This is a genomic window from Acidobacterium sp. S8 (assembly GCF_009765985.1).
Lineage (GTDB): Bacteria > Acidobacteriota > Terriglobia > Terriglobales > Acidobacteriaceae > Alloacidobacterium.
In genome coordinates this window covers 1-56,740 of the sequence record NZ_LMUM01000004.1, presented here as the reverse complement: position 1 = coordinate 56,740, position 56,740 = coordinate 1, and the positions used below count along the sequence as shown (strand labels likewise).

52 protein-coding genes (1 of these 52 cut by a window edge) are annotated in these 56,740 nt (G+C 55.5%); 24 read left to right on the top strand and 28 right to left on the bottom strand.

Annotated elements, in window-relative coordinates; all coding sequences use genetic code 11:
* Both GSQ86_RS00935 and GSQ86_RS00930 read left to right on the top strand, forming a co-directional pair.
* On the top strand, window positions 1-1,277 hold the 3' portion of the coding sequence (locus tag GSQ86_RS00935; protein WP_158748081.1) for a PAS domain-containing sensor histidine kinase. It extends 652 nt beyond the left edge of the window; the window shows 1,277 of its 1,929 coding nt (coding positions 653-1,929); its start codon lies beyond the left edge, outside the window; it ends in the stop codon at window positions 1,275-1,277.
* Window positions 1,274-1,873 (top strand): hypothetical protein, encoded by a 600-nt coding sequence (locus tag GSQ86_RS00930; RefSeq protein ID WP_158748080.1) that lies wholly within the window; start codon window positions 1,274-1,276, stop codon window positions 1,871-1,873. The genes GSQ86_RS00935 and GSQ86_RS00930 overlap by 4 nt, the downstream gene beginning before the upstream one ends.
* 5 nt (window positions 1,874-1,878) lie before the next feature.
* Here GSQ86_RS00930 and GSQ86_RS00925 read toward each other — a convergent pair whose 3' ends face one another.
* The 3 genes from GSQ86_RS00925 to GSQ86_RS00915 form a co-directional block, all read right to left on the bottom strand.
* The gene (locus tag GSQ86_RS00925; protein WP_158748079.1) at window positions 1,879-2,559 is read right to left on the bottom strand and encodes a TonB family protein; all 681 of its coding nucleotides are present in this window, start codon (window positions 2,557-2,559) and stop codon (window positions 1,879-1,881) included.
* A gap of 93 nt (window positions 2,560-2,652) precedes the next feature.
* Complete coding sequence (locus tag GSQ86_RS00920; RefSeq protein ID WP_371719890.1) at window positions 2,653-3,531, bottom strand: NAD(+)/NADH kinase; 879 nt, start codon at window positions 3,529-3,531, stop codon at window positions 2,653-2,655.
* 38 nt (window positions 3,532-3,569) lie between these two features.
* A complete protein-coding gene (locus tag GSQ86_RS00915) occupies window positions 3,570-4,325 on the bottom strand; it encodes a TlyA family RNA methyltransferase (RefSeq protein ID WP_158748077.1) in 756 nt (251 codons plus the stop codon).
* Between the two features lie 185 nt (window positions 4,326-4,510).
* Between GSQ86_RS00915 and GSQ86_RS00910 the strand changes: the two genes are divergently transcribed.
* Window positions 4,511-4,744: a CDGSH iron-sulfur domain-containing protein gene (locus tag GSQ86_RS00910; protein WP_158748076.1), complete on the top strand. Its 234-nt coding sequence runs from the start codon at window positions 4,511-4,513 to the stop codon at window positions 4,742-4,744.
* A 71-nt stretch (window positions 4,745-4,815) separates the two neighbouring features.
* On the opposite strand, the gene GSQ86_RS00905 is transcribed toward GSQ86_RS00910, so the two are convergent.
* Complete coding sequence (locus GSQ86_RS00905) at window positions 4,816-4,998, bottom strand: hypothetical protein (protein ID WP_158748075.1); 183 nt, start codon at window positions 4,996-4,998, stop codon at window positions 4,816-4,818.
* A 137-nt stretch (window positions 4,999-5,135) separates the two neighbouring features.
* Between GSQ86_RS00905 and treY the strand changes: the two genes are divergently transcribed.
* A complete protein-coding gene (gene treY, locus GSQ86_RS00900; RefSeq protein ID WP_158748074.1) occupies window positions 5,136-8,099 on the top strand; it encodes a malto-oligosyltrehalose synthase in 2,964 nt (987 codons plus the stop codon).
* A 5-nt stretch (window positions 8,100-8,104) separates the two neighbouring features.
* On the opposite strand, the gene malQ is transcribed toward treY, so the two are convergent.
* The 3 genes from malQ to GSQ86_RS00885 form a co-directional block, all read right to left on the bottom strand.
* Window positions 8,105-9,631: a 4-alpha-glucanotransferase gene (gene malQ, locus GSQ86_RS00895; protein ID WP_158748073.1), complete on the bottom strand. Its 1,527-nt coding sequence runs from the start codon at window positions 9,629-9,631 to the stop codon at window positions 8,105-8,107.
* Between the two features lie 94 nt (window positions 9,632-9,725).
* Window positions 9,726-11,729 carry a peptidyl-prolyl cis-trans isomerase gene (locus GSQ86_RS00890; RefSeq protein ID WP_158748072.1) on the bottom strand — a complete coding sequence of 668 codons (2,004 nt, stop codon included), beginning with the start codon at window positions 11,727-11,729 and terminating at the stop codon, window positions 9,726-9,728.
* A gap of 185 nt (window positions 11,730-11,914) precedes the next feature.
* Window positions 11,915-12,772, bottom strand: coding sequence for a metallophosphoesterase (locus GSQ86_RS00885; protein WP_254062050.1), 858 nt, complete (start codon window positions 12,770-12,772; stop codon window positions 11,915-11,917).
* 165 nt (window positions 12,773-12,937) lie between these two features.
* Between GSQ86_RS00885 and GSQ86_RS00880 the strand changes: the two genes are divergently transcribed.
* From GSQ86_RS00880 to GSQ86_RS00865, 4 genes are all read left to right on the top strand, one after another.
* A complete protein-coding gene (locus tag GSQ86_RS00880) occupies window positions 12,938-15,379 on the top strand; it encodes an ABC transporter permease (RefSeq protein ID WP_158748071.1) in 2,442 nt (813 codons plus the stop codon).
* A gap of 85 nt (window positions 15,380-15,464) precedes the next feature.
* Window positions 15,465-16,331 (top strand): magnesium/cobalt transporter CorA, encoded by an 867-nt coding sequence (gene corA / locus GSQ86_RS00875; protein WP_158748070.1) that lies wholly within the window; start codon window positions 15,465-15,467, stop codon window positions 16,329-16,331.
* 234 nt (window positions 16,332-16,565) lie between these two features.
* On the top strand, window positions 16,566-17,531 hold the full coding sequence (locus GSQ86_RS00870; RefSeq protein WP_158748069.1) for a glycosyltransferase family 4 protein: 966 nt from the start codon (window positions 16,566-16,568) through the stop codon (window positions 17,529-17,531).
* 9 nt (window positions 17,532-17,540) lie between these two features.
* Entirely contained in the window at window positions 17,541-18,599 is a 1,059-nt protein-coding gene (locus tag GSQ86_RS00865; protein WP_158748068.1) for a hypothetical protein, read from the top strand.
* 142 nt (window positions 18,600-18,741) lie between these two features.
* Here the strand turns inward: GSQ86_RS00865 and GSQ86_RS00860 are convergent, their stop codons facing one another.
* The 8 genes from GSQ86_RS00860 to GSQ86_RS00825 all read right to left on the bottom strand — a co-directional run bounded on the left by GSQ86_RS00860 (window position 18,742) and on the right by GSQ86_RS00825 (window position 25,679).
* The gene (locus GSQ86_RS00860) at window positions 18,742-19,302 is read right to left on the bottom strand and encodes a hypothetical protein (protein WP_158748067.1); all 561 of its coding nucleotides are present in this window, start codon (window positions 19,300-19,302) and stop codon (window positions 18,742-18,744) included.
* Window positions 19,303-19,398: 96 nt separating this feature from the next.
* The gene (locus GSQ86_RS00855) at window positions 19,399-19,659 is read right to left on the bottom strand and encodes a ferredoxin family protein (protein ID WP_158748066.1); all 261 of its coding nucleotides are present in this window, start codon (window positions 19,657-19,659) and stop codon (window positions 19,399-19,401) included.
* Window positions 19,660-19,749: 90 nt separating this feature from the next.
* The gene (locus GSQ86_RS00850) at window positions 19,750-20,643 is read right to left on the bottom strand and encodes an inositol monophosphatase family protein (protein WP_254062049.1); all 894 of its coding nucleotides are present in this window, start codon (window positions 20,641-20,643) and stop codon (window positions 19,750-19,752) included.
* Entirely contained in the window at window positions 20,640-20,951 is a 312-nt protein-coding gene (locus GSQ86_RS00845) for an RNA chaperone Hfq (RefSeq protein ID WP_158748065.1), read from the bottom strand. The genes GSQ86_RS00850 and GSQ86_RS00845 overlap by 4 nt, the downstream gene beginning before the upstream one ends.
* Before the next feature lie 4 nt (window positions 20,952-20,955).
* Complete coding sequence (locus tag GSQ86_RS00840; protein ID WP_158748064.1) at window positions 20,956-21,864, bottom strand: VWA domain-containing protein; 909 nt, start codon at window positions 21,862-21,864, stop codon at window positions 20,956-20,958.
* Window positions 21,861-22,559, bottom strand: a complete 699-nt coding sequence (locus GSQ86_RS00835) for a molybdenum cofactor biosynthesis protein MoaE (RefSeq protein WP_158748063.1) — start codon at window positions 22,557-22,559, stop codon at window positions 21,861-21,863. The genes GSQ86_RS00840 and GSQ86_RS00835 overlap by 4 nt, the downstream gene beginning before the upstream one ends.
* Window positions 22,560-22,615: 56 nt before the next feature.
* Complete coding sequence (locus GSQ86_RS00830) at window positions 22,616-25,267, bottom strand: ABC transporter permease (RefSeq protein ID WP_158748062.1); 2,652 nt, start codon at window positions 25,265-25,267, stop codon at window positions 22,616-22,618.
* 70 nt (window positions 25,268-25,337) lie between these two features.
* Entirely contained in the window at window positions 25,338-25,679 is a 342-nt protein-coding gene (locus GSQ86_RS00825) for a PadR family transcriptional regulator (RefSeq protein WP_158748061.1), read from the bottom strand.
* Between the two features lie 871 nt (window positions 25,680-26,550).
* On the opposite strand from GSQ86_RS00825, the gene GSQ86_RS00820 reads away from it, so the two are divergent.
* Window positions 26,551-26,808, top strand: coding sequence for a hypothetical protein (locus GSQ86_RS00820; RefSeq protein ID WP_158748060.1), 258 nt, complete (start codon window positions 26,551-26,553; stop codon window positions 26,806-26,808).
* 29 nt (window positions 26,809-26,837) lie between these two features.
* On the opposite strand, the gene GSQ86_RS00815 is transcribed toward GSQ86_RS00820, so the two are convergent.
* The 4 genes from GSQ86_RS00815 to GSQ86_RS00800 form a co-directional block, all read right to left on the bottom strand.
* A complete protein-coding gene (locus tag GSQ86_RS00815) occupies window positions 26,838-27,668 on the bottom strand; it encodes an RES family NAD+ phosphorylase (protein ID WP_216840960.1) in 831 nt (276 codons plus the stop codon).
* 20 nt (window positions 27,669-27,688) lie between these two features.
* Window positions 27,689-28,138 (bottom strand): antitoxin Xre-like helix-turn-helix domain-containing protein, encoded by a 450-nt coding sequence (locus GSQ86_RS00810; protein ID WP_254062047.1) that lies wholly within the window; start codon window positions 28,136-28,138, stop codon window positions 27,689-27,691.
* Window positions 28,139-28,258: 120 nt separating this feature from the next.
* Window positions 28,259-28,468: a DUF3311 domain-containing protein gene (locus GSQ86_RS00805; RefSeq protein WP_158748059.1), complete on the bottom strand. Its 210-nt coding sequence runs from the start codon at window positions 28,466-28,468 to the stop codon at window positions 28,259-28,261.
* Between the two features lie 29 nt (window positions 28,469-28,497).
* Window positions 28,498-29,046 (bottom strand): DUF488 family protein, encoded by a 549-nt coding sequence (locus GSQ86_RS00800; RefSeq protein WP_158748058.1) that lies wholly within the window; start codon window positions 29,044-29,046, stop codon window positions 28,498-28,500.
* Between the two features lie 110 nt (window positions 29,047-29,156).
* On the opposite strand from GSQ86_RS00800, the gene GSQ86_RS00795 reads away from it, so the two are divergent.
* Complete coding sequence (locus GSQ86_RS00795) at window positions 29,157-30,059, top strand: glycerophosphodiester phosphodiesterase family protein (protein WP_158748057.1); 903 nt, start codon at window positions 29,157-29,159, stop codon at window positions 30,057-30,059.
* A 135-nt stretch (window positions 30,060-30,194) separates the two neighbouring features.
* On the top strand, window positions 30,195-31,586 hold the full coding sequence (locus tag GSQ86_RS00790; RefSeq protein ID WP_254062046.1) for a PP2C family protein-serine/threonine phosphatase: 1,392 nt from the start codon (window positions 30,195-30,197) through the stop codon (window positions 31,584-31,586).
* 390 nt (window positions 31,587-31,976) lie between these two features.
* On the opposite strand, the gene lon is transcribed toward GSQ86_RS00790, so the two are convergent.
* Together lon and pheA are read right to left on the bottom strand one after the other, a co-directional pair.
* Complete coding sequence (gene lon, locus GSQ86_RS00785) at window positions 31,977-34,418, bottom strand: endopeptidase La (protein WP_158748056.1); 2,442 nt, start codon at window positions 34,416-34,418, stop codon at window positions 31,977-31,979.
* Between the two features lie 344 nt (window positions 34,419-34,762).
* Window positions 34,763-35,587: a prephenate dehydratase gene (pheA, locus tag GSQ86_RS00780; RefSeq protein ID WP_158748055.1), complete on the bottom strand. Its 825-nt coding sequence runs from the start codon at window positions 35,585-35,587 to the stop codon at window positions 34,763-34,765.
* A gap of 124 nt (window positions 35,588-35,711) precedes the next feature.
* Here pheA and GSQ86_RS00775 point away from each other — a divergent pair, with 124 nt between their 5' ends.
* Together GSQ86_RS00775 and GSQ86_RS00770 are read left to right on the top strand one after the other, a co-directional pair.
* Window positions 35,712-35,864: a lmo0937 family membrane protein gene (locus GSQ86_RS00775; protein ID WP_158748054.1), complete on the top strand. Its 153-nt coding sequence runs from the start codon at window positions 35,712-35,714 to the stop codon at window positions 35,862-35,864.
* A 74-nt stretch (window positions 35,865-35,938) separates the two neighbouring features.
* Window positions 35,939-36,235, top strand: a complete 297-nt coding sequence (locus GSQ86_RS00770; RefSeq protein WP_158748053.1) for a CsbD family protein — start codon at window positions 35,939-35,941, stop codon at window positions 36,233-36,235.
* A gap of 56 nt (window positions 36,236-36,291) precedes the next feature.
* On the opposite strand, the gene GSQ86_RS00765 is transcribed toward GSQ86_RS00770, so the two are convergent.
* The 5 genes from GSQ86_RS00765 to GSQ86_RS00745 all read right to left on the bottom strand — a co-directional run bounded on the left by GSQ86_RS00765 (window position 36,292) and on the right by GSQ86_RS00745 (window position 46,261).
* Window positions 36,292-37,155: a UbiA-like polyprenyltransferase gene (locus GSQ86_RS00765; RefSeq protein WP_158748052.1), complete on the bottom strand. Its 864-nt coding sequence runs from the start codon at window positions 37,153-37,155 to the stop codon at window positions 36,292-36,294.
* 88 nt (window positions 37,156-37,243) lie between these two features.
* Window positions 37,244-38,035 carry a BON domain-containing protein gene (locus tag GSQ86_RS00760; protein WP_158748051.1) on the bottom strand — a complete coding sequence of 264 codons (792 nt, stop codon included), beginning with the start codon at window positions 38,033-38,035 and terminating at the stop codon, window positions 37,244-37,246.
* Window positions 38,036-38,166: 131 nt separating this feature from the next.
* Window positions 38,167-42,339, bottom strand: coding sequence for a translocation/assembly module TamB domain-containing protein (locus GSQ86_RS00755; protein WP_158748050.1), 4,173 nt, complete (start codon window positions 42,337-42,339; stop codon window positions 38,167-38,169).
* Window positions 42,336-43,106: a peptidylprolyl isomerase gene (locus GSQ86_RS00750; protein WP_158748049.1), complete on the bottom strand. Its 771-nt coding sequence runs from the start codon at window positions 43,104-43,106 to the stop codon at window positions 42,336-42,338. The genes GSQ86_RS00755 and GSQ86_RS00750 overlap by 4 nt, the downstream gene beginning before the upstream one ends.
* Window positions 43,106-46,261 (bottom strand): POTRA domain-containing protein, encoded by a 3,156-nt coding sequence (locus tag GSQ86_RS00745; protein ID WP_158748048.1) that lies wholly within the window; start codon window positions 46,259-46,261, stop codon window positions 43,106-43,108. The genes GSQ86_RS00750 and GSQ86_RS00745 overlap by 1 nt, the downstream gene beginning before the upstream one ends.
* Before the next feature lie 153 nt (window positions 46,262-46,414).
* Here GSQ86_RS00745 and GSQ86_RS00740 point away from each other — a divergent pair, with 153 nt between their 5' ends.
* The 11 genes from GSQ86_RS00740 to mtnA all read left to right on the top strand — a co-directional run bounded on the left by GSQ86_RS00740 (window position 46,415) and on the right by mtnA (window position 55,226).
* Window positions 46,415-47,440: a ThiF family adenylyltransferase gene (locus GSQ86_RS00740; protein WP_158748047.1), complete on the top strand. Its 1,026-nt coding sequence runs from the start codon at window positions 46,415-46,417 to the stop codon at window positions 47,438-47,440.
* A 231-nt stretch (window positions 47,441-47,671) separates the two neighbouring features.
* Window positions 47,672-48,265, top strand: a complete 594-nt coding sequence (locus tag GSQ86_RS00735; RefSeq protein ID WP_158748194.1) for an RNA polymerase sigma factor — start codon at window positions 47,672-47,674, stop codon at window positions 48,263-48,265.
* Entirely contained in the window at window positions 48,262-48,555 is a 294-nt protein-coding gene (locus GSQ86_RS00730; protein ID WP_254062045.1) for a hypothetical protein, read from the top strand. The genes GSQ86_RS00735 and GSQ86_RS00730 overlap by 4 nt, the downstream gene beginning before the upstream one ends.
* Window positions 48,556-48,592: 37 nt before the next feature.
* Window positions 48,593-49,156: a shikimate kinase gene (locus GSQ86_RS00725; RefSeq protein ID WP_158748046.1), complete on the top strand. Its 564-nt coding sequence runs from the start codon at window positions 48,593-48,595 to the stop codon at window positions 49,154-49,156.
* Window positions 49,153-50,223, top strand: a complete 1,071-nt coding sequence (locus GSQ86_RS00720; RefSeq protein ID WP_158748045.1) for an AI-2E family transporter — start codon at window positions 49,153-49,155, stop codon at window positions 50,221-50,223. Before GSQ86_RS00725 ends, GSQ86_RS00720 begins: the two co-directional genes overlap by 4 nt.
* Before the next feature lie 102 nt (window positions 50,224-50,325).
* Complete coding sequence (gene cyoE / locus GSQ86_RS00715; RefSeq protein ID WP_158748044.1) at window positions 50,326-51,327, top strand: heme o synthase; 1,002 nt, start codon at window positions 50,326-50,328, stop codon at window positions 51,325-51,327.
* Between the two features lie 5 nt (window positions 51,328-51,332).
* Entirely contained in the window at window positions 51,333-52,337 is a 1,005-nt protein-coding gene (locus GSQ86_RS00710) for an ATP-binding cassette domain-containing protein (protein ID WP_158748043.1), read from the top strand.
* A complete protein-coding gene (locus tag GSQ86_RS00705; RefSeq protein WP_158748042.1) occupies window positions 52,337-53,167 on the top strand; it encodes an ABC transporter permease in 831 nt (276 codons plus the stop codon). Before GSQ86_RS00710 ends, GSQ86_RS00705 begins: the two co-directional genes overlap by 1 nt.
* Before the next feature lie 22 nt (window positions 53,168-53,189).
* Complete coding sequence (locus GSQ86_RS00700) at window positions 53,190-53,726, top strand: DUF420 domain-containing protein (protein ID WP_158748041.1); 537 nt, start codon at window positions 53,190-53,192, stop codon at window positions 53,724-53,726.
* A gap of 45 nt (window positions 53,727-53,771) precedes the next feature.
* Window positions 53,772-54,101, top strand: coding sequence for a hypothetical protein (locus GSQ86_RS00695; protein ID WP_254062044.1), 330 nt, complete (start codon window positions 53,772-53,774; stop codon window positions 54,099-54,101).
* Between the two features lie 66 nt (window positions 54,102-54,167).
* Entirely contained in the window at window positions 54,168-55,226 is a 1,059-nt protein-coding gene (gene mtnA / locus GSQ86_RS00690) for an S-methyl-5-thioribose-1-phosphate isomerase (protein WP_158748040.1), read from the top strand.
* A gap of 30 nt (window positions 55,227-55,256) precedes the next feature.
* Here mtnA and GSQ86_RS00685 read toward each other — a convergent pair whose 3' ends face one another.
* Together GSQ86_RS00685 and GSQ86_RS00680 are read right to left on the bottom strand one after the other, a co-directional pair.
* Window positions 55,257-55,784 (bottom strand): hypothetical protein, encoded by a 528-nt coding sequence (locus GSQ86_RS00685; protein WP_254062043.1) that lies wholly within the window; start codon window positions 55,782-55,784, stop codon window positions 55,257-55,259.
* Between the two features lie 9 nt (window positions 55,785-55,793).
* Complete coding sequence (locus GSQ86_RS00680; RefSeq protein WP_158748039.1) at window positions 55,794-56,567, bottom strand: hypothetical protein; 774 nt, start codon at window positions 56,565-56,567, stop codon at window positions 55,794-55,796.
* Between the last annotated feature and the right edge of the window lie 173 nt (window positions 56,568-56,740).

Here is a 56,740-nt window from a genome sequence, read left to right as displayed (position 1 = left end):
AAATCATCAGCCAGCGGCTCGATGCGTTATCACAGCCTGGCCCGGAGCCTGCCGGAGAGGTTGAAGCCGGGGATGCCAAAGACACGGTCGTGCAGGTTTCGAACAAGATTGAACGCCTGGGACGGCGCATGCGAAACGTGGAAGAGGTTTTCGCCACTCTTAAAGAAAACCTTGACCAAATCCTGTCTAACCTACAGGATGGAATGATGTTATTCACGCACGATGCGCGCGCGGTACTGGTTAGCAATTCGGTTGAGCGGTTCTTGAATGTGGAACGGGACACCATTCTCGGAGCTGGCGTACACGAGATTTTTGACAATACTACCGTTCTCGGAAGCCTGGTGCGCGAGGCATTTGACAGGAGTATCGCGCTGGTACAGGAGGAAATCGTCACGGAGACGGGAAGGCGGGTCGAGGTCTCGCTGGACTTCATTCATGACGATCGCGGACCACAGCAGCGGCAGGGACTGGGCGCGCTGCTGACCCTGCACGACATCGAGTCGGTCCAGGAGATCGAGTCAGAACTCGAGATTTCGCGCCGTATGGCGGCGATTGGGCAGCTTACCTCGGGCGTTGGACATGAGGTAAAGAATCCGATTAACGCAATTGTCGTGCATCTGGAGTTGCTACGCAATAAAATGAGCGCGCAGGATTCCCCCGCCATACGTCATCTGGATGTGATCCGGAATGAGATTCAGCGACTGGACCGAGTGGTCCAGACGCTCGTGGATTTTTCGCGGCCGGTGGAACTCCGACTTGTGGATCAAGACCTGCGGACGATCGTAAACGGAGTCCTGATGCTTGCTTCCGCAGAGTTGGAGATACAGGGCGTGCGGGTCGTGAACTCTCTACCGCCGCATCCGGTGATCGCGAAGGTCGATGCTGATTTGATGAAGCAGGCATTGCTGAATGTTGTTCTGAACGGGGCCCAGGCTATGGCAGCCGGTGGAGAGTTGAGCGTCCGGCTCAGCGAGGATTCGCGGTGGGCTGCACTGAGCATCGCTGACCAGGGAGAGGGGATTCCAGACGAGATTCGCTCCAAAATCTTCAATCTTTATTTCACGACCAAAAAAGAGGGCAGTGGCATTGGGCTTGCCATGACCTATCGAATCATTCAGCTTCATAATGGTCAGGTTGACGTAAAATCACAAGTGGGCCAGGGAACGACATTCATATTAAAAATTCCAGTCGTTAACCCTTCTGAATCAAAATTGCGCGGATATCTGGAAACAGGGGCCGCAACTGGCACTGCGACTGCTAAGGAGCCTTGGGGATGAAAACCGCACGCTTAATTGCGGTGACAGCCATATTTATTATTTTTCTGTCCGGGTGCCGGCATAAGCAGAACTCTGTCCCGCCGCCGCAGGCGCAGGCCCCGGCTACCGCCCCCGCGGCGGATATGGCCCATGTGCCTTCACTGCCAGCGTTGCCACCACCGCCCCCACCAGACGTGGGTGTAGCGGAGTCACAGCCAGCGCCGGCTGTGGAATCTCATCCACGCAAGACGAGCCACCATAAACCAGCCCCGACCAAACCTGCGACCACGGATACGGCGAGTACCGCGACACCGGATAAGGTTCAAACGCAAGCCGCAACCGGGCCTGCTCCGGATGCTTCCCCCATTGGACAGCTCTCTTCAACAAGCGGAAATGTGAGCACGGGCCGAGGCGATATCGAGCAGTTGATCAACAGCACGGAAAAAGGTCTGAACGGGATCAATCGCACACTGAGCACCAATGAGCAGCTCACTTCAACCCAGATACGAGTATTCCTGGCCAAAGCAAGGGAGGCGCTAGCGGAAAATGATCTTGATGGCGCTCAGACCCTGGCTGTGAAGGCGAAGGTGCTGCTGGAAGAGCTCACAAAAAAATAAGAGGATTATTCGGAGAGCGGGTAATTCCGGTTAAAAGGAAATACCAGCTCGATGCTCGAAGGAACTGGCCCGCCGTTGAGCATGGCTGGATGAAACTGCCATCCGCGGACTGTGTCGAGCACGATCCCGTCGAGGGCGTTTCCTAATCCGCTGACCAGCGTTGCCTGCTGCACTTTTCCATCAGCTCCCAGGTTTACATCAATAATCACTTTCTGGTCTGCCTGCGGAAGCAGGGCTCGATCTTTCACGGGCGGAGACGGCGAGAGGGTTGGATAAGCAGGATACATGCTCTGCGCACTGTTTCCAGGACCGGTGATACCAGGATTCGGGCGGCCTCCGGATGAGCTTGCGTTAAGGGACGTCTGGGCCTGCTGCGGCTCAGGCGCGAGCGCAGGCTTTTCCGGGGCTTTGACACGCGGGTGAACAGGCGCATGCGAAGCAGATGTCATTTTTGCGGCGGCAGGCCTGGCTTCAATCGCGTCTGATAATGCGCTCTGGCTGAGCTCCAGCATGGAAACCTGCGGCGCAGAGCCCGCCATAGCCGGCCTGACAATGACGGCGTGATGCGAGCGCATAGAGCCAATCAGGATTGGCACGAGAACAATCGCATGCGCTGCCAGGGAGTATGCCGGCGTGCGCCAATCGCGCGGGGACGGTTGCGGATCAGGACGAAATAGGCTGCCCATAGTTGCTCCTGACGAAGCGATGGAGACCTTCGAGCATCTGTTCTTACTTTAACGCTGTTTGTCGCAGGCATCCAGCACTCATGGCTGTATGCCCTACCGCTCGCCCCATTTCAACTTGGACCGGAGTACGTCAAAAAATCCGGCAGCGCCGAGACGAACCAACCGCACACCGTATTGCGAGCGGCGGCAATGCAGCTCATCTCCGACCTTCAGGGGTATCGCCTCCTGCCCATCTACGGTGAGATACATCTGATCGGGTATCCCTTCAATGCTCAAAGCCAGGTTGGCATTGCCGCGTACGACCAGCGGTCTAAGAGTAAGCAGATGGGGACACACAGGAGAAACGATGAGGGCATCGACATCCGGCACCACGATAGGGCCATTGGCCGCCAACGAATATGCGGTAGAACCGGTCGGCGTCGAAACGATCACGCCATCGGCGCGAAAGGATGCCACCAACTGGTTATCGAGCCGGATGGTGAAATTGACCATGCGGGCGATGGAGCCTTTCGACAAAACCACATCGTTCAGCGCTTCATGCTCGGCGTAGATCTTGCCGTCGCGGCAAAGCTCGCTATGAAGCATGGCGCGGCTTTCGATGGTGCAGCAGTTATCGCACCATCCTTCCAGCGTGGTGTAGATATCGGCAAGACGCACCTCGGTCAGGAAACCTAGCGAGCCGAGGTTTACGCTCATAATAGGAATGCTTGTCTTCGCAAAGACGCGCGCAGCGGCAAGAAGCGTCCCGTCGCCGCCAAGAACGACGACCAGCTCCGGATTTTGATCCGGCATCTTGTCGCGCGGTACGACGCGTTCCTCATGAGCGTAATTAGCACTCACGGGGTCGAGAATGGCTTCAAAGCCGCGTGCACGGAGCCAGAGAATCAACTCCGGCAAAAGCGTGACGAGCTCTTCTTTCTGTGGCTTCGAAATGATGGCTATGCGTCGCATCAGGTTCCAGTGTAATCGCATACCCGTTGCAGTGAACTGTGGATGCGTGACGGCTAGAGTTATTCATCCCTTTTGGGAAAACGGGCGTACAGAAGGAACTCGCGGTTCCCTTCGGCTCCAAGTATTGGCGAATCTAAAATTTCGATTCCCTCGCCTCCAAGTGACTCGACACAGGTGCGAACTTTATCGATCGCCAGCTGGTGCGCCGCCGGATCGCGCACAATGCCACCTTTGCCGACATGCTCTCTGCCTGCTTCAAACTGCGGTTTCACCAGCACGACGGCTTCATGGCTGAGATTTGCTTGTTTGAACGCGGCAGGAATGACGGCCGGGAGAATTAGTGTCGCGGAGATGAAAGATACGTCCATACCGAGAAAAGAGATTTCGGACGGCAAGCCATCAGCCTCGATGTGTCGGGCATTCGTGCGCTCCATGAGGGTGACGCGCGGGTCGCTGCGCAGCTTCTGCGCGATCTGTCCGTAGCCGGTATCCACTGCCAGGACGCGGGCTGCCCCATGTTGCAGCATGCAATCAGTGAAGCCTCCAGTGGAGGCGCCCACATCGAGACAGAAGCGTCCAGCCAGGCCGATCTGCCAGCGTTGCAGTGCGGCTTCGAGTTTAAGGCCGCCACGACTTACATAACGCAGGTCATCGCCGAGAATGCGGATCGTTACATCATCCGTGACACTGCTTCCCGGCTTTTCTACCTTTTGCTCGTTGACGAGAACCCGGCCTGCGATTATGAGCGCCTGAGCCTTTTCCCGGGTTGGAGCCAATTGTCGCTCCAGCAATAGTTTGTCCAGACGCGTCTTCATCTCAGAGCTTGTGCTGCATTCTTAAGAATAACTGCTCTTGATTTATCTGGATGTGAGCACGCGGCGCCTGCAGATACTCAGCAATTACGTAGCTCGGCAAGAGAGAATCCCCACCTATGCGATCTTGAGCTCCAATGCTTGCTACACTCGGAGTCGAGCTACATCATTTTCCGGAGTAAAAACTAATGTCTGAAAACGAAGTAACAATCACTGTGCGTCCGAACGGTCCCTTTCGCGTGGAAGGTCCTTGCAAACTGCTGGATGCTGATGGCAAAGAATGGGATCTGACCGGCAAGCCGGCTTTCTCGCTGTGCCGGTGCGGCGGTTCTACCAAGAAGCCCTTTTGCGATGGAACCCACTCGAAGATTGGTTTCCAGGCTGCGGAAGCTGCCGTCTCGGCGGCGGACGCACAAAAGTAAGCTCGCACAGCCTCAAAAGCTGTCTATGTGAAGGCATTCCCACCTTGATTCGCGCAAGGTGGGAATAGCGTTTATTTGCCCTGCAGCGAAGCGATTACGGATTCGACGTTCGGCTGAGCATTCTTAAGATAATCGCTGACACGCTTGCGCTCCTCTGGTGTCAGTGTTTGCGCGAGCGCAAGAACGCGGCGCAGTGTAACGGATACATCGTCGACATAATTCATCAATCGTATTGCTTCGCCGGAAAGGGGCATCGGTTCCTCGGAAATCGAATTTCTTTCTCCTATTGTCTGCGCGAGAAGGCGCTTTCGTAAAGTCGCACCGCGTGAAAACCCGCTTTATTCCTTTCGCATCTAATCGCAGGAAACCGCAACCAGCCTCCGAGGAAAAAATGGAAGAGTGTATTCAGCAGGTAGCGCGCAGTGATGCGCGGGCGCCGATCTCGACTTATCGCCTACAAATGCACTCGGAATTTACTTTTGCCGACGCGCAAAAGATTTTGGCCTATCTGCGGCAGCTTGGCATAAGCGACATGTACAGCTCGCCGATCTTCGAAGCACGCGCAGGAAGCCAGCATGGCTATGATGTGATTCGACACGACCGGCTGAATCCAGAGCTGGGAGGCGAAGCCGGCTTCAATCAGCTCTCCGCTGCTCTACGTGAAAACCAGATGGGACTGCTGCTTGACATTGTTCCGAACCACATGGGCGTGGATAACAATTCGGTATGGTGGCAGGATATTCTGGAGAATGGCCGGGCCTCAGAGTATGCCAATTTTTTCGACATTGACTGGGAGCCGCTTGAAGCGGATATGCGTAACAAGTTGCTGCTGCCCATCCTCGGCAACAGTTACGGCGAAGAACTTGAGCAGAAAAAGATTCAGGTAGCCTTTGAGAACGGCCGCGCACGGATCGATTATTACGATCATTCGTTTCCTATTGCGCCGCGCACCATTCCCATCCTCTTTCCACCCGAGACCGATGAAAAGGACGGCGTGCCGTCTTCCTTTCGAGATCTGTTGAAGGAACTGGCGCATATTCCTCCTCACGATACAGTCGATCCGAATCTCGCCGCACAGCGCCGTGAACAATTGTCTGAGCTTCGCCCGCGCCTGCAGAAGGCTCTGCTGTCGTCCGGATTGCAGCCTGTGCTTCAGATTGCCGCCGAGCGCATCAACGGAACCGAAGGCGATCCGCGAAGCTTTGACTTGCTGCATTCGCTGCTCGAAGTACAGCCCTACAGGCTGGCTTATTGGCGCGCTTCGTCGGAAGAGATCAATTACCGGCGGTTTTTCGACGTCAATGATCTGGTAGGGCTGCGCATGGAAGATCCGCAGGCATTCGCGCAGACCCACTGCCTTGTTCGCCGATTACTGGCGAAACAGCAGGTCACGGGCCTTCGCATAGACCACTGCGACGGGATGTTCAATCCTCGACAGTATCTGATTCGGTTGCAATTGCTGTATGTGGCCAGCCAGTGTTTCGGTGAAACGACCCAGGAGCCCGCCGCTCCGAACGGCATCGAAACTGAGATTCTGGACACGCTGCGAGGATATGACTGGGCGCGCAGCGAAGGCCCGCTTTACACGGTGGTGGAGAAGATCCTGGAGCCTCGCGAAGCTCTTCCGCGTGAGTGGCCAGTGCGTGGAACGTCGGGATACGATTTCCTCCACCTTGCCAACCATATTTTTATCCAGGCGCAGAACGAAGAATATTTCACCGCCTTATATGCGAAAATTCTTGGCCGCAGCGTCGATCCCGGTGAGCTCATCTACCGGTCTAAGCTGCAAATCATGCGTACATCGCTTTCGAGCGAAGTGTACGTGCTCACGAACCTGCTTCATCAGTTAGCGAATGCGGACCGTCGCGCGCGGGACTTCACGGAGAACATGCTGGAAACCGTGATTCGTGAAACCATTGCATGCTTTCCCGTTTACAGGACATACATCGATGATCGCGGACACTACACGGATCGCGATATTGCATTTATTGCCCAAGCTATCTGGCGCGCCAAGTATTACAACCCGGAGATCGATGGTTCGGCGTTCGACTTTCTGCAGAACACGCTTCTTCTTGGCGACCGCGATGATGAGAAATACCAGGCGCGTCTTTATTTTGCGCTGAAGTTTCAGCAACTGACCGGGCCGGTGATGGCAAAGGGCGTGGAAGATACTGCCTTCTATGTTTACGCACGCTTTCTTTCTTCCAATGAGGTCGGCAGTTCGCTGAAGGCTTTCGGCATCTCTGCTGATTTTTTTCATGCGAGCAATCAGGACCGGCTGCAGAAGTCGCCGGACTCCATGCTTGGCACTTCGACACACGACACGAAGCGCAGCGAAGATCTACGCAACCGTTTGAATGTGTTGTCGGAAATACCAACGCAGTGGTCTTCCATCGTACGGCGCTGGGTCCGCATCAATGCGCAGTATAAGCAGACGCTGAGCGATGGCCGCATTGCCCCGGATGCAAACGAAGAATATTTCATCTACCAGACGATTGTGGGTGCGTGGCCCTGGCAGATGAATACGCTTGAAGATCGCCAACAATTCCTCGAGCGAATGAAGCAATACTGCGCGAAAGCATTCAGTGAAGCGAAGGTGAATGTCAGCTGGATCAATCCGAATCCTGCTTACCTTGAAGCCGTCAATAAGTTTCTCACTTCGATTTTGATTCCCGAAGGATCGGCACGCGAAACCCGTTTCGTCGGGATGTTGAAGACTTTTTTGCGGCCGATACAGTTCTTCGGAGCTATCAATTCTCTTTCGCAGGTCATACTGAAAATTGCCTCGCCTGGAGTTCCGGATTTTTACCAGGGCACAGATCTATGGGATCTCAGCCTTGTCGATCCCGATAACCGGCGGCCGGTTGATTATGCGTATCGTGAAGAGACTTTAAATGCGCTGCGTGAGACGGCCGACCGCGACGACGCGGCATCCGTGTGCGCTGAAGTTCTTCGCTCGCTGCCTGATGGGCGGATTAAATTGTGGACGATGCATCGGGCACTGACGACGCGCAACCAGCTGCACTCGCTCTTTCGGCATGGAGATTACATCCCGCTGAACATCGAAGTCGAAAGACAGCAAAATGCCCTGGCTTTTTTGCGCCAGGATCAGAAGACCAAAGAAGCGGTTCTGGTTGTGGTTCCCCGCTTCGCTTGCTCACTGTCAAAAGAAAAGCCGCAGAACCTTGAAGGCGATCTATGGGGAAGAGCGATGCTCTCGCTGCCGGCTGACACCCCGAAGACTTTTACAAACGTCTTCACCGGTGAGGAACTGCAGGCTGATGAGGCAGGCAGGCTGCAGCTACGCGATATCTTCGCGAAATACCCTGTCGCGATGCTGACGAGCAAAGTCTGATTCGGCTATTCCTCTTCAGAATCGGGCAAGCGTTCGCGATCAGTGACCTCTGAGAGCGTTGCTAGCCGCTTTGCCAAGTCTTTCATTAATTTTCCTTCAGGACAGCGCCAGGTCCAGTTGTCTTCGGGGCGCGAAGGCACATTCATGCGGGCTTCCGAACCGAGTTCAAGCACATCCTGGACGGGAAAGAGGCAGATATCGGCCACTGAAGTGGCAGCCGCGCGGATGAGAGGCCATACAGCGCCCTCGTTGCCGGTATTTACGTAAGCCTCTACCGCCGCTTTTTCTGCTTCGGAAGCGCCATTCTCCCACCATCCGCGCGTCGTGTCATTGTCATGAGTGCCGGTATAGACCACCGAATTTTTCTCATAACGGTGCGGGAGATAGTTGTGTGCGCCGCGGTTGGAAAATCCGAACTGCAAAATCCTCATGCCCGGCAGACGGAACTGCTCGCGAATCGCATCCACTTCGTCGGTGATGAGTCCGAGATCTTCGGCGATGAAAGGCAGCTCTCCAAGCGCTTCCTGCAGCTTCGAAAACAACGCCGCTCCGGGAGCTTTGATCCACTCACCGTTGACCGCAGTTTCGTCTTCCGCAGGAATCGACCAGTAAGCCTCGAAGCCGCGGAAATGGTCGAGACGAATGAGATCGTAGAGCGAATGCGCGCGGCGGATGCGATCTACCCACCAGTCGAAGCCGCGGGATTCGAGCACATCCCAGCGATAAATGGGATTGCCCCAGCGTTGTCCTGTTTCGCTGAAATAATCCGGTGGCACGCCTGAAACTCGAACCGGCGAAAGATCCTCGTTCAACTCGAAGATATCGCGGTGGGTCCATACGTCGGCGCTGTCATAGTTTACGAAGATGGCTACATCGCCGATGAAGTGAATATCGCGTTCCGCGCAATACTGCCGCAAGGCTACCCACTGCTCATCGAAAGCAAACTGGATCACCTGCTCGATGGCCAGCGCTTCTCCCTGTTCTTTTTCGAGACGGGACAAGGCGCCTTCATCGCGATATGCATATTCGCGCGGCCACGAGTTCCACCCGGCGCCGTTGAATTTTCGGCGCAGCATGCTGTAGCGCGCGTAGTCATTCAGCCACGTTGCGTTCTCTTTGCAGTAGCCTTCAAAGCGCACCCATTGCTTGCTCAGGCCCGGCTCTTGATGATGATGGAGGAAATTGCGAGCTGCTTCTTCGAGCAGCGGCGTCTTTACCTTGTCTACTTCTTCAAAGTGGATGTTCCCTGAATGGCCAGGTAATCCTGCAATTCGACTGCCTGCGATCCACCCCCACTCGGAGAGTTTTTCCAGGCTGATCAGCAGAGGATTTCCCGCAAATGCAGAGAGCGCGGCGTATGGCGAATTGCCATAACCTGTAGGACTAAGTGGAAGCACCTGCCAGAGCCGTTGCTTTCCTGCAGCCAGAAAATCTGCGAATGCATATGCAGCCGGGCCAAGGTCCCCGATACCGCCATAGGAAGGCAGCGAAGTGATGTGCAGCAGCAATCCCGAAGACCGCTCAAATGGCATAATATTTTCCCGCGCCCATCCAGAAAAAAAGGCCCGTGATTCGACAGATTCCAAACCACGAGCCCCGGTTGCTCATTGCATTGTTGCTATCTGGTTACGACCGCGGAGCACCTGGAGCTCCGGGAGCACCGGGCGCTCCCGGTAACCCCGGCTGCTGCGCGCGCTTGCTGATGCTGATGCGGCCTTCCTTCTGGTACTTATCGGTCAGGTTGGTGACGAAGACGGCAAACATCTCTTCGCGCTTCTGATCTAACAGTGAATCGCGTGTCTGGTCGAAATTCTTCTGAACCTCATCCGGCGTCGGCTGCTGCTTCTGAGTGAGCTTGACGACCGCTCCCGTACGCTGACCCTGAATCGCATTGCTGATCTGTCCAACACTAAGATCGAAGAGCTGCGGAGCCGTTGAAGCCAATTGTCCGATGTCAGGAACCTGTGCATCGCGGCCCACCAGATCGCTGCTCTTTACTGTTGCGCCAACCTCTTTGGCAGCTTTGGCAAGATCGTTTTCTGCCTTGGCCTTGTCAGCCAGTTCACTGGTCTTGCGAGACAGAAGCTGCGGCAGTTGCTGGTCGCGGAAATCATCCTGAATATGCGACTTGTATTCATCGAAGGACGGGGCGTGTGCCGCATGCACATCTTCTACCTGGAAGACGGCATAGCCGTCGCCAGTGGATGCAACCTGTGGAGCAGCGCCTTGTTTGGCCGTGAAAGCTGTGGTCAGCATCTGCGAACCGTCGGCAAGCGTGGGGATAATCGCATTCTGCGCGATGTAGTCAGTCGTTGTCACTTGCAGGTGATGCGCAGTAGCAGTCTGCGACAGACCGTTCTTCTGCGCTTCGCTGGCCAGCTGCTGCCCGAAAGCCTGCTGCGCGTCCGATTCCTTCTGGCGTGTCAGCACAGATACGATGGTCTGCTTCACTTCATCCAGAGGCCGCGTGTGAGCAGTCTGCTTCTCTTCCGTCTGAATGATATGATAGCCGAACTTGGTGCGTACCAGGTCTGAGGTTTGTCCCGGCTGCAACGCGAAGGCGGCCTTATCGAACTCGGGCACTGTGACGCCATGCTTGAGGAATCCAAGCTCACCGCCCTGATCTTTGCTGCCCGGATCGTCGGAATTCTTCTTAGCCAGATCGGCGAAGTTGCCGCCATTGTGCAGCTGCTTCAGAATGTCCTCTGCCTTCTGCTTCGCAGCAGCATCGGCTTTCGGATCTGCATTCTGATCAACCTTGATGAGGATGTGGCGCACCTTCACCTGGTCGTCAACCTGATAGTCCTTCTGATGCTGGCTGTAATACTGTTGCACTTCTGCATCCGTGACCTGCGGAGCGCCGCCCGGAAGGTTGGAAGTATTGAAGGCAATGTACTGAATCTTGCGCGTCTCGGGAATCGCCTTTGCGTAACGCGCCGCATTCTGTTTGAAGAATGCCTGCAGTTCTGTATCAGACGGGTTGATCGTCTTGCGCAGGTCATCGGCGCTGATCACGGCGTAGTCAAATTTGATCTTGGTTCCCTGCTGCAGATATGACTCGCGCACCTGTTGGTCTGAAACCGTCATACCAGCCGTGACGAAAGAACGGAGTCGGTTTTCTTGAATTTCCTTCTTCAGTTCGTTTTCAAACTGCTCGCGGGAAAGACCGAAGTTCTGCGACACCAGGCTGGCGTATTGCGCGTCGCCGACATACTTCCCATTCGGAAAGAGCACCTGTCCCCACATGCCGGTGTGCAGGAACGAGCGAATATCCTCGTCCGTCACCTTCACTCCAAGGCGGTTCGCTTCCTGCAATTCAATGTGCTGCTGAATCAGCCCCTGCCCTACGCGCTGCATCATGAAAGGCAGAACGAAATCGGGCAGCTGTTGACGCTGCAGCATGCGCTGCGCGAGCTGCTGTACTTCCTGCGTGGAAACTTCGTCGCTGGAGCCGAAGATGCGGCCAAAGACGCCGCTTCCGTGAATGGTCGCGTATGTATCCGCGCTGGAAACCTGATCACTGAAAATGCCGGGAACCAGCGTGACGACCATGGTGATGCAGGCTACGGAGATAATCACGATGAAGATCGCCTTCACCGCGCGGCTGTCCTTCTGAAGAAAACGAATCATGAATGGGTAATGACCTTCTCGAATCTGAGCGCTTTGCAGACGTTCCCGCTGAGCGAAAAACGGCTTCTCCTGGCTGTGTCAGGAACTATCTCATTATAAATGAGCGCGAAAAATATTACCGTCGCCACGAAAAAGATGCTGGCGCAATCTCGTCTTTCATAGCTCCGGAGGAAATTTGAGCAGGACTATGTCAATGTAAGGACAGTGATTTCAGGCGGGCAGTTGAGTCGGAAGGGTACTCCAACCGTGCCGATGCCCCTGTTGACATAAAGCTGCATGGGGCCGAGCTGAAAATGCCCTTGGATGTACTTCTTGCCCATGGGAGGCAGATAGACTGGCGGCACAAATGGCATGCGTACCTGTCCGCCATGCGTGTGCCCGGAAAGCATCAGATCGACACCGTGCTTTACCGCTTCAGTGGCGCTATCTGGTTCATGCGCCATCAGAATCACCGGATTTCCGTCGGTCCTGACACCTTTTGGAATCGACTTCTCGTAATTCGGACGCTCTTTGCCGTTTAGCCAGTCGGCGAGTCCTGCAAGCCAGATACGCTTACCGTCGCGTTCCAGGGCAACGCTTTTATTGTTCAGCACCGGGATGCGGTGCGTCTCCAGCGCATCCGTAATTGCGGGCTCGTTCACCTCGCAATCGTGGTTTCCCAGGATGGCGTAGCGTTGCTGACACTCAATGCGCGTCAGCACCTCGGAACATTCATACGCCCACGTTACCGGGATATCGCTTTTTTCCCTTGGGGTGCTGATGAAGTCGCCGGTGAGGAGAACGAGGTCCGCTTTCAGCGCGTTCACGTCATGCAGAACAAGCTTGAGGAAAAACTCTTCCGTAAACTTCTGATAATGAATATCGGAGATCTGTACAATGCGGAAACCTTTAAAGGCATCCGGCAGACCGTCGAGCCGGATCGTGCGCTGGACAATATCGATCTCATGCCGCGCAATTTCGCCGGAGTAGAGGCCCATGCCAAGTATCGACAGACCGGAAAGTCCGAGAAATTGGCGGCGGGATAGAATCCTCTGTTTCTCCATTGTGGAGATACTGCCCATTTCATAATGATAATGGAAGGCAGGCAAGAGCTCTGTTTGCTGCGCGTATTCGACCAGACCAGATGAAGAAATAAATGCCTCAATCCACATTTCTTACGGAACCTGGGGTTTGCCACAGACGTAATCCGAACAACAGAGAGGACTAGCATGGCAAATCTGCGGCAGGACCTGTTCTACACTTTCCGGCGTCTTTACCGTTCACCTGGTCTCGTGCTCGCCGTCGTCCTCTCCATCGGGCTCGGCATCGCCGCCAACTCCACCATCTTTTCCATGGTCAGCCACTTCGTGCTTACTCCGCCACCGGTGGGCGATCCCAGCACGCTACTGTCTCTGAAAACCACAGACAAAAATGAGTGCTGCAACAACTTTCCCTGGCCGCTTTACACGGACCTGCGCGACCAGGCAAAATCCTTCTCCGGCCTCGCCGCCTACTACGAACTCCTGCCCGCCTCCATCGGCGGCAAAGGTGAACCCGAGCGCCTTTGGGGGCAAGCCGCCACAGCAAACTACTTCGACGTAGCCCAGCTTCGCATGGCCCTCGGCCGCGGCTTCCTTCCAAGCGAGGAGCACGCCCAGGTCATCGTACTTGGCTACCGCCTCTGGCAGCGACGCTTCTCTTCCGACCCAGCGATCATCGGCAAAGCCATCATGCTCTCCGGGCATCCATATACTGTCGTCGGAGTTGCATCTCCCGGCTTCCACGGCCTCGACCTCATCCTTGATCCACAATATTGGGTTCCGCTTGGCAACATCGAAACTCTCGCCCCCAGCACCCTCGGCAACACTGTGACCGTATGGCAAGGGCGTCAGAACCACTGGCTCGCAGTCAACGGCCGTCTCAAGGCAGGCACCACGCAAACGCAGGCAGCCAACGAACTTAAAACATTCGCACAGAACTTCGCCAAGGCTTACCCCGCAACCGATAAAGACAATGGCTTCTATCTCGACCGGGCCGGCTCCCTGCCCGCGCGCGACAAATCTACGATCCTGCTATTCCTTGCCGCACTCTCCATCGTCGTTCTGCTTGTCCTCGCCATCGCCTGCGCCAATGTCGTGAATCTGCTTCTCGCTCATGCTGCCGCCCGTCAGCGTGAAATGGCGGTTCGCATCGCCCTCGGAGCCACGCGTAGGCTGCTCCTTCGCCAGATGCTTCTTGAAAGCGTCATCCTCGCAGTCGGCGGCGGGCTCGTCGGCACCGCGCTTTCGCTTTGGGCAACGTCCGCGCTCACAGCCTTCCGCATTCCCGCACCCATTCCCCTCGACACAGCCGTCACCGTCGATTGGCGCGTCCTCGTCTACACCTTTGTTCTCAGCGTCGGCACCGGCCTGCTCTTCGGCCTTATCCCCGCATGGATCGCTTCACGTCCCATACTCAGCAGCGCCCTCAAAGGCGAAGACGCGCTCGCGCGCCCCGGTCGCCGCATCACACTGCGCAATGTCCTCGTCGTCGCGCAGATCGCCATGTCCATCATCCTGCTCTCTGCCACAGGACTCTTCCTGCGCAGCCTCGAACACGCTTCCACCATCGATATCGGCTTCCGTTCGCGCAATGTCCTCATGGTCTCCGTCGATCCACGCATCCACGGCTATTCGCCCGACAAGACTACGCAGTTCCTAACCCAGCTTCGCGACAGCGTCGCCACCCTCCCCGGCGTCATCTCTGCCGCTGCTACTGACAGCATCCCGCTCTCCGGCGGCAATCGCAGCGACGGCATGGTGGCCGAAGGGAATCCGAAACAGCAGGCTCCCATCGTCGAAATGTATATGGCCACGCCCGGGTACTTCGAAGCCCTCGGCATCCCCCGCATCGCGGGCCGCGACTTCGCCAATGAATCCCCTACAGGCCCAAAAGTTGCCGTCATCAATAAGGCCCTGGCTGAAAAGCTCTTTCCCGGCGAAAGCCCGATCGGCCAGCACATCCGCGATGGCAGTGATATCTATCAGGTCATCGGCGTTGTCGGAAATATCAAGTCACGCTTCATCGGCGAAGACACACGCCCAGTTCTCTTCCGTTCGCTTGCGCAGACGACCGGCACCGACCCCGCTTTTATGGGCTACACCCTCATCGTCCACTCCGAAGCCGACACGGCGAACCTTTTCTCTGCCATACACCAGCAGATTCATGCCCTCGACCCATCCATGGCCGTCTATAACGCTGAAACAATGGAAGACCACCTCCGCAGCGCCCTGTTCCTGCCCCGCCTCGCCGGAACCCTTTTCGGAGTCTTTGGCTTCATCGGACTCGTCCTCGCTTCCATCGGGCTCTATGGTGTAATGAGCTACGCTGTCAGCCGTCGTACGCGCGAAATCGGAATCCGCATCGCTCTCGGCGCACAGCTTGCAGCCATCCAGCGCCTCATCCTTCGCCAGGGGATGTTGCTCACTCTCATCGCCCTCATCATAGGTCTGCCTGCCGCGCTTGCTGTGGCAAAGCTCTTCAACAGCTTTCTCTATGGAGTTCGCCCACACGACGTCCTCACCTTTACCGTGGTTCCGATTTTTCTTGCATCGATTGCACTGCTTGCAAGTTGGATACCTGCCCGCAGAGCAGCGAAAGTCGATCCTCAAACCACGCTGCGTTACGAGTAGAAACAGTGTTGGCTGCCAGCCGAACGGTGCTTTTGCATTTACGCGCTGGCAGCCAAAACCTTCCGACCGTACAATTCCTCACAGCATGGAATGGCACAATATCGTTGACCCTTCAAGTCCTGAGCTGGATAAGCTGGCTGAGCAATATCACCTGCATCCACTACACATTGAAGACTGCCGGCAGCGCATTGAAAGCGCGAAAATCGAAGAGGGCGAAAGCTATCTATTTACCGTCGTCAAGTGCATCGAACTGACTGCCGATGGCAGCATCGATGCGCATGATATCAATCTTTTTCTCGGCAAAGATTATCTGATCACTGTCATCGAAGCGAATGATGTGGACACGCTACAGCGTATGGATCATCTGCGCGCAAGCAATAATCATGCCAGGGCAGATCAGCTCTACTACAGAATCATGGACACGACGTTCGACAGCTATTTTCCGGTGCTCGATCATTTCAGTGACACCATTGACGAACTGGAAGACGACGCCATGGAGGCTGCGACTCCTAATACACGCTCGCGCATCTTCGACATTAAGCGCATCCTGATCAATCTTCGCCGAATCCTGGTGCACTCGCGCGATGTGATGGCACATCTGCAGCGCGTGGATTCGCCCTACATCAAAAAAGATATGTGGCCTTTTCTGCGCGATCTTTATGACCACATCGCGCGGAATCTCGATCAGGTAGAGATGCTTCGCGATCTGCTTAGCGGGTGCCTCGACGTTTATCTCTCGAGTGTGGCTAACAGAACAAATCAGGTCATGAAGGTGCTTACGGTTCTCAGCACCATCGCGTTGCCGGCGCTCGTGCTCTCGGGCATTTACGGCATGAATGTCAAAGGGCTGCCCGGCTCTGAAGCTCATTATGGACTAGCAATCGTGTTGGCGTTGATGGCAAGCTGCACGGCGGGACTTCTTTGGTTGTTGCGCCGCTTCCATTGGCTCTAGGCAATGACCAATCTGATAATATTGGTGTATATGAGAGTGGTGATTTCTGTCTTCAGGCCATTTCATTCCGCTCTGCTGGCCAACACCCTAATCAGAAAACATCACTCCGTTACGATCTACAGCGGTGCACCGCGACGGTTCTTTCCAGGCTTGTCTGAAGAAGCTCGCACCCGCCTTGTACCTCCTCCACTTACCATCCTGGGACGTTTGTTGCACAGGAATTTTCCTGCCCGGATGGCGCTGCAGGAAGTGGCGCTATGGGACAAAAGCGTTGCGGCAATTTGTGCCCGTTCGGATATTTTTTTCGGGCTAGCGTCCACTTCTCTTTATTCAGGCCTGAAGGCAAAACAGCGCGATTCGCGTTATGTGCTTGACCGTGCCTGCCCGCATGTTGATTTTCAGCAGGATCTCGTCCGCGAAGAGTCTGCGGCACTAGGTTCGATGTTTCGGGAACAACCGGCATGGTTCCGTGAACGTCAGCTGCGTGAATACGAAGAGGCCGATGCCATTCTGGTTCCGTCTGACTACACTGCGCGAACCTTTCCTTCGGAACTGCGAAGCAAGTTGGTGAAAGCGCCGCTCATCGGACGGTGCGCGATCCCCAGCACTATCCGCGAAAAACGGAATGATGTTTTCACTGTCGGTATCGTCGGCGGCGAACCGCGGCGGAAAGGCTATCTCTATCTATTACGTGCCTGGAGGAAGCTGGCACTCCCAAACGCAAAGCTTCTCATTCGAAGCAGCGCGGACTTCTCACAATTTCCTGCATTGGCACAGTTGCTAAAGGAATTGCCAAATGTGGAGATTGTCTATTACGTTCCGAACATCAGTGACTTTTATCAACGCTGTGACGCCTTTGTGCTCTCTAGTGTGGACGACGGATTTGGGATGGCACTCTTTGAAGCGATGGCCAACGGTGTTCCCTGTATCGTCACACGTAATTGCGGCGCCTCCGAGTTACTGACCCAGGGGAAGGACGGAATCATCGTCGACGCGCGCAATGATCAGCAGATCGCAGATTCTCTGTTGCGCCTCTATGAAAACGAAGAGGAACGAAGCTACCTTGCAAAGAACAGCAGCGAGACTGCGCGTGCCGTCGCGGGTGGAGGGGCCGTCCTGTACGAGCGGGCGATTCAAGAACTGTTGGAAAAATGCGGATCGCGAGGCATCGCGCTCCAAGCCATGCCGTACAGCGCCTGAACCGAACGGATGCTTTTACCCCATCGATATTTCGCCGCGTGGCCAACATCTGATCGGCCTGTCATTGAGCTAGCTGGTGGCTCGCAATGGAATCCGAGCCTTCCGGCAGAGTGGCGCTATCCGCTGGCGGTGCTTTCACTCGCTGAACCAAGTATTCAAGATCGCGCCCTTCATTTCTACATTACAAAAGATGCTGTCAGGCTTCCTGAATATGGTCCGCATGTAGTTGCCGTTCTCCTGCAGGAGGAGCGCTGCAAGGTTCCCTCCTATGCACTGCATGTGCGCGGCATCGTGCGGAATCTTCATTTCATTCCATTCCTTGGCTTCCGGCCTCGATGGACCATCAACCGCCTCAATGCTGTGCTGACTTTCGAATACGCGCGTGATTGGATGCTGCATTACCGCTCCCGTCAGGCACTGCACACGCCGCATCCGGAATGGCCCCCGCGTCTTCACTCCATTCTGCGCATTTGCACTATTCCTCTGGGCTATCACAGTCAGGAGGAGTTGCCGCAAATTGCAATGCAAGACCGCACGCTCGATTCTTTTTTTGCCGGTGAACTTGTCAGCGAGGTACCTCCTACTACCTACCGCTACTGGGTATCGACATCGAAAGCAGAGGCGCGCAAGCAACTATGGCGTGCCCTGCAAGAGATCAAACGCGATCCGGAGTGGCAAATCGATCTCGATAATATCGGTACTGCTGATGCCAGCAGCCGAGCCGCTCAGTTCAATAGCTATTCGAAGAAGATGATGAACAGTCGCATCTGTTTGGCTCCGCGCGGCTCGATGGCGGAAACCTATCGCCTGTATGAGGGCCTTCGGGCCGGATGTCTAGTCATCACAAATCGCCTGCCGGACGAACCGTTTTTACGCAACTCTCCTGTCATCCAGGTCGATCATTGGAAAGAACTGCCTGGGCTGCTGCGACGGTACGCGCGCGATTTCGTTGCACTGGAACATTACCGCCAGGCAGGTCTCGAATGGTGGCAGAAACATTGCCACGAAGATGTCATCGGTCCGCAGGTCGGCCATTTTTTGAATGGCTGTCCTGGTGGCTGTCCCTAGAATATTTCCAGATACGCCTTAGGAAACGGCCCGGAGACTGTAAAAACTGGGATCGAAGACGAACGCGCAACCGGAGCGGTTGCGCGTCATACGGAATGCTGAAATCTTGATCCAAAACACGGATATGTAGATAACCAAGCTATCATCTCAATCTCTTGAAAGGATTGTTTCTATTTAAAGCGCTAAAGAGTGGCGCGCCCCATGCTCCGGCTGCGAGGATTGCCCCGAACAGGATCACAGCATCGATGCTCTCTCTTCCCTGCCGCGACCAATAAACATCCTGCAGGTTCAGCCAAAGGGCGAATTCGTCGAGAGTGAGAGCTGCGCCAACACCGTACAAAATCGACAGCAGGCGGCTCAGGAAGATAGATGTTGGTGAGTTTCCTGTGCCCACTTCGGCCAGAGTGCAGTAGCCAACCAGCAGCAGGAGCAGGATTCCCCAGACGAGATGATGAATGTGACGGCCGTCGACCATCACCCATCCGAATGGGCCGACGTGGTGCGTAATCGAGCGGACCAGAAGACGAACTCCGGCAAACGTAATAAAGAAACTTACTGATGCCAGAAAAAGGCGGCGGCGCGGCCTGTCGGGTATAGTTTGATGAACCAGAAAACCGATCTTGGTAAGGTGCAGAAGCAACAGCATCGCAGCTGTCGCAAGGAGAGAAAAGATGATGAGTATCCACGCGCCGGTCAAATGCATATTCGCAATTATGATGCGCTATTCAGGAGATAAATTGCAGGGCAAAAAGACAAACGCGCAACCGGAGCGGTTGCGCGTCATGCGGAATGCTGGAACTTAGCGACCGAAAAAGGTAGCGTTCTTCTCGGTGTAGTTCTGCCACTTTTCGGGCAGATCGTCAGCTGCGAAAATCGCCGAAACGGGACAGACGGGAACACACGCGCCGCAGTCAATGCACTCTACCGGATCGATGAAGAGCTGTTCCTGGTCGGCATGGGGAGTCTCGTCTTTCTTGGGATGGATGCAGTCAACAGGGCACGCATCCACGCAAGCCGTGTCTTTCGTGCCGATACAGGGTTCAGCAATTACATATGCCATGAGAGCTTCTCCGATTGCAGGTGATTGAATTTATTGTAGCAGCGTGAGGCAGCCGACCACACGCCTCCGCGAGCAAAAAGCAAAACTTTTCTATCGTCCGCGTTCGGCGCGCATCGCTGCGAAATCGCCCGGTGTCGGAATGGGCTCGAGGTCGCGTCCGGCGAACATATCCTGAAAGAGGGCAATCACTTCCCCATCGATCATTCCATTCGTCGCCAGCACTTCACGGCTGTCCAGCTTGAACGGGCTGCCGTCAAATGTCGTCACCGTGCCGCCAGCTTCCGTCACCAGCAGCGCCCCGGCGGATGTGTCCCATGGGTTGAGATTGAACTCCCAGTAGGCATCGAAGCGGCCACAGGCTGTATATGCCAGATCGAGGGCCGCCGACCCTGCCCGCCTCACTCCATGCGAGCGGAGGGTAATCTGCTGATAGAAATAGATATTCGGATTCTGGTGGCGCGATCTGCTGGGGAATCCGGTAGCCAAAAGGCTCTCGCCAAGATGATCGGTGCGAGAGGCATGGATTTTCTTCCCGTTGAGAAATGCGCCTTTACCCTTCTCCGTGAGGAAAAGTTCCTCGCGCATGGGATCGTAGATCACTCCGGCGATCAGCGTTCCATCTTCATTTGCAGCTAAGCCGGCTGGGCGATGTTCCAAGCCGAGAGAAACGCAGAAGACCGGAAACCGGTGCGCAAAATTGGTGGTGCCATCCAGCGGATCGACGTACCAGCGATATTCCTGATCGAGGCTGTCTCGTGTTCCCTCTTCACCGTAGATGCCAAACCCGGGAAAGCTGGCGCGTAATCGCTCACCGATCAGCTTCTCCGAGGAGCGGTCCGCTTCGGTGACAAGATCGACGTCTGATTTGTATTCGGTGGCAACTCCGCGGTGATAGAAGTCCCGAATCAACGCTCCCGCTTCGAGCGCAATTGCGGCGGCGGGAGCGGCAAATTCCAGATGAATATCCGCAGGCAGTCGGCTCACTTGGCCTCTCCCTCTGGAGCAGCCTCTTTCCGCGCCTGCCTCGCTCGTGCGCCATGGCGGCTTGCCTGCTCAGTAATGGTTCGTATCTGATGCTTATAGATAAAGAGGTTTGGCTTACCTTCGCGCGTCAGCCGGATCATACGATCGTCAAAGTATTCAATCCATCCGGTAACGGTCTCGCCGTCACGCATTTTTACTGCTACGGGCACCTGCTTATCGCTCAGAAAACGGAGATACAACGCTTCCTGCCCGGTATCGCCGGGAGGAGGAGACTTCTGACGACGGCGCGCGGAACTGAGAATAGCCATACAGTCATTGTAGCGACTGTCCGGACGCCGCGTAATAACCGGTGCGATGGCGCACTGAATAAGGCATATTTGGAGGCTGTTTGACGGTCACGCCGATCGTGCGGAAATCTGAATCTGCTATGCGATGCGCCGGGTAGTATGCCAGCAGATACTGCGTACGGAGATCGTCTGAAACCTTCTGAAAGGCCTCGGCCAGGTGCGCGGCGTCGGCATAGTAATATTTTCCGCCCGTCTCCTGTGAGAGCGTAATCATCGCGTGCTCTCCGCCCGTATCGCGTCCGGCATCGGCGGCAATAGGCACATCGATGATGCTGTAGACCATTGTTTCCGAGCGCACTGCTTGTTCCAGGGCATCGGCGTAATCGGTTCCCTTCACCGTGTTGCTTCCGTCAGAGATCAGCACCAGTACCTTACGCCCCTGCTGGCTGATGAGACTTTGTGATGCCAGATACACCGCTGCATAGAGCGCCGTGGCGGGGCCGGTCATCAGGTTTTCAATTCCGTAGTCGATGCGGCTCAGCTTGTTGGTAAAGGGCACTACTTCCCTTACCTCTGAAGAAAAATCGATCAGGTCAAGCCGGTCCACGGGCCGCAATAGCGAATGTACAAAGTTATGTGCGGCACGCTTCTCAACGGGGAGATCTTTGTTCACGCTGCCGCTGGTGTCAATGGCCAGCACGATGGAGAGCGGCATCTCCGATTGACGTTCGAAGACAGATATTTTCTGGGGATGGCCATCTTCCGCCAACGTGAAGTCATCCTTGGTCAAGCCGCCTACTGGCGAACCGTTCGTATCCGTCACATTGACGAAGACATTTACCAGCCTCACATCGACGCGAATGGGGGGAGACGTTTGCGCATTCAGAATACCTGCAGTGATGAAGGCAACTGCCGCCGCGGGAAAAAGCCTCATGAAGCAGCCACGCCTTTCATTTCTTCCGGAAAAGGCTCACCATCGGCCCACACGGCTCCATCTTCAAAATGTTCTTTCTTCCAAATTGGAACCGTCTTTTTGAGCGTATCAATCAGCCAGCGACAGGCATCAAAAGCCGCGGGGCGGTGTGCTGAGGCTACGGCGATCAGCACACTCGTCTCGCCTATTTCAAGCTTGCCGAGGCGGTGCACCAAAAACACCTCACGGACAGAGAATTGCTCAATCGCCTGCTGCGCAAGCTCTCGCATCTGCTTCAAAGCCATTTCTTCGTAGGCTTCATAAACGAGATGCAGAGTGCGACGGCCGCGTGTATTGTTGCGCACGATGCCGTCAAAGACGACAACCGCGCCATCCTCTCCCTGTTTCAAATTTGCAACGAGTGACTCAGCATGGATCGGCTCTCGTACCAGGGCGATATGGGAAGCCTGCGCGCCGCCGCTCACAGGGGGCAGCAGCGCTACTTCATCTCCATCGGACAGGGCAAGTGTACGCGGGGCATAATCATGATTGACGGCAACCGCCAGCGAGTCCCAAAGCTCATCGCGAGTCGGTTTCTCTCCGCGAAAATAATCGAGTAGAGTGTCTACCGTCGCGCCATCCGGCAGATCGACGGTGCTCGCCGCTGCCGGTAAGATATCCTTCAAGACTCCGAACAAAAGAACCCGCACCTGCATAACGTCTAGAATACTGATCTTTTAGACGCCGAAACGAGCAGCAGGTTGTCAGGGTTCTATTCCTCGCGTAAAAGCATCAGCGGATCGGCACTCAGCGCGCGTTGTGCCGGAATCCATGTAGCCAGCAAGCCCAGCAGCAACATGATGAGCACAACGCCGCCCAGGACGAGCGGATCGCGCGGCGTAGCCTCGTAAACTACCGAGGCCAGCACTTTCGACGCCGCCATTCCCAATAGAAGGCCAGCGATCGAGCCCAGCGCGAGGAGGCGGAAGGCCCTCCCAAGTGCCGCTCCCAGCACTTCACTGCGTTGTGCGCCGAGGGCGACCCGGATTCCAAGCTCACGCAGGCGTTTGCTCACGGAATAAGCAGCCATTCCGAAGATACCCGTAACCGCCAGCATCGCACCGAGTGCCCCCAATACTCCCAGCGCAATCGTCGCCACACGCGAGCCGAAGAGAGCGCTGTCCAACTCTCGGCTCCATGTACGGATGGTGAATGGCAGTCCCGGATCGAGACCTCGCAAAGTCTTTTCCATCGTGATGGCTAGCTGGTGCGGGTCGCGGTTCGAGCGAATTATCAGCCAGCTTGCACTCGTGGGAGATTGCAGAATTGGATAAAACATAGCCGGTTGTGGATCTTCAGTAAGAGTCTTGTATTTGCCGTCCTCGACAATGCCAACAATGTGGATGCGGGTGCCTTCGACCGTTTTGTAGTATCCGCCCAACGCACTGGCCTCTGAACCAAAAATCCGCCGTGCGAATTCGCGATTCACGACGGCGACACGTGGCGAGTCCTTGTCGTCATGCCATGTAAAGGTGCTTCCTCTCAGGAGAGCTGTGCCAGCGGCCTGGAAATACTCCGGAGATACGCGATAAATCATGGACTCCGCAGCGGCATTTGAGACTCTGAAATCCGTTGTGGTGTCTTTGAAGACCATGGAAGTGCTCCATCCCATCGCCAGGGGCGGACGCTCAATCATTCCTGCAGAGCTGACACCGGGAATTGCCTGCATGGCCTGGATCATGCGCTTCTGCATGACTTGCGTCCCATCGCCACTATACCCGGCCATGCCCAGATCGGAATCCACCACCATTGCATTTTGTGGTTGAAACCCGAAGTTGCTATGCAGCGAACGCACAAGCCCGCGCACGGCCACAAGAGAAGATGTCACTAGTACGGCGCAGATGGTGATCTGGACAATCAGCAGCAGGTCGCGGCCGGTAAATCTCCGGCCTGCACCACTCGCAGAACCGGCTTTGACAATCTGATAGGGATTGGCGCGAAGCACCTGACGCACTGGCACGATGCCAAAGAGCAGCCCGCTGATCAAAGCCAGCACCAGCGCAACCACATACACGGCTGCGTCCGGATTGACCGGCACATTGATCGGCATATTCGGCACCGGCTGCCAGGTACTCAGCCAGCGGAGAATCACCACGCCTCCGACCACGCCAGCAGCACCACCGGTCAGGGCAATGATGACTGCCTCGGTCAGCAATTGGCGCAGCACACGTTTGCGGCTCGATCCGAGCGCAAGGCGCAGTGCAATTTCGCGCGCTCGATCTGCCGCGCGAGCGGCAAACAGACTGCCTAGATTCGCACAGGCTGCGAGCAGAATAAGCCCTGCAAGCAGCATTAAACCAGTAACAAATGCCCGTACCGGACGACCGAGCATATCACCAACTAATCCGGGACGCGTAAGCGCGAAAGTTTCGTCTGCATCGTCTTTTGGGTAGGTCTTCGCGAGATCGGCGCCGATTGAATTCAGATCGGCCACTGCCTGTGTGGGGGTGATGCCTGCTTTTAATCGTCCAATGAGGCAGATGCTTCGAGCACCGCGCTCAGTCAGTGCATTCCAGCCTTCCACCTGCTCTTGGTTCATCATCTCTGCCCACAGATCCGGAGAAAAAAAGAGTTCGGTCCCGCGAAATTTGGGAGGAGCTACGCCAAGAATTGTGAAGGGATGCTTGTTCAGTTGCACGACTCGGCCCACCACACCTGCGTCGCCCTGAAAATGGCTGCGCCAATAGTTGAAGCTGATTACGACATATGGAGCGCTGTTCGGACCATGCTCATCGGCGCGATGAAAGAAGCGTCCGAGATAGGGCTGGATGCCCAGCACATCGAAATAATTCCCGCTCGCCTCATAAATCCACACCGTTGACGGGTTCTTGCCCGTATTCAATCCTGCTGGATACATGCTGTAGGCCGCTATTCCATCAAAATTGCGGTTACGGTCACGCAAGTCCGCATAGTCGGGATACGACTGCATCGGGACATTGTCTTTGCCCTTTTCCAGCATGTACAGGCTCTGCGGATTGGGCACATTCAGCGGCCGCAGGATGAGCGCGTTCATCACACTGAACACGACTGCGTTTGCGCCAATGCCGAGTGCCAGTGTGAACACTGCGACGGCCGTGAAGCCGGGCGACTTCCACAGCACGCGCACGCTGTGCCGCACATCCTGCGAGAAGGTTTCCAGATAATTGCCGGCAAGTGATTCGTGGCTTTCCTGCCGGTATCGTTCATGACCGCCAAATTCGATTTGCGCACGCCGTTTCGCCTCAGCGCGAGGCATTCCGGAGCGCTCCAGATCATCGGCCCGGTGCTGGACGTGTGAGCGAAGCTCCTCTTCCATCTCGCCATTGATCCGTCCACGCCGTAACAAAGTAGAACTAAGAGAACGAAGATATTCAATGAATCGCATGCTTACTCCTCGCGTAACAGGGTCAAAGGATTGACAGACAAAGCTCGCTGCGCCGGATGGTTTGTGAGTCTCATACCTCCTCCGGCTGCGCAGCGAGCGCGGTGGCAATGGCAACGGCAAGACGGTTCCAGCCTTCTGTTTCCTCCTGCAAGCGTTTCCGGCCTGCGGTGGTCAGCTCATAGAATTTGGCGCGGCGATTGTTATCGGAAACACCCCAGCTTGCCTGCAGCAGTCCCTGACGCACCAGCCGGAAAAGCGCCGGGTACAAAGCGCCCTGCTCAATCAGTAGCGCCTCTGCAGAAATCTGCGCTATGCGTAGGAGAACTCCGTAGCCATGCAGAGGACCGAGAGAGACGGCTTTCAAAATCAGCAAATCGAGTGTGCCGGGGAGAAGCTGAGCCTGGTCAGTCACGATCCCTCCTAAGATGATTAGGAATGTAACGCTGCCTCTCCTAAGCTGTCAAGGAAAGAAAACAGACAATGGATTATCCGGGTCGAAATTGGTCTGGAATTGGGAATAACGATGGAGGATCAGTATGGGAAGGAACAGCTATAGGTTGGTTTTGATTGTCCTAAGTGTTTGTTTACTCTGCGGCCGCGTTCAGACCATCGGCAGCTTGAAATCGCGAAGCGGCCGCCGCTTTAAGCTACTTTTCCATCAAAACTGGCTCGGTTTGTGTCCGAAAGCCTTTTTCCTCGTCTTCGCTCGGGTAGTACCACATCGCGCAGGAAGAATTCCTCGTGGCTGTCATTCGTTCTCATTCTCAGGCTCACTGTGCCATCCGGGGGAAACTCAAAATCGTGTGTCAGATAGCAGGGCCCGCACAACCAGTAATGCTCTACGGATACATCTTCGTTTTTGCCGCGAATCACGCGCACCACGCGCCCGTCTCGCAAATAATCAAGCGTTCTCCTGCAGGCCGGATTGAAACAGCGATCGATCACGAAACACCTCCAAATGGATCATCATGCAAGGATGCGATCAAACATCGCGAAGGTTGGCTAGGAACATCCTAAGCCCATAAAGGACGTCATCGCGTAATTAATAGCTAAAATCTCACATCTATAACCAACAGACGATTTACTAAATGGCTTTGTTTCGGAACGATACTGAAACTTTTTCCAAAATTTACTTTAGGCAAATCAGGACGAACTTTTGCGTGGTAGCAACATGGAAATTTGCAGTCCGATCTTTTATGGGCTGAAGCTACACTTCATCGCCGCACGAATGTGAGCTGTTGCTTTGCATCTCCGTATATGTAACGACCTCAAGGAGACTGAAGATGACGGATTATCGCGTGCACCACGGAGAAGTCGCAGAAGACCAACTTACAGCAGCCATGGAGCGCTACTCAGCAAAGACGCCCAGTAGCCTTTTCCTTGGCGCTTCAATTGCATCCATGGTCGCCTCACTGATTTTTAAAGCCAGCGGCAAGGAACATCACGCTCTGTTCGTTGGCCAGTGGGCAGCGCCCTTCCTGCTACTTGGTATTTATAACAAGATGGTAAAGCAGCATGGATCGGACGCCACCTCCAGATAAACACTCGTTACGTATGCGTGGACTACGGCTCAAAATCCTTCTTTGGCAAAGACGGTTCGAGTCGGAGTCCATGTCATACGAAACCGATTCCCTTTACGAACATTGGCTACCACGCTCGGCCGGAAGCAGGCAATGCACGTTCCGCCATTCCTCCGGACGCTGGGATAAATCACGCCTATTGAACCTTGATGCAGCAGTTCGACGGCCAGCTTCTGAGAAGTGATATAGCTTGCCGGGTCCAGGCAATCGGTGTACCGCTCGCGTCTATCTTCCGGCTGCGCCTCCGGACGCAGATCGTGGAAGCCGCCGGAGAAATCCGCCAGGTACTCGTCGTATTGCAAGATCTCGCGCTCTCTCCAGTCCACCTCGGCAAATTCCACCGACTTGTGAAACATGACCTCAGCTTTTGAGGTTGCAAGTTCAAAGGCCGCATACCATGCGCCACGATCGGGCGTAGAAAAGCGTGCGCCCAGAGGATTGGCATGGGTAAAGGCTGCATTGATAATGCGGTAATGCGGAATGTTGAAGACCAGCTCGCGCTGCGTGATGCCCGGGCGTAGATTCTCTTCCGCTTCGAGACGCGCATTCGTAGCGTTGTCCAATTCGAAGATCTGTTGCAGATGCTCATCGCTATCGGCGATGCGGGTGAGCACCGATTCATAATTGGAGCCGTACTTCGCCGGGAGCAGGCGGTGAGTATCGAAGCGCCGCAACGGCGTTACTGGCGGCAACTGCTCTCTTGCCTGTAAATCTTCCTGGACAGGGGCTTCGGGATGAGCTTCCATCTGCGCCCGTACGGCTGGCAGCAAACCCGAAGGATCGCGCGGATTGACCAGATTCTCTGTTTTGGGCCTGCTCATATTTTGGGGGAGTGAGCTTATTAACCACCGCGTCTTGCATCCAGCAGACTGCGTATTCTCTCCATTGCCGGAGTGCCGCCCTGAAGCATGTATGTGAGAGGCGTGCGACCCGTAAAGAGTGGATTGCTGTTCGCCAGCTGCACCCAGCCATCGGCCAGCCTGGTGCTGTAAAGAATATTGAGTGCCTTGAAGATGCCGATCAGATAAGAAATCCGCTGCAAACGATCCTGATCGAGGACGCGATTCGGCTTCTTTTTCAGCTCGTAATAACCGCTGCTGGAAATGCCGCCGAGCAGCAGCATCGCCTCTTCGTCGCGTATGCTCCAGCGATCGACGATATTGAAAAATGCCCGCAATGCAGCCGGCGAAAGACGCCGGCGCTCCTCTGGCCGTGAAAGATCGGGCAGAGCAGGCGGTGCATACATGGTTGCCGGATACGCAAGAGCCTGATTGCCGGTATGACTTGCCACAGAAACCTTCTCCCCGACGAAGAGAGAAATATGTGTTCTCTCCATCTATGGAGAAGTATAGCTCCAAAAATGGTGCAGCGCGAGTAATCCAGATGTTAACTTCACAGATTCCGGCTTATTTCAGGCGCGATTGCGCGTCGCCAGGTAGACAATTCCCGTGAGAATCCCGGTCAATACAATCCAGGCCATCTGGTACCAGTAAAAAAATGGAAAGCCAAACAATACCGGAGCCGACCTCGCGTAGATGCCGGGGAACATCAGTCCCAAAACCGGGAGCAAAAGCAACCAATACCAGTAAGAGCGGCGCGATTTGCGTTCAGAAGCAGCCATATGGAAGTGAATTTTACCCTGAAGCGAGCTTAGATATCGACCCCGGCAAACAGATCGTCCTCCGCCGGATACCAGAGTCGCTTTCCTTTCACTCTCGCAAATGAGGTCAGCTTATGCGGCTCGCGGCGACTGTGACCCTTCGTGTCATAGTAGATGTCTTCAACCACAATGCCTCGCACGAGCAGCGCATCAGCGACGAGGGAACGATGGCAGCGCCACGGAACGGCTTCCGCGCACATCACCGTAGTCTGTTCATGCGGACTGGCTGCGAGCAGCTCATCCAGGGCGGCGGAAAATTCTGGCGTCTGCAGATAATCGGCGTAACCGCGAAAGCTTGAGTTGCGCCAGCCGGTATTGATGGAGTCCTTGAGCGGATGCCGCAGGCCGCCCAAATTCTTTTGCCAACAGTAGTTTATTTGCGCATTTTCGAGCGATTTTTGCAGGTTTTCCTGCGCAAATTGCGGATTATGACGCGATTTTGGGATGGTACGGATATCGACCAGCCTCTCGACGCCATTCTCCTTCAGGATGGCTAGAAAGATATCAATAGGCAGCGTGGAATGGCCGATGGTGAGCATTCGCTGACTCTGATATTAACGGAGAAATTCGAGCCGATTATGATCTGGTTTCCTCATTGATTTCATCCAGTTGCAACACCCCACATTAAAGAACAAAATACACTCGCGCTATGTTGCGGACTCTTACTTGGCTCTTTGCTACTTCCTTGATCGCTTTTACTTCCAACGCGCAGACGATCCTGGTCCATGGACACCGGGGATCACGTGCAGCTCGGCCCGAAAATACGATTCCTGCGTTTGAGTATGGGATTCAGCACGGCGCCGACGTGCTGGAGCTTGATCTTGCCGTGACCAAGGACAATGTTCTTGTCGTCTCTCACTTCCCTTTCATCACACCTGACCACCCCGGCGAACGTGTCTGTGTTGGACCGGAGGTGCCTCCGCACACGGCGATCCATACGCTGACGCTGGCGCAGGTGGAACAGTATGACTGCGGGTCGAAGACACTGGCTGCCTTCCCAAAACAGCAAGCGGTGCCGGGAACAAAGATTCCTACCTTCGACCAGGTGCTCGATCTTGCGCCTCAGGGCAAGTTTGATTTCAACGTGGAGACGAAGAGCTTTCCCAGCCATCCGGAGCTGACGCCGACGCCGGAAGTGTTCGTGAAGCTGATCGACGACGCGGTGAAGAAGCACGGGCTTCAGTCTCGGGTAATTCTGCAGAGCTTCGATTTCCGCACGCTGGCGGCGATGAAGAAGCTCGATCCTTCGATCCGGCTTTCGGCGCTGGTCGGCGATCCAAAAGGCGACGAGATGATAGGCATCACCGATCACGATAAAGATTTTGTCTCGATCGGTAAGAAGACGGAGGCTCAGATTATCAGTCCGGATTTTCACCTGGTGACGCCAGAAAAGGTGGCTGCGGCGCATGCTGCCGGATTGCAGGTTGTTCCATGGACCGCGGATACTCCTGAGGAATGGCAGGCGCTGGTCGATGCCAAGGTCGATGCGATCATTACCGACGATCCTGAAGCGCTGGTGGTCTGGCTGCGGGAAAAGAAACTGCATCCATAGCTTTCGACAACGTAGTTGTTTCTTGCCATCCCCAGCGATACCGGAAGCTCGCATCGCTGGGATTCTTCGCCTGTGGCTCGGAATAACCACACTCGTTCTCGATAGCGGTGAAAGGATGATTTACCATCCTCTGCAATGTTGCTGATCGATTCCCAACTTACAGCCAGCGAAGTTCTCCACATCTTTCATCGGGATGAGCTGTATTTGTTTTTGGGTTCATCCTTTATGACGGTCGGACTGATTGCGCTGGGATTTATCGCCATCCGACGCAGATTCGACGCACTGCTTTTCTGGCTTGGGATATTCGCGATTCTCTATGGCGGTCGCCTATGGGTGCAGTCGAATTTCCTGGCCATGATGGTACCGCCCTCGAATTTCTTTTTCCGCCTCATCGTTGCCCAGGATTTCCTGGTCAGTATTCCGGGGTTTTTCTTTTTTCAGGCAAGCGGATATCTTGGCCGGATAGGCCGGATACTTACTCCGGTTTTTACCGTCCTTATGCTGTCTCTGCTGGTTGCCAACAGTCTGGGAGCGTCAGTACTGCTTCTGCGACACATTAACAATGGTGTCCTCATCGTTGCTCTGCTTATCCTGATCGCGCAGTCGTTTCTCCGCGATCGCAAGGCGGATACAAAAGACTTCGTCATAATTCGCAACGGTCTGCTCATCTTTGCCGCATTTGCTTTGTGGAACAACATTGTTGGCGCGTTCGGTTTTTATACGCGTGTAGAACCGTATGGCTTTGCCATATTCCTTTGCTGCCTGGGCTATGTGGCGTCGCGGCGTGCTGTGGAGCGTGATCAGCAGCTTAACGCTCTGCATAAGGAACTGGATGTAGCCAAACGCATCCAGCTTTCTATTCTTCCTCCAATGTTTCCTGTTTCGCCACACTTCAAAGTGGTGGCGCGCTATGTGCCGATGACTTCTGTGGCCGGTGACTTCTACGACTTCCTCGCCGTACAGGATGGGAAAGCCGGGTTGCTGATTGCCGACGTTTCCGGCCATGGGGTGCCCGCGGCGCTGATCGCGTCCATGGTGAAGCTGGCTGCTACTTCGCAGAAAGAACATGCGGCGCACCCGGCAGAACTACTGGCCGGAATGAATACGACTCTCTGCGGGAATACGCAGAACCAGTTTGTCACCGCTGCGTATGTGTACCTGGATGCTGAGGCGGGTGAACTGCGCTATGCCGCCGCCGGCCATCCGCCGATGTTGCTGATCCGCGACGGTGAGGTGACTACGGTTGAAGAAAACGGCATCATGCTGGCGTTGTTTTCGCACGCGGTCTATACGTCGATTGCCTGCAAGCTACGAAAGGGCGACCGGATTGTGCTTTATACCGATGGCATCATCGAAGCCGAGGACACGAAAGAAGAGCAGTTCGGCAGCGAGAGGCTTCGCGCGCTGCTGAGGGAATGCACTGGGTTTAGTCCGGATCAGACTGCAGACCTGATTCTTGCTCGGGTGCGGGCATGGTCTGTCGAGCAGGATGACGATCTGACTTTGCTGGTTTGTGATTACACCTAAAGGGAATATCCCTCCCTGTTTGGTACGAAGTTTTTTTCACCGGGCTAAAGGCCGCCGCTTCCACCTTAAATCTTGTATCCCATCATTCTGGCTCAGGCTGTTTTGCTATCCCACCCTTTGCTTCGCAAAGGATGGGGCACCCGGCACCCGGCCTCAACCTAAACACGCCCGCTTCTCGCTCGCGCTTGAATCGGAATAACCTCTTAAGCCTCCATATCTGGAGTGATATTCGCTTCTTTGCATCCTCTGGATTCTTCGTCGCTTTGCTCCGCAGAATGACGGCACTGCTGGATGGGAGACTCTAAAAAGGAAAGGGCATGACCGGAGTCATGCCTATGCCCTTCTGTATCTATTCTTAGCAATTTTGCCCATCAGGCTTGACGGGTCTTTTTATGCGTCGGCGTGCTGGAGGATCTCTTCGCGTTCCTCTTCGTCCTTCTGCTCTTCCTGTTTGGACTTTGGCAGAGCCACATTGAGGACATCCTCGATCTGGCGGGCATAATGGATCGCTACGCCTTCAATCTGCTCGGGCATCAGGTCTTCTTCCACGTTCAGCCGGTTCTCTGCCGGGAGGATGACTTGCTTGACGCCTGCACGTTTCGCGGCAAGGAACTTCTCCTTGATACCGCCAACGGGCAGGACATTGCCGCTGAGGGTGATTTCACCAGTCATCGCGGTCAACGGATGCACGGGAGTATCAGTCAGCAGAGAGATGAGCGCCGTCGCCATAGTCACGCCTGCCGAAGGACCGTCTTTAGGGATCGCGCCTGCGGGAACGTGAATGTGCAGGTCGATGTCCTTCATGAAGTCCTCTTCTAGACCAATCGACTTTGCGTTGGAACGGACCCAAGTAAGGGCGGCCTGCATGGATTCCTGCATGACTTCGCCAATCTGGCCGGTCATGGTGAATCCACCCTTGCCCTTCATCTTGTTTGCTTCGATGAAGAGCACGTCGCCGCCTGCCGGTGTCCACGCAAGGCCTACGGCCACGCCCGGACGCCGGGTGCGCTCGGCTATCTCGGTATCGACGCGAACTTTGATGCCGCCGAGGAACTCGTGAATGATTTCCTTGTTGACGACGAGCTTCTCCGTCTTGCCTTCCGCGATGCGGCGCGCCTGCTTGCGGCAGACGGTGCCGATCAACTGTTCAAGCTTACGCACGCCAGCTTCGCGTGTGTAATGGCGCACGATGTAGGAGATGGCTTCGTCAGGAAACTCGATGTTCTCGACCGTGATGCCGTTCTCCTTGATCTGGCGAGGGACGAGGTAGCGACGTGCGATGTGCCGCTTCTCTTCCTCGGTATAGCCCTGCAGGTCGATGATCTCCATACGATCGAGCAATGGTGCAGGCATCGTGTCCAGCATGTTTGCTGTGCAGATGAAGAGCACCTTCGACAGATCGAATGGCTGGTCGAGGTAGTTGTCGCGGAACGTGTTGTTCTGTTCCGGGTCGAGAACTTCGAGCAGCGCCGAGGCTGGATCGCCACGGAAATCGCGGCCCAGCTTGTCGATCTCGTCGAGCATGAAGACGGGATCATTCGTGCCTGCGCGACGCAGGTTCTGAATGATCTGGCCGGGCAGAGCGCCGATGTAAGTACGGCGATGTCCGCGAAGCTCGGCTTCGTCATGCATGCCGCCAAGCGAGATGCGCTGGAACTTGCGTCCCAGGGCACGGGCTACGCTGCGGCCCAGCGATGTTTTACCGACGCCTGGAGGTCCGACGAAGCAGAGGATAGGTCCCTTCATGTCAGGCTTGAGGCGACGCACGGCGAGGTAATCGAGAATGCGCTCCTTCACCTTCTTGAGGTCGTAGTGATCCTCGTCGAGGATTTCTTTTGCCTTGGAGATATCGACTTCTTCACCGGAAGACTTTGCCCACGGCAGAATGGCGAGCCACTCGATGTAGTTGCGCGTGAGCGAGTAGTCGGCGGCCATGGGAGACATGCGCGAGAGGCGGCTGAGCTCTTTCAGCGCTTCTTTCTTTGTCTCTTCCGGCATGCCGGCGTCTTCGATCTTCTGGCGAAGCTCTTCGATGTCCTTCTGGGCCTCGTCCTGTTCGCCGAGCTCCTTCTGGATGGCCTTGAGCTGTTCGCGCAGGTAGTAGTCACGCTGCGATTGCTGCACCTGATCCTGCACTTCGGACTGAATTTTGTTGCGCAGCTGCTGGACTTCGAGCTCTTTTACCAGGTGCTTGTTGAGGCGCTCCAGACGGGTGATGACGTTGGTGGTCTCAAGCAGGTCCTGACGATCCGCAGTGGTGAGGAACGGCAGCGAGGAGGCGACGAAGTCGCTAAGGCGCGCCGGGTCATCCATCTGCGAAGCGATAGTGGAAAGCTCGTCGGAAAGTGTCGGAGATGCAGAGACGATCTGCTGGAACTGCGAGAGAACGTTGCGCTGCAACGCTTCAAGTTCCGGTCCTTTTTCGGCCGGGGTTTCAGGGATCGCCTCAACGCTGGCGATCATGAAGGGTTCAGTCTGTGTAAATTCGCCCAGCTTGACGCGCTCCGTGCCTTCAGTGAAGACGAAGAGGCTCTGATTGGGCATCTTTACTACCTTGTGCACTGTCGCCAAGGTGCCGTAAGCATGCAAATCAGCTGGTTTGGGAGTGTCAAGATGCGCGTCGCGCTGCGCGACGACAACGATGGTCTTTTCCTCGCCAAGCGACTGTATAAGTTGGATGGAACTCTCGCGGCCAACCGTGAGCGGAAGAACGGCGTGCGGGAACAAAACCGTATCCCGCACCGGGAGAACGGGAAGAACCCGTCCTTCCGGGCGATCTTCGCGCTGCCTGGGGTCGCTCGGATGAATGACGCTGAGAAAGTCGCTAGCCATGAGTGCCTTCTTATCAGATTATATGATCTGATCGCAATTAATTTTAACTATTTGATTACAAATGCAGTAGAAAGTCGCAAATCCCGGTTCTAAGAGAAAAACCTATTGATACAGAAGAAGTTATTTGTTCCTTCGCGGGGGCTTCGGTCTGATTTCCCTGAAACATGCCAAGATTCTTCCTCCCGTTAGTCGTCAGAATGACGGCGGACATTTTTAGCCGTGCAGAAATTTTGATTCAGGCCAGTTTCTTCCAGTTTGGATGCAGATACGCAACTGAGACGCGCATCTGTTCCTTCCGGACTTTCATCGGCGTGAAACGGTACTAAGTTGAAAGGGAACCGAGATTATTCGGCTTGTGTAGCGGAGCGATATCGTCCGAGCTCTTTCACCATGGAACAGTGCTGGCGTAAGAGATCGAGCGCCTTGTCGGCCTGCGTCTGGGTTGAAAGCTGGAAATCGACATAGAAGACGTATTGCCAGGGCTTTCCCTGAACGGGACGCGACTCGATTTTGGTGAGATTGGTTCCCTGACTGGCGAAGACTTCGAGCGCGGAAACGAGTGTTCCCGGGCGGTTTTCGACGGTGAAGGCGAGACTGACTTTGTCGGCCCTGGAGTCGGGCAGCACATCTTGACGGCGGCGAATCTGGAAGAAGCGTGTGTAGTTCTCGGGATTGTCTTCGATGCCGGCGGCGAGGATTTCGCCGGAATAGTAGTGCGCAGCGCGTTCGCTGGCGATGGCGGCGGCTTTGCGGTCGCCTTGTTCGATGATGTGCTTGGCACTTCCGGCTGTGTCGTAAAAAGGAACAGCTTCGATAACCGGATGTTCGCTGAAAAACCTGCGGCACTGGGCAAGAGCGACGGGATGCGAGTAGGCGCGTGTGAGTTCGGCCAGCTGTGTGCCGGGTACTGCGATGAGGTTGTGGCGGATACGCAGGAGAGTCTCGCTGGCAACGGCTACGTCATGTGCGAGAAGAAGATCGTAGTGCTCGACGACCGATCCAGCCAGGCTGTTCTCGATGGGAATAACGGCGGCGTCGACTTCTTTGGAATTGAGGGCACGAAAGACGTCTGCCGATAAGGTGCAGGGGTAAATGGTTGCCTCAGGAAATTGCTTTGCTGCTGCTTCGTGGCTGAACGAACCTGGTTCACCTTGTATTGCGACCCGCATCCTGCTGACTTTCCTCCAAACCTTTTTTCTTCACGGCAACCCAAAAGGCGTCAAGCGCACCATATCACACCGTGGGCTATTTCATGCGGTAGGCAGCAAGCGAAGGCAAAGGAGAACGACGAGAATGCTTTGGACAATTTTTGTGATTCTGTTGGTGTTGTGGCTGGTGGGTCTGGTGAGTTTCCACGCAATTGGCTGGTATATCCACATCCTGTTGGTTGTGGCACTGATTGTGTTGTTGATCCAACTGATCAGCGGACGGCGCCCCGTAGTTTAACGACGCGCGGGCAATTTGTAAGCTAACCCGTCTCAGCCTTTTCATCGACTGAGACTCTACTCAATGGAGTGGTTATGAATAAGGACCAGGTAAGCGGAAAATTCGATCAAGCATCTGGCAAGGTAAAGGAAAAAGTCGGCGAAGCAGTTGGCAACCAGAACCTGGCCAACAAGGGCCTGGCCGAGCAGGTAAAGGGCGCGGCGAAGGAGACATGGGGCAACGCCAAGGAAGTTGCCAAGGATAATACTGATGCCAACCGTCGCGAGGCGGAAGCCAAGGCAAATGATACTCGGGAGCACGTTTCCAACAAGGTGCAGGACATGAAGGAACGCGTCAACGAGAACATTGACCGGCACAGCAAACCAGCATAGTTCCTACTGTTTCAAAAAGCCCCGCTATATGCGGGGCTTTTCTTTTTGGCAGGAGGTTAACGCCGGATCAGCAAGGCGGCGGCTACGAAAATAAAGAAGACGACGGAGATGACGCCGTTCATGGTGAAGAAGGCTGCGTTCAGACGGCGCATGTCGGTTGGCGAAACGATGAGGTGCTCGTAGAGCAGCAGTGCGGCAACCAAGGCTATGCCGACGAGGGCGATGGGGCCCAGTGCGAAGAGATGAACGAGCCACAGCAGCAATCCGAGCATGGCTGCGTGCATGATGCGCGCAACCCAGAAAGCTCCTGAAATTCCAATGGCACAAGGAATGCTGTTCAATCCGTGAGCGCGGTCATGCTCCGCGTCCTGGCAGGCATAGAGCACGTCAAAACCTGCGACCCAGAATAATACGGCAGCGGTAAGCACCAGAATGCGGGGATCGAGCGTGCCACGAATGGCGATCCACGCGGCCGATGGAGCGCTGCCCAGCGCGAGGCCGAGAAACAGATGCGACCAGCGCGTGAAGCGCTTGGTATAGGAGTAAAGCAATACGATAGCGAGAGCCAGCGGTGAAAGATAGAACGCGAGGCGATTCAACTGCGAAGTCGCGAGGATGAAGAGCACGGCCATGAAGATGGTGAAGGCCGCGACGAAGCCACGTGAGAGATGTCCGGCGGGAATGGCGCGCATGCTGGTGCGGGGATTCGCCGCGTCGAGATCGGCATCGACCCAGCGATTGAAGGCCATCGCCGCGGACCGGGCTGTGACCATGCAGACGACGATCCAGAGAATCTGAAACGAACGAGGCCAGCCCCCGGCTGCCAGCATGGCACCTGTGAGGGCGAATGGGAGAGCAAAGATTGAATGCTCCCACTTGATCATTTCAAGAGTAGTGCCGACGCTTCGCAGCAGTGCCATCTTTGTTCGTAACAGCTCCTGTTAACAGTTTAAGCCAAAAGAAACGGCCCGCCGCAGCGAGGCCGTTGTGATAGCGATGCAAATCAGGCTATTTCTTCTCAGGCTGATTTGCGACGACGAGATTGTTGGTTACCTTGAAGACTCCAGGCACAGAGTTGGCACGAATTCCAGCGGCGTCCTTGTCTGCCTGACTGTCGACTACGCCATAGAGCGTGACATTACCGTTCTGCACCGAGATGCGTATTGGTTTGCCGGGATCGATGGCGTACTTATTCAGGCTGGGGAATCCGTATACTGCGCGGTATACCGCGATGCGGCTGCGATCATCCATCGGCGATACCGGATCGACCTGGATATCGTTGACGACGTCTTTCACGCCCTTGGTGTTGGCGGCTACGGCGACGGCTGAATCGGCATCCACTGGACCGTAGGCATGACCACCGAGGGTTACGACGCCGTTCTGCACCTGCACACCAATTGCGTTGAAAGCCGTGGTTCCATAGCCGACGCGGTCATACTGAATTGCCCTTACGAGCTTATCCTGCAATTCCGCATCAGGAATTTCAGGGCCTTCGACTTCAATATTGTTCTCGATGCCTTTCACGTTCTTGATGCGATGGGCACGCTTGTCGGCATCGGCTTTGGTATCGTAGACATCTACCGTTCCGGTGAGTGTCACGACCCCATTTTCGACCGACGCTTTTACATCTTTGAATTTCGACTTATTGAGCGCCTTGTTTTGAACTTCGGCCAGTATCTGGTTGTCTTTGCCCGCATCCTGAGCGATGGCCATGGTGGATGGGGTGGGAATGAACGCAGGCGAAACCGCCAACAAAGCAGCTACGAAAACAGGAGTGAGACTGCGTAGTACATTTTTCATTTATTGCTCTCCTGGCTGCGCAAACAAAAAAGGATTTAAAGCAGCCGTCTGTTTCCTCGGACACATTCTACCCGCATTTGGTTGCGGTAGCGGTTCGAAAATTTTTTAATGACAGCACAAAGTGATGTGGCCTAACGGTAACGTCTGTGCACTTTAAACAAGAGACTGAATACACCGGATTCATCGCGCACCGCCAGAACGGATACTGTCGACGTTACGTTGACCTCGGCCTGGATCAATTGCTGTGCGGTTGAGTTGATGTTCGTCGCGTAGGTGAGGGTCGCATTTTTTGAGACCTGCTGCGAGACGGTGATACGCGCGGTAGAGTTGCCGACCGAGCCGACCCAGGAAGGATCGATTTTTACGCTGCCACCGCCGAATAATTTTTGAATCCGGCTGCTGATGGTTGCATTGAGCGCGCCGCCGAGCAGAGCGTCTGCCGAGGTATTGACGCCCGCCTGCTGTGCCTGCATGGAGTAAATCTGTTGCTCCTCCTGCGTGCGGCCCATGGCTAAGAGCGAGAAGATGTCCTGCTGGCTCAGCGGCGGCTCAGAGCGGAAGTTAGGCGACAAGTTGTCGGGTGTTCCATGCAGCCCGATAGTGATGTCATAGTCCTCGACGTGCGCCGTGGCGTCGAGGTCGATGGTCGGCTCGATGCGCACAGGATTATTGAAATAAATATCGCCATGCTGCAGCTGATATTTCGTTCCGGCAAATGTGGCGCTACCTTCGGTGACGTTGATGTGTCCCAGCACTGTGGGCTGGGCGACGGTGCCGTGCACGCGTATATCGACGTCTCCGGCGAGCTTGGCAAATGAGTTCTGGAAATCGAGCTCAGGCGCAGACGTGACGTGGATATTCAGCCGCACACGATTTGAAAAGGCATTCGGATCAGGCGGAGGCGCCACGCCGCTTGCGGGACCGCCGAAGCTGGCGAAATCGAGATTCGGGCTGATGGTAAAGCGCGTCAACAGAACGCTGCCGCCGAGTGTAAGGCTGTTCTGCGTGCCCTGCAGACGCAGCTTCGTGTTGATCATGGAACTAATGCCGGCGGGATAGCGGATACGGATATCGGTTCCGGTGGCTGTGAGATCGGAATAGATTCCCTGCTGGTAGGTGATAAAGCCGGTGATGCTGATGTGGCCGCCGCCCGTGACTCCAGTGAGATCTTTTACCTGCAGGCGATCCTGATCGAAGATAAGTGTGCCATTCAGCTGGCTGAGGCCGTTGGGAACGTCTTCGATGCTCATGGCACCATTTGCAAACTGCATCTGCCCGGTCAGCTCTGGGCGGTCTGTGCTGCCACTTGCATCCACGGTGAAGGTGACCTCACCGGAAGATGTGACGGTCGAATCGAGCGTCTGCAGCAGCTTTAAATTGACTGAGCCTTGCGTGTGCGCGTTGATGAGATGGTTAGTGCTGAAGATGCCGACGCGTCCCTGCACACGCAGATCGGTGTTGTCGCCGGTGATGTGAAGCGGATCGAGCTGCATGACGCCGTTGGTGAGCCGAGCATGCAGCGGTCCGTCGCTCTTGAGTGGAATGCCGCCGAGCGCAACCGAGAGCTGGCTGATCTGCACGTCGCCCTGCAGTTGACGCGGCTGGCTCAGCGGTCCGCTCACGGTCAAGACTCCGGAGATCGACGAGTGCCCTTTCACCCCTTGCACGTTGAACATTTCGAGAAAAGGATTGATGTCGAGGTTCGTCAACGATGCACGTGCCTGTGCGGTGTAATCGCCTGAGATTGACGTCTGTCCATTCACCTGCAGCGATGCTGTGCCCAGATGTCCGGCTACGGCCATGAGCAGATTGTTGTGGTCGGTGTGGGCTTCAAGATCGACAGCACCATTCTGCTGACTGCCTACTGTGATCTTTGTCAGATGAGCTGTGGCCTGGATGTTCGGAGCCTGCGCGGTTCCGGAACCTTCTGCAGAAAAGACAAGCTGGCCTGTGATTGGGTATTTCTCACTTTTGAAGTGCTCGGTGTGACTAAGATCGAAGTCGCTGCCATCGGCCTGGAAATGGAACTGCTTTGTGCGCGTTCCGAAGCCGCCGCTGCCTGTGATCCGGCCGCCATCCTGCAGGAACGTGAGTTTTGCGATAGCGATTTCATCGCCAGCAAATTTCAGATCCACATTCAGGCTGTGATAGGGCTCGCCGTAAGCCTGGCCTCCCTGAATGGAAAGATGGCCACCGCCATTCAGATTGTTGATCTGGCCTCCTGCGCGGGCATTCAGATTTACCGTTCCGGTGACTGGAATATTCTGGCCCGCCATAGCCAGAACCTCATCGATCGCAGCATTCTGCACCTGTACGTCGGCACTGATTGCCGATTCCTCGTCGAATGCCTCGTGATGCGCAGAGATATGGTGCGCCTGCACCTGCCCTGAAGCGTGAATGGATGTCTTGCCGTGCGTGAGTACAGCCTGCTGAATGGCGATCAGCCGCGATGAGTATTCAGCATCGGCTACGAGGGAATCCCAGTGGATGGTGCGCTCGGCAGCCACTGGAGCCGCGGTCGGCTGCTGCTCAGGCGGCGTGGGTGACGCAGGAGGAGCCGCGCTCACCTGTTGTACAGCGGGTGCGGGCTCTGCGGCAGGCAGCACGACGTCGAAGTTGTTTGCGACGAGGTGGCCTTTTACATCCGGGTCTACGAGACTGCCGGATACTGTTCCGTGAAATTGCGCCTGCCCCTGCAGATGCAGCGGAATCGCCTGCACGCCCTTCTTTCCTTGCGAGCTGACGCCTAACGCTGTAAGGGCTTCGTCGAATTCACCGAGATTGGTCGTCTCAAGATTTACCTGCAGTGTCGACGGGCGGCTGACAGGGTATACACCGAGGCCTCCGGAGACGTCCACTTGCGTACCCGGCGTGTGCGCCTGCAGCTGCTTGATCTGCACATTGCCGTTCTTCTGAGAGTAGGTTGCGTCTACGACTCCGGTGAGCGGCACCTCGTTTGCGGGGGTCCGTGCTGAAGGCGACAAAATAACGGCGGCGTGCGCGGATAGATCGGAGGCGTCTCCGGTCCAATCGACCGCTCCGGTGCCGACCGCTATTGTGTCGAAGCCGAGCTCTTGATATTCGCGCGGCGCAACGGTGGCCATTAATGTGTGCAGCGTAATGCCGCTGAACTTTGCGCGGATGGTACCCCGCATGACAGACGGCGTAGACGGCTGGCCGGGCTGTGCGAGAGCCGTGCCAAGCCAGTCAGTGAGCCGCAGCTCGGCGGTTACGTTACCACCGCGTGGGATGCGTGCTCGGATGTTGGCGAGAGCGAGTTCTTTTTCGGTTGCGTTCAATTGCGTGTCCACGTCGATACCGCTGATGCGCACGGTGTCAACGTGATAACCGGCACCAGAGACATGGATTGGGCCGGAGAGAACAAATTGCGTCCGTGTTCCCTGCCCTTTTAAGTTGAGATCGACAATGCCGCGGTCCACTCCGTCCACGGGGGCCAGCGCCATCACCTGACGTACGTCGATTTTTCCCTGCGCTGCCAGATTCCATTGCGGGTTCGCGAAATCATTGACGGCGGCTGTTGCGGTGAGGACTGACGATCCGCTCTGGAGCTTGAGCTGCGATACGTTGAGCGTGTTGCGGCCCATGTCGACGGAGAGATCAATCTGCGAATTCAGTGGCGGCGCTTTTCCCTGCTGCGCTACAACGTCGGCAGCATGCACCGTCGCCAGATAGTGATCGCGCAGCGGAGCATAGGTGACGACGACGCCAAGATCATTGGCGGCGAGATTAAAAGGTGTTGTGCGTTGATTGACGATGGCGACGCCGTTATGAACTTCGGTCCTGCCTACCTTGAGATCAAAGAGCGTGTCCGTTATCGGCTTGCCGCTACTCTCGGTTTTCGGAGTGGGCTGATTCGTCGAGCCATTCGGATAAACGATGAGATGGATGACTGGATGATCGGCTTCGAGGTAATTCAGGTCTACCTTCGGACTGAAGAAAGAGAGTATTTTTATGCGGACATAGATACGGTCGACGTGAGCATAAGGAATCTCGCCGGGCGCCTCGAGACCGTGGATCGTCAATTCATCGGCCTCAAATGCAAGATGGCGTATCGACCACTTGAATACACCGAGTTCGACGCGTCCGCCGGTGGCCTGCTCGAGGGTCGAAACCAGCTTTTCACGCACCAGATTCTGGAACTGCTGCGTAGAGGCATACCAGATGATTCCGCCGACCAGCAGAAGCAGAACAACAAATGCGACTGCGAGCACACGCAGCCACACTTTCTTCTTTGGCGCGGGCGCTGGCGGCGCGCTGGGCGGCGGCAGTGGCTGCGTACTCACTCTCCACCCTCATCGTCAGAGCCGCTGTTTTGTCCGTAAGCAGGATCGAGAATCTGCACGCTGCCCTGCTCACGCAGATTTTCCAGCCAGTCATGCAGCATCGAATTCACCTGTTGCTGGAGCAGAATCTCCTGAATCCGCGGGGCGACGCTGTTGAGCGTTGGCGCTTTCTGCTTCTCTTTTTCAAAGGTCGGCACAATGGTCGCCTGATAATACTTCTGCATGTCCTGCCGCGAGATGCGGATGCTTGAGCCGAACCGCAGGTTGATGAACTTGAGAATCTCAAGACGCTGGCGCCAGTAGGCTTCTACTTCATCCTCAGTCAGTAAGTTTGCCTTGAGAAATGCATGCCAGCCCTCGTCGGTGGTGCATTTAGCGCTTTTGCAAGCCGGAAGATCTTCGCGGAGCTCGGCAAGGCTCTTGTGTACTTCGTCGTCGGTTACGGCATATTTGATTTGCTGCTGCTCTCTCATCTGCCTCAGCATCAGATTGCGGGTGATGAGTCTGCGCGCGGCACGTTCCTTCGTATTCTGTCCTTGCGGAGCGATGATGGGCTGCAAAACGACGAGGCGCATCTCTTCATGCACATCGCTCTCCAACAACACATCCCCGTTGACGAGGGCGATGACACGATCGAGCACGATCGGCTGCTCGCCGGAAGCCGGCGGCGCAGTATTGGCAGGCGCTTGCGCCAGGACACGCCCGCACAGGCAGATTCCGAATGCTGCAAGCAGCCAGGCTCTTCGTATCTGTATCCGTCTCATCATCAGAATGCCTGCCCGATGCTGAAGAAGAAGTTGAAATGGCCGGCCTGTCCTACATGCGGATTCTCAATCGGATTCGTCGGATTGGAGTAGTCGTAGATGATGGGATAAATCGGCGGATTCAGGTTATAGCTGAAATCGAAACGTACCGGCCCTATAGGCGTGTGGTAGCGTGCACCTAATCCGACGGCATGGGAAAAATAGTTGAAGCTGCATGTCCCGGCTCCGCCAGTGCTGGAATCAGAATGTGGAACTTCCTGGTCAGCCAGACTCAGGTCTTTACAGGTATCTCGATGGGGCTGTTGCACGCGGACGAAGCTGGGCCAGATATCAGAGGCGTTCTCAAAGACGTTCCCCATATCGTGAAAGAGCACGAAGCCGAGGCTGTTGCCCACGTATGGCAGCGTCGGGTTGGGCATGCGAAGCTCGGTACTGTTGATAAATGCGCCTGCTCCGCCGATTGGAAAGCCCGTCACCGAATCGCGCGGTCCAGCGGCGTTGATGCCGAAACCGCGATGTGATTGCGCGCCGCCGGCATAGAGCCGTTCCGGCAGCGGAATCATCTGGTACTGTTCTCCTCCGTAAGAACGCTCGGCGGCGTATCGTGTACTGCGAGCCACGACCCACCTGTTCAGGTTGCCGAAGCGGTAGAAAGTGGAGTTGGTCGCGTCGAAGCGGTTAAAGTCGGCCTCCGATCCAAAATGCGAATCAGCCCACGATTCCTGAATTGTGTTGTATGTGCCGCTGACGGCGTCGAGAGGAGTGGGCGTGCGTGTGTCGCGAATCCATGTAATTCCGGGGCCGCCGACGCGCACCGGTTCGGAGACCAGTGGAATTTCATCCGGCGCAACCTGCACGCTGTTGGGATCGACTTTTACGCGGCGATAGCTGAACAGATAGATCAGAGTGTTCGGCTTATTCACGTGATGGGTCACGCGAACCGATCCCTCCAGGCGCGACGATGCATAGGTTGTTACATCCTGCGCATTCGTGTATCCGCCGGAAAGAATCGCATCGAACTTAGGGTTATTAAATAGATGGGGATTGGAGAAGATGAACTGTACCCTCTGCTCGAGCGAGCCATAAGTTGTGTTCAGCGAGATGGACTTGTCGGTGCCGCGCAGGTTGATGCGTGAAACATTGAACAGCACGGCCGGCGTGACGCCGGTATTTCCGTTCGGGCTGCAGTGGTAGGTCGAGGGATCAATACCCAGTGCGATCAGCGAAGACGGATTGAGGCAATTGCTCTGCGGGTTTCCGGTCTGAGCCTGAAAGCCGAAGCCATAGCTGAGGGCCCAGCGCCGGGCCTCGGTGAATTGCAGCAGCACATTTTTACGCAGCTCGTAGCCTTGCGGATTCTGAATGGCGGTGTTGACCTGGTTAAAGAGCGTGAGGTCGTAAAGCTTACGCTGCGTGTCGAGCAACGCGGTCTGATTGAGAGGATCGCCTGGATGGATCAGAACGCGGTCCTCGATCGTTGTAGGACGGGTGTAATGCAACCCCGAGATCAACACGCGATTGACGAAGACCTGCTCGCCCTCGGAGATATCCATGGTTATATCGATAAGATTCGCATTCGCTGATGACGGCCTCTGCGTCAGATTTACTTCTACTTTGCCGAAGCCGTGGCTTAAATAGTAAGTCAGGATTGCATCACGATCCTGTGCAATATTCAGCGAAGAATAGGGCTGGCCTGACTGCGTATTGAGCAGCGGGGTAAGAGTAGACAGTGGAATCTGGCCCGATCCATTGATGACATAGGCGCCGATGCGTTGCTGAACGCCTTCATCGATGGTGTAGTCAATGCTAAGTTCGGCCTCTTTCAAAGGCTTTCCACCCTCAGTATCAATATCCTTCACTTCCGGTGTCACTTTCACATTGCTGAAACCGTTGCTTTGATAAAGGGCGACGATCGCGTTCACGTCGGCCTGCCCGAGAGCCTGGCTGTAAAGCCCATGCCGATACACTACCGTCGCCTTCTCGACGCTCAATCTTTGACGAATCAGAGTGTTGTCGAAGTACTTGTTCCCCCGAATATTTACTGCGACGACCTTGTGCACTACGCCCTGCGTGACGGTGAAGGTAATGATGGAATGCTGTGGGTCGACCTTCGCCTCTTCATGCGTGACCTTCACATCGAAGTAGCCGTCACGCTGAAAGTAATCGCGGATGCGGCGGTCGCCTTCGTTCAACAGATCCTGATCGACCGTGCCTTCCTCGTAGACGGGCACAAGATCCTTGATCTTTCCCTTGCTGAGATTGGCGCCATTTACGAGAATTTGAACGAGCGGGCCTCTTTGAGTGGTGAAGGCGTAATCGAGATGATTTACGGGCGGCTGATACTCGCGCGAATCCAGCTTCACAGTGGCTTCAAGGCGGTCCTTCTTCTGATAATTCTTCCGCAGGCGGCCCAGTGCGCGGCTGACCGTATCGCGATTGACCTTCGAGTTCTCCTTTAGCTTGCCCTTCTTTCGAAACTGTTCGACCGTCATGTCGCCGTCGCCCCGCACGGCGACATTTCCAACTCGCACCTGCATACCCTGCACAATCTGAAAGGCGACACTTACCTGAAAATTTGAGTCGTCAACCGTAGTACTGGCAAATATCTTTGCCTGGTAGTAACCGTTTCCCTCCAGAGTCTGCTGAATAAGCTTCTGCGCTTCGAGCAATTTGCTGTCGGTGAAGATTGTGCCTGCGTTCATTCTCGTCGCCCGCTCCAGGACACCGGAGAGGCGTTCGCTCTTCACTCCGTTGACGGTCACGCGGCCAACAAAATAATTTGGTGCGCCGGTGAAAATGATCGTCACCGCGTTTCCGTGACGCACGCCTTCCACGGAGATGTCCTTGTAGAGGCCGGTCTCGTATAGACGCCGCAGACTCTCGCGCACTTTCATCGGGTCGAGCGCCTGGTGCGGCTGCTGCGCGAGTTGATCGGGCAGCGGAGCAAGCCGTTCATCGTCAATTCCCTTGAATTGCACCGCCTCCACCTGCAGCCCCGCCCAGCTGCGCAGGGTGCTGTACTGGACCTGATCATCGGAAGGAGCCTGTGGCTGCGTAGCCTGTGCAAAACAAACGGACAGGCTGGCCAGAACGAGGGTGCCTGCTCCGCGAACGGCTTTGCGCCAGATACCAGTCCAGAATTTGCAGCAAAAATCCAATCGCTACCCTCGATCCCCGAGCTTTAGGATGCAGCCTTGCATCTTTCGGCAAACTTCCTCCCCGAAGATGGAAGCGCCGTCAACTTTCTATACTAACCAGAGACGTTTAGAGCCGAGGACATAACTAAAATGTCGAGCAAGGAAAGGGAAACCATGCAGACCGCACAGGTTGCCGAAAGGTATTCACGTCAGATTTTATATCCCGGAATCGGCGTGGAGGGACAGCAAAAGCTCAAAAAAGCCCATGTGGCGATTGTAGGATGCGGAGCGACGGGTGCAGCTTCGGCCGGCCTGCTTGCCCGTGCCGGCGTGGGTACACTCACACTGATCGACCGGGACTTTGTGGAAGAGAGCAACCTGCAGCGGCAGGTGCTTTTCGATGAAGAGGATGCGCGTTTGGCTTTGCCGAAGGCGGAGGCTGCGCGGCGCAAAATTATGCTTTTCAACAGCGAAATAACAGTCAAGCCACAGATTGCCGATCTTGTCCCGGCAAATATTCACGAACTGCTTTCCGGCGCAGACTTGGTTCTCGATGCCACCGACAACTTCGAAACCCGCTACCTTATCAACGACTACGCGGTGGAGCAGCAAAAACCCTGGATCTATGCTGCGGCGATCGGCGCGTATGCGGTCACCATGAATATCGTTCCTGAAGAGACCGCCTGCCTTGCCTGCATCTTTCCCAAACCGCCGGGCGGCACGGTGGAAACCTGCGATACTGCTGGAATTCTTAATTCCGCCGTGAACCTTGCTGCCTCGATCGAGGTAACGGAGGCGCTCAAACTGCTCACGGGAGCGAAGGATAAGCTACGACGAAGCCTGCTGTCGTTTGACCTGTGGACGAATGAGCGTTCCGAGGTTGCTGCCAGCCGTCCGAGGGCGGACTGCGAAGTCTGCCAGCAGCGGGATTTCGCGCATTTACGCGGCGAAGGCCGGCCTCACATTACTCTCTGTGGCCGCAACTCGGTGCAGATTCACGAGCATCATCGGCCCGTCGATTTCGCTGAAATGGAAGCGAGGCTCCGGCCGCACGGCACGGTTCGCTTCAACAATCTGCTTCTGCGTTTCGAGCGCGACGCCTATATTATTACCGTTTTTGCCGATGGACGAGCGCTGATCCAAGGCACCACGGACATTACACAGGCGCGCAGCCTCTATGCACGATTTATCGGTTCTTAGCGAGCCAAGTTCTCATAGCGGCAACCATATGCGGTGGCAACCATTTGCGGGCGATCGCCTTCTTACCTTCAGCCCTAAAAATGTTTGCAACGAAACGGATTCTTCATGAACCTTGCACTAAAGACGAAATCCGATAATCCATTGACGGAAAACGCAAAGCGTGGAATTTTCAAGACAGGCGGACTGCGGATGAACGCAAGACCTACGGAAGAACAGAAACCCATACAACACATGCGCAGAAATCCCCCGATCGCAGGCGAAGCCGAGGCTATTGCAAAGGCCCAGGCTGGCGATGGGCACTCATTCGAAATTCTTTATTCACTACACAAACGTCGGGTCTATTCCCTTTGCCTGCGTATGCTGGGCAATGTTGCGGAAGCCGAGGACCTGACCCAGGAAGCATTTCTTCAGCTTTACCGTAAGATCGGCACCTTTCGCGGTGATTCTGCATTCTCGACGTGGCTTCATCGTCTCGCCGTGAATGTAGTGCTCATGCACCTGAGAAAGAAAGGCTTGCCGCAAGTATCACTGGAAGAGACGCTGGAGCCTTCACAGGATGACGGCCCACGTAAAGACATTGGAGAGCGCGACCTCGTTCTGTCGGGCTCCATCGACCGTGTCGCCCTGGAGCGCGCTGTTGAAAACCTGCCTCCCGGCTACAGACTAGTTTTTGTGCTGCACGACGTGGAAGGTTATGAACACAACGAAATTGCGGACATGCTGAGCTGCTCCATCGGTAACAGCAAGTCGCAGTTGCACAAAGCGCGCATGAAGCTGCGCGATCTTCTCCGCTCCGGCCAGAGGAAAGAGGAGTCGATTGCATGAGCAGTGCACGCAACCTGCAAGATGGGACATCAATGAATTGCGCGGAATTTCAAGAGAAACTGCCTGAACTGTTCGAATCGGGCGCAAACGTAAGCCAGGAAGAGCATGTGCAGGGCTGCGAGACTTGCTCGGCGCTTGTGAGGGACCTGGAGTACATCGCAGCGCAGGCGAAACTGCTATTGCCGATCCACGATCCCAGCCCGGTGGTCTGGGACAACATTCAATCAGCGATCCGCAGCGATCATGGAGCGGACAGCAAAACTGCGGTTCACTCTGGCAAACGAACATAGCCTGCGGCGTCAAGCGTTCTTATAATGCAGAGAACGCATGGAGATAAAGGTCCAATTACCAGCGAGCATCTCGCGGGTCGTCCTGGTGGGATTTATGGGCGCCGGCAAATCAAGTGTCGGCGCATTGCTCGCGCCACGGCTTCAGTGGAGTTTTCTGGACGTAGACCATGTGCTTGAATCGCGCATGGGCACTTCGATTGCAGAGATGTTTGCGACGTACGGTGAAGCGGAGTTTCGCCGACTGGAAGCGGATCTGATTCGGGAATTGCTGGATGAAGATCGGCTGGTGCTGGCGCTGGGGGGCGGGGCTATGGAGTCGTCGGCTACACGCGAACTTTTGCTCCGAGCACCCGATACCTGCATAATCTTCCTGAAAGCTCCACTTGAAGTATTAATTTCTCGCTGCGAACAACAGCCAGGAGCAGCAATTCGCCCGGTGTTGAACGATCGTGAGCGTCTGCTGACCCGTTTCGAGTCGCGCCTGCCGCACTATGAAAGTGCGCACATGACCGTAGAAACAGCGTTCCTGAATACCGAGGAAGCATCGCAGGTGATTTTCACCGCAGTTAGCGCCCTGCTCAAGGACAATATCCCCGCATGACCGATACGCTCGCCCCACGACGCCGGAGCTTACGCAGCGATATCGTTTTTACATTTTCTCTAGCAATCGGCCTATACCTCGCTTGGTATGTGCGCGAGGTGCTGGTGCTGCTGTATGTGAGCGCCCTCTTTGCTGTTGTGCTGATGCCTGTGCTGGGCGGCATCATGAAGCTGCGCATCGGCAAGTGGAGTCCCGGGCGCGGCGCTGCTATCGGTATTCTCTTCCTCGTTGCTGCGGGCTGCATAACGCTTTTCGCCGTTTTCGCGCTTCCTCCCGTCGTGCGGGATATTCGTGAATTCATTAACGAAATGCCTACACGAGGGCCGCAACTGCTCTCTCGTGTCCGCCGCATTCCGTTAATGCAAAGGGTGGATGTGGCGACCCTGAATGAGAAATTGCAGGACTTTGCGGGAAATTTCGCCACTTATATGCTGCTCTCGATCCGTCATTGGGCGAACAAGCTCTTCGACATCATCACGGCCATCATCCTCACTGTCTATTTCATGCTGGAAGGGGAGAACGCATATCACTGGGTCCTGAGTTTCTTCCCCGTCGGCATGAGGCAGCGGCTTGATATGACGCTGGCTCGTGCGGAACGCCGGATGGGCAAATGGCTACTGGGCCAGGGCACGCTGATGCTGATTCTCGGCGTTTCCAGCACCATTCTCTTCGTCGCGCTCAATGTTCGTTATGCCTATGCGCTCGGGGTGTTGATGGGACTCTTCAATATCATCCCCATCGCCGGAGCGATCGTTACCGTCACACTCGCGATTCTTGTGGCCGCTATCGACTCCTGGGGGCGCGTTCTCGGCATTGTCATTTTTTACGCGATCTACGCGCAGGTGGAAACATCGTTTCTTACGCCGCGCATCATGCGCTCCAGCGTCGATCTGCCTGGTCTCGCTGTGATCGTAGCTCTGTTGCTGGGGTCTGCCTTCGACGGTATCGTGGGCGCCATGGTGGCGGTACCGACGGCGGTTCTCGTTGCCGTGCTGCTGAACGAATATGCGGTCAAGTCCGAGCCAATCATCTCTGAGCCCAAACCTGTAAGTTCTATTCAGATTTAAACCAAATTTGAAAAACTTTCGCGGAAAACTCGCAGCCGCCTCTCGCTTGGTATGATGGGGAGTGGTCCCAGCCGCACAATTCCCCATATTCCGGGTAGCCCAATGACGCCAGCCGCGTCGGCGCCGCCGGCCCTATCCGCTACTGTCACCGAAGAACGCTCCACGGTTGCGGCAGCGGGAGACGGCCATCCCCATCTTCGCGCAGGCGAAACCGCTTCGCGCATTGCGGATTACGCTGAACTCTTCAAATTTCGCGTGACTTCGCTTGTCGTGATGACGGCGTGGGCAGGTTTTTATCTCGGATCGATGCGAAGCGGCATCAGCAGCGTACAACCGGGTTTGATTGCTGCGTTGCTTGGGATCGGTCTGGTCTCCGCCGGTTCCGCTGCCTTGAACGAAGTGCTGGAGCGCAAGCTGGATGCAAAGATGATCCGCACGGCGCAGCGTCCGGCTGCTTCCGGACGCATCAGCCTGACCCACGGATTGATCCTAGGCATGTCCGCCATGATCGCCGGGGCCGTATGGCTTACATACGCGACGAATCTCGTCACCGGAACACTGACGCTGATCACCGCTTTCAGTTATGTAGCGATATATACGCCGCTCAAGCGCTACACCACACTCGCTACTTTCATCGGGGCCTTTCCCGGAGCGATGCCTCCGTTGCTGGGTTGGACGGCTGCGCGCGGCACAATCGAGTGGCCAGCGGTTGCGCTCTTCGCCATTCTTTTTGTCTGGCAGTTCCCTCACTTTATGGCCATTGCGTGGCTTTACAAAGAAGATTACGGACGCGCCGGCATTCGCATGCTGCCGGTGGTGCAGCCAGACGGCTGGTCCACGGTACTTGAGGCGCTGACGTACGCGGTGCTGATGATCCCGGTCAGCCTGTTGCCCGTCTATCTGCACATCGCAGGTAAGATTTATGGAGTCACCGCCCTGTTGCTGGGCCTTGTTTATCTGGGATACACCATCCGCTTTGGACGCATCACACGCGCTCGCAGCATTGTGGAGTCGAAGATGTATGCACGTGATCTGCTGAAGGTCAGCGTCATCTATCTGCCCGTGCTGCTCATTGTTCTCATGCTGAACGCGTCAGGAAAGTAGTTTCTATGGCAACCGTGATTCGATCAACCCCAACGCCTAAGAACCTCACCGGCAACAAAGCCGGGGAGCTGCAGCCCATCAGCATCGTCGACCTGAGCCACAATTACGGAGAGAGGACCGCGCTCGACCATCTTACGTTCCAGGTGCGGCCTGCGGAGATTTTCGGCTTACTCGGACCGAACGGCAGCGGCAAGACGACGCTCTTCCGCATTCTCTCGACGTTGATGGTGCCGACCGGCGGCAAGGCTTATCTTCAGGGATTCGACGCTGCGCGTGAGCCGAATAAAGTTCGCCAGCAGACCGGCATCGTCTTTCAGGCGCGAAGCCTCGACATCAAACTGACCGTCGCTGAGAATCTGAAGCACCAGGGACATCTTTATGGTCTGAAGGGCGCTACGCTGAAACGCCGCATGGAAGAAGTACTGGCCCGCGTTGGATTATCGGACCGCGCAAAGGACACTGTCGAAACTCTCTCCGGCGGGATGCAGCGCCGAGTCGAGCTGGCCAAGGGTCTTATTCATTCACCTTCGATTCTGCTGCTCGATGAGCCTTCTACCGGCCTCGATCCTGGTGCGCGTCGCGATGTGTGGCAGTACCTGCGCATGTTGCGCGACGAAGAAGGCGTCTCGATTCTTGTGACCACACACTTGATGGAAGAGGCGGAGCATTGCGACCGGCTGGCCATTCTGAACGAAGGCAAACTGGTAGCGCTGGGATCGCCGCTTGAGTTGAAGTCAGAGATTGGCGGCGATGTGGTTACGTTTGAAACTGCGGATGCATTAGCGGCAGAAGCTCTTTCGCAGAAAATTGCCAATCGCTTCATCCTCTCTCCGTCGGTGCTGGGAAATGCTGTTCGGCTGGAGCATGAGCAAGGCCATAAGTTCGTTACAGAAGTGGTTGAAGCCTTTCCCGGCCTCGTGGACGGCATCTCGGTGGCCAAGCCCAGCCTGGAGGATGTCTTCATCCAGCGCACTGGCCATCGCTTCTGGACGGAAAGGGAGTCAGCGTAATGGCTACTGTTGTTGCAACCGCTTCCGCTCCCCGGATTCATCAGCCGCGAAAAGTCGGCATCTGGACGCCCGCATACACGCTCTGGCTTCGCGAGATCGTGCGCTTCTATCGCCAGAAGGCGCGCGTGGTCGGCGTGATCGCGTCTCCGCTTCTCTTTTGGTTTGTCCTTGGCTCTGGCTTCGCTCACAGCTTTCATAGCGGCAGCGCCGGATCAGGTGAATACCTCGGCTACTTTTTTCCTGGCGCCGTGGTGATGATTGTCCTCTTCACCGCGATCTTCAGCATGATGTCGCTCATTCAGGATCGCAACGAGGGCTTTCTACTTTCGGTTCTTGCTGCGCCGGTGAGCCGCTCGTCTATTGTGCTGGGAAAAGTGCTCGGCGGGGCCACGCTCGCCTCGATTCAGGGAATTGTCTTCCTCGTCTTTACGCCATTGATCGGTGTGCATCCGAGCCTCTCCGCCATTGCCGTCAGCGTCGCTGCCATTGTGATGATCAGCTTCGAGTTGACGGCTCTCGGCTTCGCCATCGCGTGGCCGATGGATTCGCCGCAGGCCTTCCACGCTATCGTGAACCTGATCCTGCTGCCCTTATGGATGCTTTCGGGCGCGCTTTTTCCGGCCAGTGGAGCTTCGGGCTGGCTGCGCATCCTCATGCGGCTCAACCCGCTCACTTACGGGGTCGATGCGCTGCGGAATGCTCTCTTTCCCGCGCAGGCGACAGAGTTTTCGCTTGCTATGAATCTGGCAGTTACACTGGCTTTTTGCGTGCTGACCTTCGCCGCTTCATGGGCCATCGTCAATCGCCGGACCAACAAACCAGCTGCCTAACCGCCGAGGTAAAGAACTGAAGATGGAAGCAACACAAACGACTAGCCGGACACCCATCGCAACCATTATCGGTATCAGCGCCGTGGCTACACTCTTTCTGTTGTGGCTCGTTTATGTGCATCCGCCGTCGCAGGAATATGCGTCACGCCTGCTCTTTCTGCCTGCGCTCAATGCGCTTTTTAATGCGATGAGCGCCGCAGCGTTGGTGGTTGGCTTTTCCTACATTCGCAAGCGTAATATCCCCGCGCACCGGGCCTCGATGATTACGGCTTTTGTCTTCTCATCGCTCTTTCTGGTTACGTATATCACCAACCACGCACTGCACGGAGAAATGCGCTTTCCCGGTCACGGTCCGGTACGGACGGCTTATCTTGCGCTCCTTATCAGCCATATTTTGTTATCCGTTGTTGCACTGCCGATGATCCTGATCACCTTTTTCTTCTCGCTGACAGGCCGCTTTCCTCAGCATAAGAAAATTGCCCGGTTTACTTATCCGATTTGGCTTTACGTATCTGTGACGGGAGTGATCGTCTACGCCATGCTTGCGGTATGGCGGTAAAAGTTAGTATTCGACGCTTTTCATCATTGAGGTAAATTTTCAGCCATGCCGCTCGTGACCGAACAATCGCCGGAACACCAGCCGCTCCTTACGAGTGATGAGCCGCTGAATATTCCAGCCGAATCGGGCGATGGAACGCGGCAACTACTGCAATCGGGCGGCGGAACTCTGGCTGCCGGCGTCCTTGCTGCGGCGCTGGCTCACTTTGTATTCGGCGGAATTGGAAAACAAGGGCCACATACAAACTCCGGCTGGCTTGCGCTTATTGTCGCCATGATGTGCCTTCCCTTTGGCTTTCTGCTGTCGCTGCTGGGGATGGCGAAGTGGCTGCGAAACAGACGGATTAAGACCGGTTCCGGGACCGTACGCCGGTAAAGCCGTATTCTCTGATCGTCATCCTGACCAGCATCTAGTTCTGCGTCCTTGTAAACTATAAACAGCATGATTCCCACACTTGAATGGACTCAGGAAGGCGTACGCTTCCTCGATCAGACGAAGCTTCCGCTTGAAGAAACTTATGTGCTCGCCACCAGCTACCAGCAGGTCGCTGACGTCATTACGACAATGGTGGTGCGTGGCGCGCCCGCTATCGGCGTTTCCGCCGCGATGGGCATTGCGCTTGGAGTGAAGCAAAGCAAAGCCGCGACCATCCCGGAGCTGGCCAAGGAATTCGATACCATCTGCAACACACTCGCAGCCACGCGGCCGACAGCCGTGAATTTATTTTGGGCGATTGCCCGGATGCGGGATCGCTTTGCTGCATTGACTGCACAGGCTGGGATTACCCGCAAGGCGGTAGCCGACGCGCTGATCAAGGAAGGGCTCGTCATGTACGACGAGGACATTGCTGCCTGCAAGTCCATGGGCGCGAATGGAGCAGAGCTTCTGCCAGAATCCGGCGGTGTGCTGACACACTGCAATGCCGGCGCTCTCGCTACCTGCGGCTATGGAACCGCGCTAGGCGTCATCCGCGCTGCTGTCGAGCGGGGTCAGGCTATTCACGTATATGCCGATGAAACCCGCCCATTCCTGCAGGGGGCGCGTCTTACCGCTTGGGAGCTGATGCACGACGGCATTCCGACGACGGTGCTTTGCGACAATATGGCCGCAAGCCTGATGCGCCAGGGGAAAATCCACGCGGTTGTTGTGGGTGCTGATCGTATCGCAGCAAACGGCGATGTGGCGAACAAGATCGGGACGTACTCTGTCGCCATTATGGCCAAAGAGCACGGTATTCCGTTTTATGTTGCCGCGCCGTGGTCGACCATTGACCTGGCTACCCCGACTGGAGATGAAATTCCGATTGAACAGCGCGCCGAGATCGAAGTGACGCACCATGCCGGAAAACAGCTTACGCCGCACGGTGTAGGGATTGAGAATCCCGCATTCGACGTAACACCGGCAAAGTATGTGACAGCCATCATTACAGAGCGCGGCGTATTACGCGCGCCGTATGCTGAATCATTGATTGTTTTGGAAGCCGCTGCCGCGGCGAACTAGGACAGGAAAGTCCTGTAACCTCGATTGAGGTTACAGAGCTTCTGCAAGAACGGGATAAAGCAGGTACTGATTTGTCTCGTAAAGTGCTAGGAGACGCTTGGTCATCAGATAGTACGAAGCTGCTGCTTGGTGCACGTAGAACGGAACCCGCAGACGGCCGCTGCGCAGACGCGCTCCCCAGCGAACCCGGCGAACCGCACGCTTCAAAAGAAGCGAATCATGGCGGATGCGTTCGGCCACAATAATAGATTGATCGTAGTTCCAGTTGCGAACGTAAGCAGCCAAGGCGATCATGAGATCCGCATTGTGCTCCATGCGACGAAGCCCCTCTGAGCCACCAATCAGTCCCCAGATCTCATCCGGTTCCAGGCGAAGCTGATTTTTTTCAGGATTCAGATGGTCGAGCGCAACCAGCTCGAGCCCGCGCATATGCATTGGCTCGATGGAAGAAACCAGGGTTTGCCAGTCCTTAGAAAGCAGCTTGCGTGACCGGATTTGCGCATAAATCAGCGCAATAACCGCAACCACTCCAAACGTACCTAGTGCGAGATATCCCATTGGCAGCCTTTAGTGCTTCTCTATTTTACGTATGCTGGTCAATTCTGACTGCAACTGCTGGTGCAGGTTATCGAGATAAGCCTGCATATTAGGAGCAAGTGTACGACGTTCGGGTTCCGGACGCCATAAAGAAATTATCCAATAAATTGTGACAAAGAGATAGGTAAAAGTTCGGAAATAATCTAGTGCCTTCCCCTGCCATCTACCCACAAAATGGCTATAACCGCCCTCCGAGAGGAGGGCGACAGCGGCCCATGCCGCCAATCCTTCACCGATTCGCATGACGTGATTATTTTTAACGAGCCCCAAATAGCTAGATGCAAACATCATGGAAACAACGAGTTCCACGATCAGCATCGATGAAAAAAGATTCCCTTTTTCGATCCAGAAGCCTATCGGGATGGTGAAAGTCGGCTTTATAAAGTATGCGATGACCGCAGCGACTGCTGCGCCGACGACCGCGAGGAGGGAAAACATCTTTTTGGCATCCTGGATCCAGAGACCACCAGGTTTTAATACATTGCGCGCTATCTCAAAAATAATCCCAAGTTGAACGGCCAGATCGATGCAGGAAGCACTCCAGTAAGCGGATGTGTACGAGCGGTCGCTGCCGTAACGATAGATAAAAAATAGAGCTACGGTTCGTAGGCTGTTGAACCCTATCCATGCGGTAAATACCGGAAAACTCTTCCAACGTTTACGGGAAAGCAGCACAAAAAGGAGAACAGTGTTCCCCGCAAAGCCAGCCGCCCATAAAATTCGGTCTAATACCGACAGATCCACGGTACGATCTTAATCCTGCTCGCGTCTCTACAGCAGGCGATTTGTAGAAATTCATTCAGACTTTGACGGTTACGACAGTGTGCTCACAGCTGCCACGATAGTGCCCTTCGGTCGGGGATCGGTTCCGCTCACAGCTGCCACGATAGTGCCCTTCGGACGAGGATCGGTTCCGC

What these genes read in the sequence shown, in the direction of transcription:
- GSQ86_RS00795 (WP_158748057.1), top strand. Translation starts at nt 29,157, where the DNA reads ATGTTGCGGACTCTTACTTGGCTCTTTGCTACTTCCTTGATCGCTTTT.
- GSQ86_RS00820 (WP_158748060.1), top strand. Translation starts at nt 26,551, where the DNA reads ATGACGGATTATCGCGTGCACCACGGAGAAGTCGCAGAAGACCAACTT.
- corA (WP_158748070.1), top strand. Translation starts at nt 15,465, where the DNA reads ATGGAATGGCACAATATCGTTGACCCTTCAAGTCCTGAGCTGGATAAG.
- GSQ86_RS00835 (WP_158748063.1), bottom strand. Translation starts at nt 22,559, where the DNA reads ATGCAGGTGCGGGTTCTTTTGTTCGGAGTCTTGAAGGATATCTTACCG.
- GSQ86_RS00860 (WP_158748067.1), bottom strand. Translation starts at nt 19,302, where the DNA reads ATGCATTTGACCGGCGCGTGGATACTCATCATCTTTTCTCTCCTTGCG.
- GSQ86_RS00775 (WP_158748054.1), top strand. Translation starts at nt 35,712, where the DNA reads ATGCTTTGGACAATTTTTGTGATTCTGTTGGTGTTGTGGCTGGTGGGT.
- GSQ86_RS00815 (WP_216840960.1), bottom strand. Translation starts at nt 27,668, where the DNA reads ATGAGCAGGCCCAAAACAGAGAATCTGGTCAATCCGCGCGATCCTTCG.
- GSQ86_RS00740 (WP_158748047.1), top strand. Translation starts at nt 46,415, where the DNA reads ATGCAGACCGCACAGGTTGCCGAAAGGTATTCACGTCAGATTTTATAT.
- GSQ86_RS00700 (WP_158748041.1), top strand. Translation starts at nt 53,190, where the DNA reads ATGGAAGCAACACAAACGACTAGCCGGACACCCATCGCAACCATTATC.
- GSQ86_RS00790 (WP_254062046.1), top strand. Translation starts at nt 30,195, where the DNA reads ATGTTGCTGATCGATTCCCAACTTACAGCCAGCGAAGTTCTCCACATC.
- GSQ86_RS00750 (WP_158748049.1), bottom strand. Translation starts at nt 43,106, where the DNA reads ATGATGAGACGGATACAGATACGAAGAGCCTGGCTGCTTGCAGCATTC.
- treY (WP_158748074.1), top strand. Translation starts at nt 5,136, where the DNA reads ATGGAAGAGTGTATTCAGCAGGTAGCGCGCAGTGATGCGCGGGCGCCG.
- GSQ86_RS00880 (WP_158748071.1), top strand. Translation starts at nt 12,938, where the DNA reads ATGGCAAATCTGCGGCAGGACCTGTTCTACACTTTCCGGCGTCTTTAC.
- GSQ86_RS00770 (WP_158748053.1), top strand. Translation starts at nt 35,939, where the DNA reads ATGAATAAGGACCAGGTAAGCGGAAAATTCGATCAAGCATCTGGCAAG.
- GSQ86_RS00920 (WP_371719890.1), bottom strand. Translation starts at nt 3,531, where the DNA reads ATGCGATTACACTGGAACCTGATGCGACGCATAGCCATCATTTCGAAG.
- cyoE (WP_158748044.1), top strand. Translation starts at nt 50,326, where the DNA reads ATGACGCCAGCCGCGTCGGCGCCGCCGGCCCTATCCGCTACTGTCACC.
- GSQ86_RS00865 (WP_158748068.1), top strand. Translation starts at nt 17,541, where the DNA reads ATGCTTTTACCCCATCGATATTTCGCCGCGTGGCCAACATCTGATCGG.
- GSQ86_RS00800 (WP_158748058.1), bottom strand. Translation starts at nt 29,046, where the DNA reads ATGCTCACCATCGGCCATTCCACGCTGCCTATTGATATCTTTCTAGCC.
- GSQ86_RS00720 (WP_158748045.1), top strand. Translation starts at nt 49,153, where the DNA reads ATGACCGATACGCTCGCCCCACGACGCCGGAGCTTACGCAGCGATATC.
- GSQ86_RS00855 (WP_158748066.1), bottom strand. Translation starts at nt 19,659, where the DNA reads ATGGCATATGTAATTGCTGAACCCTGTATCGGCACGAAAGACACGGCT.
- GSQ86_RS00765 (WP_158748052.1), bottom strand. Translation starts at nt 37,155, where the DNA reads ATGGCACTGCTGCGAAGCGTCGGCACTACTCTTGAAATGATCAAGTGG.
- GSQ86_RS00705 (WP_158748042.1), top strand. Translation starts at nt 52,337, where the DNA reads ATGGCTACTGTTGTTGCAACCGCTTCCGCTCCCCGGATTCATCAGCCG.
- GSQ86_RS00905 (WP_158748075.1), bottom strand. Translation starts at nt 4,998, where the DNA reads ATGCCCCTTTCCGGCGAAGCAATACGATTGATGAATTATGTCGACGAT.
- pheA (WP_158748055.1), bottom strand. Translation starts at nt 35,587, where the DNA reads ATGCGGGTCGCAATACAAGGTGAACCAGGTTCGTTCAGCCACGAAGCA.
- GSQ86_RS00710 (WP_158748043.1), top strand. Translation starts at nt 51,333, where the DNA reads ATGGCAACCGTGATTCGATCAACCCCAACGCCTAAGAACCTCACCGGC.
- malQ (WP_158748073.1), bottom strand. Translation starts at nt 9,631, where the DNA reads ATGCCATTTGAGCGGTCTTCGGGATTGCTGCTGCACATCACTTCGCTG.
- lon (WP_158748056.1), bottom strand. Translation starts at nt 34,418, where the DNA reads ATGGCTAGCGACTTTCTCAGCGTCATTCATCCGAGCGACCCCAGGCAG.
- GSQ86_RS00930 (WP_158748080.1), top strand. Translation starts at nt 1,274, where the DNA reads ATGAAAACCGCACGCTTAATTGCGGTGACAGCCATATTTATTATTTTT.
- GSQ86_RS00840 (WP_158748064.1), bottom strand. Translation starts at nt 21,864, where the DNA reads ATGAGGCTTTTTCCCGCGGCGGCAGTTGCCTTCATCACTGCAGGTATT.
- GSQ86_RS00730 (WP_254062045.1), top strand. Translation starts at nt 48,262, where the DNA reads ATGAGCAGTGCACGCAACCTGCAAGATGGGACATCAATGAATTGCGCG.
- GSQ86_RS00915 (WP_158748077.1), bottom strand. Translation starts at nt 4,325, where the DNA reads ATGAAGACGCGTCTGGACAAACTATTGCTGGAGCGACAATTGGCTCCA.
- GSQ86_RS00830 (WP_158748062.1), bottom strand. Translation starts at nt 25,267, where the DNA reads ATGCGATTCATTGAATATCTTCGTTCTCTTAGTTCTACTTTGTTACGG.
- GSQ86_RS00805 (WP_158748059.1), bottom strand. Translation starts at nt 28,468, where the DNA reads ATGGCTGCTTCTGAACGCAAATCGCGCCGCTCTTACTGGTATTGGTTG.
- GSQ86_RS00890 (WP_158748072.1), bottom strand. Translation starts at nt 11,729, where the DNA reads ATGATTCGTTTTCTTCAGAAGGACAGCCGCGCGGTGAAGGCGATCTTC.
- GSQ86_RS00735 (WP_158748194.1), top strand. Translation starts at nt 47,672, where the DNA reads ATGCGCAGAAATCCCCCGATCGCAGGCGAAGCCGAGGCTATTGCAAAG.
- GSQ86_RS00685 (WP_254062043.1), bottom strand. Translation starts at nt 55,784, where the DNA reads ATGGGATATCTCGCACTAGGTACGTTTGGAGTGGTTGCGGTTATTGCG.
- GSQ86_RS00870 (WP_158748069.1), top strand. Translation starts at nt 16,566, where the DNA reads ATGGCGCTGCAGGAAGTGGCGCTATGGGACAAAAGCGTTGCGGCAATT.
- GSQ86_RS00885 (WP_254062050.1), bottom strand. Translation starts at nt 12,772, where the DNA reads ATGGAGAAACAGAGGATTCTATCCCGCCGCCAATTTCTCGGACTTTCC.
- GSQ86_RS00725 (WP_158748046.1), top strand. Translation starts at nt 48,593, where the DNA reads ATGGAGATAAAGGTCCAATTACCAGCGAGCATCTCGCGGGTCGTCCTG.
- GSQ86_RS00925 (WP_158748079.1), bottom strand. Translation starts at nt 2,559, where the DNA reads ATGGGCAGCCTATTTCGTCCTGATCCGCAACCGTCCCCGCGCGATTGG.
- mtnA (WP_158748040.1), top strand. Translation starts at nt 54,168, where the DNA reads ATGATTCCCACACTTGAATGGACTCAGGAAGGCGTACGCTTCCTCGAT.
- GSQ86_RS00695 (WP_254062044.1), top strand. Translation starts at nt 53,772, where the DNA reads ATGCCGCTCGTGACCGAACAATCGCCGGAACACCAGCCGCTCCTTACG.
- GSQ86_RS00760 (WP_158748051.1), bottom strand. Translation starts at nt 38,035, where the DNA reads ATGAAAAATGTACTACGCAGTCTCACTCCTGTTTTCGTAGCTGCTTTG.
- GSQ86_RS00845 (WP_158748065.1), bottom strand. Translation starts at nt 20,951, where the DNA reads ATGGCTATTCTCAGTTCCGCGCGCCGTCGTCAGAAGTCTCCTCCTCCC.
- GSQ86_RS00910 (WP_158748076.1), top strand. Translation starts at nt 4,511, where the DNA reads ATGTCTGAAAACGAAGTAACAATCACTGTGCGTCCGAACGGTCCCTTT.